Source organism: Pseudomonas koreensis (genome assembly GCF_036668835.1).
GTDB lineage: Bacteria > Pseudomonadota > Gammaproteobacteria > Pseudomonadales > Pseudomonadaceae > Aquipseudomonas > Aquipseudomonas koreensis_I.
The window spans coordinates 1-55616 of sequence record NZ_JAZEVW010000009.1 but is presented as its reverse complement, the minus strand read 5'-3'; the positions used below and the strand labels follow the sequence as shown (position 1 = coordinate 55616).

The following is a 55616-nucleotide window of genomic DNA, read 5'->3' as shown; positions in this document are numbered from 1 at the left end:
TCGGCCGTGACGACGAAATCCGTCGCACCATTCAGGTCCTGCAACGCCGGACCAAGAACAACCCGGTGCTGATCGGTGAGCCTGGCGTGGGTAAAACCGCCATTGCCGAAGGCCTGGCCCAACGCATTATCAACGGCGAAGTGCCGGACGGCCTCAAGGGCAAGCGTCTGCTGTCGCTGGACATGGGCGCGCTGATTGCCGGTGCCAAGTACCGTGGTGAGTTCGAAGAACGACTGAAAGGCCTGCTCAATGAACTGTCGAAGCAGGAAGGGCAGATCATTCTGTTCATCGACGAATTGCACACCATGGTCGGCGCCGGTAAAGGCGAAGGCTCGATGGATGCCGGCAACATGCTCAAGCCTGCATTGGCCCGTGGCGAATTGCACTGCGTCGGTGCAACCACGCTCAATGAGTATCGCCAATATATAGAGAAGGACGCGGCGCTCGAGCGGCGTTTCCAGAAAGTGCTGGTCGATGAGCCGAGCGAAGAAGACACCATTGCGATTTTGCGTGGCCTCAAAGAGCGTTACGAGGTTCACCATAAAGTCGCAATCACCGACGGCGCGATCATCGCCGCGGCCAAGCTCAGCCATCGCTACATCACGGATCGGCAATTGCCGGACAAGGCCATCGACCTGATCGACGAGGCCGCCAGCCGCATCCGCATGGAGATCGACTCCAAGCCGGAAGTACTCGATCGGCTGGAGCGGCGCCTGATTCAACTGAAAGTTGAATCTCAGGCGCTGAAAAAAGAAAGCGACGACGCAGCGAAAAAACGTCTGGAAAAGCTTCAGGAAGAAATCGAGCGTCACGAGCGTGAGTACTCCGACCTGGAAGAAATCTGGAACTCGGAAAAAGCCGAGGTGCAGGGTTCTGCGCAGATCCAGCAAAAGATCGAGCAGTCGCGTCAGGAACTGGAAGCGGCCCGGCGCAAAGGCGATCTGAACCGCATGGCCGAGTTGCAGTACGGGGTCATCCCGGATCTGGAACGCAGCCTGCAGATGGTCGACCAGCACGGCAAGAGCGAAAACCAGTTGCTGCGCAGCAAGGTCACCGAGGAAGAAATCGCCGAAGTCGTGTCGAAATGGACCGGCATCCCGGTGTCGAAAATGCTCGAAGGCGAGCGCGACAAGCTGATGAAGATGGAAAGCCTGTTGCACAAACGCGTGATCGGTCAGGAAGAGGCAGTCGTGGCCGTGGCCAACGCAGTACGCCGTTCGCGTGCCGGCTTGTCCGATCCGAATCGTCCGAGCGGTTCATTCATGTTCCTCGGCCCGACCGGTGTCGGTAAAACCGAGCTGTGCAAGGCACTGGCTGAATTCCTCTTCGATACTGAAGAGGCGATGGTGCGCATCGACATGTCCGAATTCATGGAGAAACATTCCGTGGCTCGTCTGATCGGCGCGCCACCGGGCTACGTCGGCTATGAAGAGGGCGGCTATCTGACCGAAGCAGTACGGCGCAAGCCTTATTCGGTGATCCTGATGGACGAAGTCGAGAAGGCGCACCCGGATGTGTTCAACATTCTGCTGCAAGTGCTCGAGGATGGGCGCCTGACCGACAGCCATGGCCGTACGGTGGATTTCCGCAACACGGTGATCGTGATGACCTCCAACCTCGGCTCGATGCAGATCCAGGAACTGGTCGGTGACCGTGAAGCCCAGCGTGCAGCAGTAATGGACGCGCTGACGTCGCACTTCCGTCCGGAGTTCATCAACCGCGTCGACGAAGTGGTGATCTTCGAGCCGCTGGCGCGTGATCAGATCGCGGGCATTACCGAGATCCAGCTGGGCCGTCTGCGCAGTCGTCTGGCCGAGCGCGAGCTGAAGCTGGAATTGAGCCCTGAGGCGATGGACAAGCTGATTGCCGTCGGTTACGACCCGGTGTATGGCGCACGGCCGTTGAAACGTGCGATTCAGCGCTGGATCGAAAACCCGCTGGCACAGTTGATCCTATCCGGTCACTTCATGCCAGGCGACACCGCGACAGGCACCGTCGAGAACGAGGAAATCGTTTTCAACTGATGCCATGCGTCAATGAAAAAACCGAGGCCCCACATTGTGGGGCCTTTTTTTTCGTTAGGCTGTTGAACTCAAAGGAAAAGGCTTGTAAAGTGCGCCCCGCAGTCAGTCACCGGCAGCGTTTCAACTCACTGGGTTGAAAACTGAAATAAGTTGCAAATCATTAACTTGAAAGCAATTTAGGGGGTTGACAGAGGTGTTCTAGGTTGTAGAATAGCGCGCCTCAGACACACGAACGCAGCGATGCGAAAACGGTGTCGAGAAGCTTCAGGTTTCACCGTTGTAAATTGAAATATGTAGTTCCGTGATAGCTCAGTCGGTAGAGCAAATGACTGTTAATCATTGGGTCCCAGGTTCGAGTCCTGGTCACGGAGCCAATTTCAAACCGGGGTATAGCGCAGTCCGGTAGCGCGCCTGCTTTGGGAGCAGGATGTCAGGAGTTCGAATCCCCTTACCCCGACCATTTTTGGGTCGTTAGCTCAGTTGGTAGAGCAGTTGGCTTTTAACCAATTGGTCGTAGGTTCGAATCCCACACGACCCACCATTTTTGAAACCAGTTAGCGCTGGGATCGAATCTTAAGATCAGAGGCCAAAAGCGCTGATCGAAGAAGGCGATCTTTGAAAGGTCGCCTTTTTTTTACCGGGGTATAGCGCAGTCCGGTAGCGCGCCTGCTTTGGGAGCAGGATGTCAGGAGTTCGAATCCCCTTACCCCGACCATATTGAAAATCCTCGTATCGAAAGATACGGGGATTTTTTTTGTCTGCTTGAAAGACAAATCCCTTCAAGTCGTCATACAACTGGCCGATAGCCCGCTAACACGAGGGGACTGTCATGGCTTCGCCCCTCGAATCTGGCCAATACAAGAATAAGGGCGTGCGTCATGTTGCTTCGTCAGTTGAATATTGCTCCGCGGGCTGCCCTGGGCTTTGCCCTGATCGCGGTCTTGGTGGCTTTGCTCGGTGTGTTCGCCCTTGGGCAAATGTCGAGCATCCGCGACAGTGAAGTTGCCGTGGAGACTCAGTGGCTGCCGAGCATTCGGGGTGGCGACGAGATCCGCGAGCTGATGCTGCGCATCCGTACCATCTCCTTGCGTATGGCGCTTGACGAAGACCCGAAGAACATCCCGACCTACCGCGGTCAAATGGACACCCGCGACAAAGAGCTCAGCGAAAAAATCACTGCCTACGACAATCTGGTCACCACGCCAGAAGGGCAGCAGCTCTACGATCAGTTCAAGCAGACCTTTGCCGCCTACCGCACCGGGATTGCCCAATCGTTCACCCTGGCCGAACAGGGCAAGCGTGACGAGCTGACCAAGTTGCTGCTCGTTGACATGAAGACCGTGGTCGACGGCTCGGGCAAGCAACTCAATGACCTGGCGGATCTGTTCGCCAAACAGGTCGCGCTGGAAAGCCAGAAGTCAGCCGCCCATTACGCCACGTCGCGGACCATCGTCAGCGTGTTCATCGCACTGGCGGCGCTCGCTACCGTGGCCCTGGCGATGCTGCTGACACGCAGCATCGTGCGACCGTTGAGCAGTGCAGTCAGCGCCGCTGAGAGCGTGGCTAAGGGCGATCTGACCCGTCCTATCGAGACCCAGGGCAATGACGAGGTCAGCCGTTTGCTCAAGGCGCTGGCGACCATGCAACAGAACCTGCGCGAGACCTTGCAAGGCATCAGCGGCTCGGCCACCCAATTGGCCTCCGCTGCCGACGAACTCAACGCAGTGACGCTCGACAGCTCCCAAGGCCTGCAACAGCAGAACAATGAAATCGAGCAGGCGGCCACTGCAGTCAATGAGATGACCACTGCGGTGGAGGAGGTCGCGCGCAACGCCGTTTCGACCAGTGACGCCACTCGCCAATCCAGCGATTCGGCGCAACTGGGCCAGGAGCGGGTCAGCGAAACCGCCAGCGCCATCAGTGCCCTGGCTGCTGATGTGCAGCACACCGGCGAGTTGGTGCAATCATTGGCCAATCAATCCCAGGACATTGGCAAGGTGCTCGACGTGATTCGCGCAATTGCCGAGCAGACCAACCTGTTGGCGCTCAACGCGGCGATTGAAGCGGCGCGGGCGGGCGAAAGCGGGCGTGGTTTTGCCGTGGTCGCCGATGAGGTGCGCGCGCTGGCCCACCGCACCCAGCAATCGACACAGGAAATCGAGCAGATGGTCCAGGGCATGCGCAACGGTTCGAGTCTGGCGCTGGAGTCGATGCAGGCCAGTGCCGCGCGTGCCAGCACCACACTGAGCATGGCTGCGCGCGCCGGTGAGGCGTTGCAGACGATTACCGCGTCGGTGCACGAGATTCACGAGCGTAATCTGGTCATCGCCAGCGCTGCCGAGGAACAGGCGCAGGTGGCGCGGGAAGTGGATCGCAATCTGGTCAACATTCGTGATTTGTCGGTGCGTTCGGCAGCGGGCGCCGACCAGACCAGCGCCTCCAGCCATGAATTGTCGAAACTGGCCAACGCCCTGCAAGGCATGGTGCGGCGCTTTCAGTTGTAAACGGCAGACGTGAAAAAGCCGCGCTTTTATCTACAAAGCGCGGCTGGATTGTTTGCTGGATCAGGCGCCGTCTTGATCCTTCAGATGTTCGAACAGGCCTTTGGGCATCTTCTTGCCATTGGCTTCGAAGTTGGCCTTCACGTTGTTGTAGGCCTCTTGCTCGTCGATGAAACCATCGTGGTTGGTGTCGATCTTGTCGAAGTCGGACTTCGGCGCGACCTTGATGAACTCCGCACGGGACACCTTGCCATCACCGTCGGTGTCGGTCTTGGTCATCGAAGCATCGCCGCATTTACCTTCACCGCATTTGCCTTCCGGCGCTTTCACCGAAGTTTCAGCCGAGGCGACCATGTAGCCCTGCGCCAATGGCTGAGCGGCAAATACCGAACCGGACAACATCAGCCCACCGGCGAGAGCGGCGCCGAACAGGCCAATGGATTTTTTACCGAGGGTCGAAGTACGCGACATTGACATTCTCCTGGCTGCACAGCGCAGCCACACGTTAAGGACGAAGCCCTGAGCAGGTGTGCTCGGGTGTGGCCATTAAGCGATGGCGCTGTATCGCGACTGTGTCGTGGAGCGCGGGGTTTGTAAGAAAAAGTGAGATCTGCGCAGGCAGATACAGTGCGAAACATATCTGCCATTCAACACAAAACCCTGTGGGAGCGAGCCTGCTCGCGAAAGCATCAGATCAGTCGGCCACATTGCTGACTGACGGAATGCACTCGCGAGCAGGCTCGCTCCCACAGGAGAGGTGTACTGGGTGAGGATTTCCGTTTACATCAATGCAGCTTCAGACGCGGCTCGGTACCGCGGCCGATCTTGCTGCCGAGCATCAGCATCGCCGTGCGAAACGGCCCGTACAACGCCATCTGGTGCATGCGGTACAGCGACACGTAAAACATCCGCGCCAGCCAGCCTTCGAGCATTACGCTGCCGGTCAGGTTGCCCATCAGATTACCCACCGCCGAGAAACGCGACAGCGAAATCAGCGAGCCGTAGTCGGTGTATTTGTACTCCGGCAGGGTCTTGCCTTCGATGCGCAATTTCAGCGACTTGGCCAACAGCGAGGCCTGTTGGTGCGCGGCTTGCGCCCGAGGCGGCACGTTGCGATCGCTGCCCGGTTGCGGGCATGCGGCGCAGTCACCAAAGGCGAAGATGTTTTCGTCGCGGGTGGTCTGCAGGGTTGGCAGTACTTGCAGCTGATTGATGCGGTTGGTTTCCAGACCGTCGATGTCCTTGAGAAAACCCGGCGCGCGGATCCCGGCCGCCCAGACTTTCAGGCTGGCCTTGATCTGATTGCCGTCGGCTGTGATCAGGCTGTCGGCGGTCACTTCGCTGACCGAGGCGTTGGTCAGCACATTGACCCCGAGTTTTTCCAGAGTCTTGTGCACCGGCCCGCTGATGCGCTCCGGCAGCGCAGGCAGTACCCGTGGGCCGGCCTCAATCAAGGTGATGTGCATGTTTTCCGGTTTGATCCGGTCCAGGCCGTAAGCGGCCAGTTCATGCGCAGCATTGTGCAGCTCAGCCGCCAGTTCGACGCCGGTAGCGCCGGCACCGACGATGGCCACGCTGATCTGCTCGACCACATCGGTCTGCCCGGCGTGGGCGCGCAGGTAGTGGTTGAGCAGTTGCTGGTGAAAACGCTCGGCCTGCTTGCGGGTGTCGAGGAACAGGCAATGCTGCGCCGCGCCCTGAGTGCCGAAATCGTTGGTGGTGCTGCCGACGCTGATCACCAGCGAGTCGTACGCAACTTCACGCGCCGGAACCAGCTCGATGCCGTTTTCGTCGTAGGTGGCCGCCAGCTGGATTTTCTTCTGCGCGCGATCAAGGCCACTCATGCGCCCGAGCTGAAACTCGAAGTGGTTCCATTTCGCCTGAGCGACATAGTTGAGTTCGTCTTCGGAAGAGTTCAGCGACCCGGCGGCCACTTCGTGCAGCAGCGGTTTCCAGATGTGGGTGAGGTTGGCGTCGACCAGCATCACGCTGGCGGTACCGCGCTTGCCCAGAGTCTTACCCAGACGGGTAGCCAACTCCAGACCGCCGGCGCCGCCGCCGACAATGACAATACGATGGGACATGGGGATAACTCGCAAGGTTTTTAAAGGAATTCTTTGTCATCGTTACCTCCGCGAGCGCCAAGCAGCTCATAGCGTCAGGTAACTGATAAGTCGGCTCAGCAGACCGAGACCAATGGTCACTGCCAGCACCAGCACCAGGAGCATCCACGGCCGGAAAGGCCGGCGCTCGACTCGGTGTTGGGACAGTTGCAGGTACTCTTCGACATGCTTTTGGTCTTCGGGTTTCAGGCGGCTGGTCATATTGGCCTCGTCAGGTAGACGTTGCTGAATGGGCACACGCTACAGCGGTTTTTCATCCGGGGTTGAATGCAGCATAGCCGCTGTCCGGCAGCGGTTCGACGCTGACCCGGTCGTCGAGGCGAATGATCCCGCTTTGTAACACCCGTGCGGTGATTCCGCCATGTCCACGCACCGCTTGGAAAGTCCCCGGGCCGAGGTTGTTCTGCAAACGTGCACAGGGCTGACACCAGCCGGTGGTTTCGAATATTGCCTGACCGATGCGAAAACGCCGACCCTTCAGACTAAACAGATTGATACCGCTGATGACCAGATTGCGCCGCAGGTCTTCAGGCTTGATCGGAATGTCGTCAGGGCGGCCCATCAAGGCGTTGATCACCGCCAGATGTTCCCACTGAATCAGTGTCACCTGACGCGCGTTGCGCACACCGGGGCGGGCGTGATCGCCGGTCAGGCCAGCCTCCAGGCGCGCTTCCACGGCATCAAGTTCAAGCATCGGCCCGCGTGATTCGGGGCGCACGCCGATCCAGCGTACTCGTCCGGTTTGCGGCACATCGGCAATCAATTGTTGAAGTGGCGTCACAGGCTGATCCCGACATCAAACACGATGCTGCGCCCCAGGTTGCTGCGCAGAAAATCCGGTGCGTCCGGGTGCGCGAACAACACGCGGGCGAACGTCGGGCCGACCAGCGACAGCGAGCGCCAGCCCTGACGCAAATATTCCGTCGGTGGCGGGAAATGACTGTTCAGGTCCAGCACTTCGCGTTTAAGGCTGGCGAAAGCAATGATGTCCAGTTCGCCCAAATCCATGCCGCGTTCCTTGTAGTTGTGAGCTTTTTTGCGCAGGGTCGGGGCCAGCCGCAGGAGAAATTCATTGGCCGGAATCCGCTTGGGCTTGGCTTCACGGCGCACCAGTTGGCTGAGGGAAAAAGCGCTGCGCCGCCGCTGCAGTTCATCACGCCATTCATCGTTGAGCCGGCGCCCTTCATCGAGCACGAAGAACACTTCGAAATTGGCGTCACGAAACAGCACATCCGGCGGCTCACCGGCCGGCGCGAATTCGTCGGCGCGGTAGGGGATGTTGAGACCTTGCAGCAGGCGTTGGCAAACCCAACGCTCACGCTCCCATTTGCGGGCATTGGACAGAAAGGCGTTGGCTTGCTCGGCCGCGATGGTCAGCAGGCGTAAGTAATCTGAGTCATCCATAAGCCCAAGCTTAGCGTTCAAATGCGACAAGCAGATAGCTTTGCATCGGCTGGTGCGCATCCGGTGGCGGTGTAGACTGCGACGAGGCGGTATGTCCATGGAGAAGATGAGGGAATCATGATCGGTGCCGAACTGCTGTCCTCGGCGAGTCTGACGCTCGGCTGGCTGATCTATCTGCCAGTGCTGCTGTGGGCGATCATGCGCGCGCCATGGGTCGAGCTGTTCAGTGACAATCGGCGTCAGCATTTGCTGTTCGCAACGGTGTTCGCCTTGTTTCTGCTGTGGCTGATGCGGCGGGACTTCGATACCGGCGTGTCCTATCACTTCCTCGGCATGACCGCGGTGACCCTGCTGCTGGACTGGCCGCTGGCGATCATGGGCGGGCTGGTGGCGCAAATCGGTCTGGTCCTGCTCGGGCGACAGGATCTTGCAGCAGTGGGGACCAATGGTGCCTTGTTCATTTTGCTGCCGGTGCTGGTTACCGAGTGCGTGGCCATCCTTGTCGAGCGTGCGCAGCCGCGCAATCCGTTTGTGTACATCTTCTGTTCCGGTTTTTTCGCTGCGGCATTGTCGGCGCTGTTGTGTCTGATCTTCAGCCTGACGCTGCTGTGGTTCGACGGTCTCTTTGCCATGCCGGAGTGGCTGGAAGATTTCATCGGCTATGTGTGGCTGATCATTTTCCCCGAGGCCTTCATCAACGGCATGATCGTCAGTGCGCTGGTGGTGTTCAGCCCGGAATGGCTGGAAACCTTCAACCGTACGCGTTACCTCTCGGCGCCGTGGAATGACGACGATCGCAAGCCTTGATCCACATCAAATCCGCCATTGGCTGAAAATTTCATGCTCACGCAAATCCCTTCAGGAGCAGCGGCATGAGTGTGTACGAATGGGCGAGGCAGGAAACCCGGCAGAGTCTGCAGGTGGCGCAGGAGGTCGGCTTTGACCCAGGGTTGAGCTTGCGCGCCTTGCTCAGTGCCGTGGTGCAGCAGAGCAAGGCTGTGCGCGACGCCGAAGACCTGGCGGACGAGTTGCGTTTTCTCGCGGAAAACCTCGACGACCAACAGGACTACGGCTTCATGCGGCCCTGATCGGGCTCAGTGACGCGGATCGAAATCGCCGGAAAACAGCTCGTCCTCGGCATCCGGGGCGAGCGGAATCTTGTGTTCTTCCGAGGCCCAGGCGCCGAGGTCGATCAGCTTGCAGCGGTCGGAACAGAACGGGCGAAACTTGTTCGCCGGGGTGAATTCCACGGGGGCGCCACAGGTCGGGCATTCAACGGTTGGGGTCTGGCTCATGCTTGGCCTCCGGATAAAGTCAGGTAAAAGTGATGCAGACGCTTGATCTCGCTGTGCAGCCAGGCGAGGTCGCGGTCGTTGACCACTACGTCGTCGGCGCGGCTCACGCGGTCTTCGCGGCTCAGTTGGGCCTTGAGGATCGCCTGAACCTGCTCGGCGCTGGTCTGGTCACGTTGCAAGGTGCGTTCGATCTGCAGGGGTTGCGGGGCGTCGATCACCAGAATGCGCTGGGTCATGCTGTATTGCCCGGACTCGATCAACAGCGGCGAAACCAGAATTGCGTAAGGCGATTTTGCCAGCGCCAGATGATGGGCGATTTCTTCGGCGATCAACGGATGCAGCAGTGCTTCGAGCCAGCGCCGTTGTTCCGGCACTTCGAAAATCAGCTTGCGCAGGGCCGCACGGTTGAGCGTGCCGTCGCTTTGCAGCACCTCGGCGCCGAAGTGATCGGCAATCTGCGCCAGCGCCGGACGCCCGGGCTCTACCACCCAGCGCGCCGCATGGTCGGCATCGACGACATGCACGCCGAGGTCGATGAAGTGCTGCGCCGCGGCGCTTTTACCGCTGCCGATGCCGCCGGTGAGGCCGAGAATCCAGGGTTTTTCCACAGGGGTATTCATTTCAAACCGACAAACTGCCAATAGAAGTCGGTTATTTGACCACCCCAGAGCAAGGCAATCCAGCCGGCAATGGCCAGATAGGGGCCAAAAGGAATCGGCGTAGAGGTTTTTTGCTCGCGCAGGCGCAACACAATCACGCCAATCACAGCGCCGACCAGCGATGCCAGCAGAATCGTCAGCGGCAGAACCTGCCAGCCGCCCCATGCGCCCATCAGCGCCAATAATTTAAAGTCACCGTGGCCGATGCCGTCCTTGCCGGTCAGCAGCTTGAACAGCCAGAACACCGACCACAGCGCCAGGTATCCGGCCACCGCCCCCCACAATGCATCGTGCAACGGCACGAACAGTCCGAAGCTGTTGACGATCAGCCCCAGCCACAACAACGGCAGCACCAGCACATCGGGCAGCAGTTGGTGCTCGGTGTCGATCAGACTCATCGCCAGCAATCCCCAGGTGAGGAACATCAGCAGCCCCGCCTGCCAGCCGAAACCGAAATGCCAGGCAATGAAGGCCGTCAGCACACCGCAGGTCAGTTCGGTCAGCGGGTAACGCTTGCTGATGGGCGCAGCACACGCCGAGCAACGCCCGCGCAGGCACAGATAGCTCAGCACGGGAATGTTTTCCCAGGCGCGAATCCGGTGTGCGCAATGCGGGCATTGCGAATGCGGCAGCATCAGGTTGTAAGTGGGTTGTGGCGTTTCGATCGGCAGACCGAGCACGTCGTGCGCCTGCTGGCGCCAGTCACGTTCGAGCATTTTCGGCAGACGCCAGACGAGCACATTGAGGAAGCTGCCAACCACCAGCCCAAGCAGCAGCGCGGCGCCGACAAAGGCCAGCGGATAGAGGGCGAACAGCTCGTCGAGGGGCATGTCAGACCGCTGAGCCGAGCTGGAAGATCGGCAGGTACATGGCCACCACCAGACCGCCGACGACGACCCCGAGCACGACCATGATGAACGGCTCCATCAGGCTGGTGAGGTTGTCGACCATGTTATCCACTTCCTCTTCGTAAAATCCCGCGACCTTGTCGAGCATGTCGTCCAGTGCCCCGGACTCTTCGCCAATCGCGGTCATCTGCACGGCCATGGTCGGGAAGACCCCGGTGCTGCGCATGGAAAAATTCAGCTGCATGCCGGTGGAGACGTCCTGACGGATTCGCAGGATGGCACGTTTGAACACGACATTGCCCGCAGCGCCGGCTACCGAGTCGAGGGCTTCCACCAGCGGCACGCCGGCAGCGAAGGTGGTCGACAAGGTTCGGGCAAATCGCGCCACGGCCGACTTGTACATCAGCGTGCCCACCAACGGCAGTTTCAGCAGCCAGGCATCGCGGCGATCGCGTAACGCTTGAGACGTTTTCAGTGCATGGCGCGTACCGAAAAAGGCCGCGATCAATGCGCCAAGAATCGCCCACCACCACTCTTGCATGAATTCAGACAGGCTGATCACCATCAAAGTGAACCCTGGCAATTCGGCGCCAAACCCGGAAAACACCGACTGAAACTGCGGCACCACTTTCACCAGCAAAATGCCGGTTACTACCGCCGCTACCAGCAGCACGGCGCTCGGGTAGGTCATGGCTTTCTTGATCTTGGCCTTGAGCGCTTCGCTTTTTTCCTTATAGGTGGCGACGCGTTCGAGCAGGGTGTCGAGTGCCCCGGACTGTTCGCCGGCATCGACGAGGTTGCAATACAACTCATCGAAATACTGCGGCTTCTTGCGCAGCGCTGCGGCAAAGCTGTTACCGGCGGCGACCTCTTGCTTCACCTCGTCGATGACTTTGCGCATCGCCGGGTTTTCGAAGCCTTCGCCGATGATGTCGAACGACTGCAGCAGCGGCACGCCGGCCTTCATCATGGTTGCCATCTGTCGGGTGAACAGGGCGATGTCCTGGGCCTTGATGCGTTTGCCGAAACTCAGCAACGATGCCGATTTCTTGCGCACCTTGCCCGGCGTGATCCCCTGTTTGCGCAACTGTGCCTTGATCAATGCGGCATTCTGCCCGCTCAGCTCACCGGTGACTTTGCTGCCTTTGCGGTCCGTACCCTCCCAGGCGTACGTGCTGGTTTTTGCTGCCTTGACCGCCATGTTCAATCCTTGGTGACCCGGTTGATTTCTTCCAGGCTGGTAGTGCCTTGCATGGCCTTGTGCAGACCCGCGGTGCGCAGATCGTCGAAGCCGTCGCGGCGCATCTGCATATCGATTTCCAGCGAGTTGCCTTCGGCCATGATCAGGCGTTGCAGCTCAGGCGTGTTCTTCACCACTTCATAAATCCCCACGCGTCCCTTGTAACCGTTGTTGCAATGATCGCAACCGACCGGCTCGTAGATCGTGAAAGTGCCGATGCGTTCCTCCGGGAAGCCTTCCTTGATCAGGGTTTCGCGGGGCACTTCGATCGGCTTCTTGCAATGATTGCACAGCTTGCGCGCAAGGCGCTGAGCGATGATCAGGCTGACCGAGGTGGCAATGTTGAAGCCGGGAATGCCCATGTTGTGTAGACGGGTGAGGGTTTCCGCGGCGCTGTTGGTGTGCAGGGTCGAGAGTACGAGGTGGCCGGTTTGCGCCGCTTTGATCGCAATCTCGGCGGTTTCCAGGTCACGGATCTCGCCGACCATGATCACGTCCGGGTCCTGACGCAGAAACGAACGCAGGGCCTGGGCAAAATCCAGCCCTTGGCGCGGATTGACGTTGACCTGATTGATGCCTTCCATGTTGATTTCCACCGGGTCTTCGGCGGTGGAAATATTGATGTCGACGGTGTTGAGGATATTCAATCCGGTGTACAGCGACACGGTTTTTCCCGAACCGGTAGGGCCGGTGACCAGAATCATGCCTTGCGGCTGTTTCAGCGCGGCCATGTACAACTCTTTCTGTTCCGGTTCATAACCGAGAGCATCGATGCCCATCTGCGCGCTGGACGGGTCGAGAATCCGGATCACCACTTTTTCGCCCCACAGCGTCGGCAAGGTATTGACCCGGAAGTCGATCGACTTGCTTTTCGACAGGCGCATCTTGATCCGCCCGTCCTGCGGTTTGCGCCGCTCTGAAATATCAAGGCTGGCCATGACCTTCAGGCGCGCGGCGATGCGTCCGGCCAGTTGAATCGGCGGTTTGGCCACTTCACGCAGCATGCCGTCGGTGCGCACCCGCACCCGATAGTTCTTTTCATAAGGCTCGAAGTGCAGATCGGACGAGCCGCTTTTGATCGCGTCGAGCAGCATCTTGTGGACAAAGCGCACCACCGGCGCATCGTCGGCATCGAGCCCGCCGATGGTGTCCTGTTTGTTGTCGCTGACGGATTCGACGTCAAGGCCATCGAGGTCGACGTCGGCCATTTCCTCCAGGCCGGTCGCGTGAGTATCGAAGAACTTGTCGATGGCATCGCTGAGCTTGTCGTCTTCGACGAGGATCGCTTCGGTGCTGAGGCCGGTACTGAACTGGATATCGCTGATCGCCTGCTGGTTACTCGGGTCTGAGAGGCCGACGAACAGTTTGTTGCCGCGTCGCCACAACGGCAGGGCGCAGTGTTGGCGCACCAGTTTTTCGCTGACCAGGCCCTTGGGCTGGGTTTCCTTGTCGAGGCAATCGAGATCGAGCAGGGCCATGCCGAAGTGTTCCGAGGCAATCTCGGCAATCTGCCGGCTCTTCACCAGTTTGTTGTGCACCAGGTAGTTCACCAGCGACACGCGATTGCGCTGCGCCTGCTGCCAGGCTTGCTGGGCACTTTGTTCCGTCAGCAGTTCGGCCTGCACCAATTGCTTGGCCAGACCGCTCAGAGCGATGTCATTCATGGGGATTCCGCGTGCTTGCCGTTCATGACTTATAGCCTAGTCAAGTGACAGCGCCAAACACGGCCGGTGCAGGTGACAAAAAGTGTCAGATAGTGCGGTTGCAGGTTGTAGGAAACGGCGCAGTGCGCAGTTCGCGTCCATCAGGCAGGGCTCCGGGGCATTGGCATGGCCTATGCTGGGTCTTTTTCAGATCATGAGATTTCCCCTCATGCATGGAGCGTGTCTATGAAAAAACAACAAGGTTTTACCCTGATCGAACTGCTGATCGTGGTGGCGATCATCGGGATTCTGGCGACGATCGCCTTGCCGCAGTATTCGAAATATCAGGCGCGGTCGAAGGTGACGGCGGGGTTGGCGGAGATCACAGCGATGAAGGTGCCGTTTGAAGACACCATCAACCAAGGTACCGACCCGACTCTGACACTGGTGGCCGGCAGTTCCACAGCGACTACCTCCAACTGCACATTGGCGGTTGCGGGTACGGCATCCACTGGCGCAGGCACAATCACCTGCACTTTGGTCAATGCTCCGGGGCCTGTATTGGGTAAAACCATTACTCTGACTCGTTCTGGTTCGGCAACCGGAGCCACATCCGGCTCTTGGACATGTGCTTCGACAGTCAATAACGAATATGCCCCCCGAGGCTGTCCTGGCAGCGGTACTTGATTTATAAAAAAGCCCTGCACTGCAGGGCTTTTTTCTGGCTGCAAAGCATTTACGAAAGCTTCAATAATTTCAGCAGCTTATGAACTTTCCGAAAAACCGCAACTTGCATGCGAATAAACCGCGAGTCATGCAAAATGCATGAAAACGAAAATTTCTATTTTTACTAACCTATTGTTTTTAAACGATTTTATCGAATCAAAAAAGTTGGCACAGCGTTCGCAACTACCTTGGTAACCCTGCTGAAGACATATCCCAGCAGACTTTCCAGAAAAACAGGAGTTACTCGTATGAAGAAGTTCGCTATCACTGCCGCTGCTACCGCTCTGACCCTGACCATGGCTGGTGGCGCTTTCGCCCAGACCACTCAGGCTACCCAGTCGCCAATGGTTCTGGCCGCCGGTGAAGTTACCGAGATGAAGCAGGACACTTCCGATACCTGGATCACCACCAAGGTCAAAGCTGATCTGGTTACCGAAAAAGGCATTCCAGGCACCGACATCAAAGTGGAAACCAACAAAGGCGTGGTATCCCTGTCGTCGACTACTGCAGTGACTGAATCGCAGAAAGACGTAGCCGTGGCCATCGCCAAGAAAATCAAAGGCGTTAAAGCGGTCTCCGCTGACGGCCTGAAAGCCGAGTAAGGCAAGGCTTCTCGCCTGGACCGGGAGAAGACGCGACAGACGGGCCGAGCCATACGTCTGCCGCACCTTTAGAGTTCATGCGAACGGTCACACGGAGGTGACCATTACAGGCCCCGGCACTTGTGTCGGGGCCTGTTCTATTTGGGCATCGATGAAGTACCCATGTGGGAGCGAGCCTGCTCGCGAATGCGGTCTGTCTGCAGACAAATTCGTCGACTGACATTAAGCATCCGCGAGCAGGCTCGCTCCCACATTATTTTTGTGTTGGATCAGGGGCCGCGTTTGCTGTTGATCTGCCGCAAGCGGTTGCCCTCGAAGCGCAGGTATTGATACATGCCGTTGCTCGGGCCGTAAGTCCATTCCTCGACCTGAAACTCTTCACGACGGTTGGCGCTGCGCTTGTAGCCAAGCACGTCACGGCTGACCGGCTCGCCGCACTTTTGCAGGACTTCGCTGGTGCGGTCGCCAAGGCTGATCAACTGGCTGCCGCAACGCAGCGTGTCGGACGCCGCGGCATGGCTGGCGGCAAACGCCAGCACCCCTGCGGCCAGCCATTTGGAATTCATCACTCGGCATCCAGATGCATTTGCGTCACCACCCGACCATCGCTCTCGGCCTCGCCAAGATTGGCGTCGATGAAATACACGCGATCGTCCTCAAGCTTGCCCTTGTCGACCAGATAATCCTTGATGGTGCTGGCGCGGTCCTGGCCCAGCTGGCGCAGCAACACATCGCTGCCACTCCAGAACTTGATTACGCCTTCGCGCATTTTCGCGGTGCGTTCTTCCTTGCCCAGATCCTTCCATTCGGCCGGTGGCTGGGTTTTCAGGCGGGTGCGATAGATGCCCTCCAGCAGCGGGCCTTTTTCGCCCTCGGGTACTTGCAACAGCGAAGCCTGGGCCGGGACTTTATCGCCACGGCGCTGGAGCATCTTGTAGTAGTTGTACTGATATTCACGTTCCAGACGCTGCTCGGCGAGTAGCGGACCATCGCTGCTTTTCGCCGCGGTGCCTTCGATTTCCAGACGCAGTGCCGGGCGCTCCTTGAGCGCCTGAGACAGCTTGACCAGTGCCGCTTCGGCATCTTTGTTCAGCTCGCTGGAGCCCGGTTCGAAGGACACGGTGCCGAGATCTTCGGAGCCGCCACCACTGACCAGTCCGCCGATCATCTTGAACGGCGCCGCGGCGGCTTTGACGATCAGGTTGCGCAGGGTCTGCCAGACAATCGGCATGACGCTGAACTGCGGGTTGTTCAAGTCACCGGTGACCGGCAGTTCAATGGAGATCTTGCCGTCGACGTCCTTGAGCAGGGCAATCGCCAGTTTCAGAGGCAGGCTGACCGCGTCCGGGCTGTCGACCTTTTCACCGAGCTGCAGTTGCTCGACCACCACTTTGTTCTCGGCTTTGAGCTGGCCTTTGGTGATCAGGTAATGCAGATCGAGATTGAGCCGGCCCTTGCGGATTCGATAGCCGGCGAACTTGCCGGAGTAGGGCGTCAGCGTGGTCAGCTCGACGCGCTTGAAACTGGTGGCGATGTCGAGGCTGGCCATCGGGTCGAACGGGTTAACGGCGCCTTTGATGGTGACCGGTGCGTAACGGTCGACCTTGCCTTTGATATCGACACTGGCAGGTTTCGCCTGTCGGCTGTCGATGGTACCGATCTGCCCGTTGAGTTGCTGCACGGCGGTGGCGAAGTTCGGCGTCAGGCTGAAGTCGGCGAAATTGGCAGAGCCATCGTTGATCGCGATGCCGCCGATGTGAATGCCCAAGGGTTTTTCATTGCTTGCCGGTTTCGCGCCGGTGCTTTTTGCGCCGCCGTCGGCCGGTTGCGGGATCAGCAGGTCGTCGATGTTGGTGCTGCGGTCATCGTTGATCATGAACCGCGCGTAAGGCTGGAACAGGTTGACCCTGTCGATCGACAGGCTGTCACCGTGCTGATAATTCAGGCCTTCGACCACCACTTGCTGCCACTTGAGGAAGTCGCGGGTTTTCAGGGTGTCGAGGGTGTGCAATTGATCGATCTGCGCGCGCCCGGTCACGCTGAGCGCCAGCGGTTCGGTGCTCTTGAGGTTGACCTTCAGATCGCTGCCGAGCATGCCGCTGCGCAGTTCCAGGCGAATGAACGGATTGATGTACGACTGGGCGACGCGCAGGTCGATGTCCTGGGTCTTGACGTTGAGTTGCGCGTTGACCGGGGCGAGGTTGAGCGTGCCGTCGGCGAAAATCTTGCCTTGCTTGCCGACGCCGCTGTCGAGCTTGAGCTTGAAGGGCGAGCCGTTGAGGCTGTCGAAATCCTGCAGATCGACGTTCAGCGGCGTCAGGTCCAGCGTCACCGGCGGTTGCACCGAGCGATCGGCGAGGTGCACGGTGTAGTTGCGCAACTGCACATCCTTGAGCAGCACTTGCCATGGCTTGCTTGGCGCGGCTGGTTCAGGCTTCGGTGAATCGGCCGCGGCCGGAGTGTTGGCCGGTTCTGCAGCCGCTTTCGCTGCCGGTTTCGACGGTTGGCTGGCAAACAGTTTCTGCCAGTCCAGTTGCTTGTCAGTTTCAAGTGCAGCCCAGGTTTCGAGTTTCTGGCTACGGATCTTGCCGACTACGACCTGCTGTTTGGCGAGGTCGACGCTGGTTTCGCTGACATCGAGACGTTCAAGCCTGGCCAGCGGTCGGCCGTCTGGAGCCTTGATGGCGAACGGTGCGATGCTTACCGCGACGTTGTTGAGCAGCAGTTCGGTTTGTTTCGACAGGTTGAGTTTGTAGTCGGTGCTGAGGCTGACCACGCCGTTTTCCAGAACCAGCGGCACCGCGTCGCGCACATAGGGCCAGAAAGCTTTCATCTGGCCGTCGGTGACTTTCAAGGTGCCTTCGGAAGTGAACGGGATCAGGCTGAAATTACCGCTCCAGTCGATCCGCCCGCCAGCGGGGCCGATGGCGACGAGGGTCATGTCGGCGCTGTCCTCGGGCAGGGTACTGAGGTTTTTCAGCTCGAAACTGAGGTCGTCGTAGAGAAATTCGATCGGCTCGCTCGGGCGCACATCCTGAAAGTGCACCACGCCGCTGGCCAGTTTGATGTTATCGATACGCAGCGGGAACGGCTTGGCGTCGGGGTCGGCGGGCGTCGGTTCGCTGGCCGGCACATTGAACAGGCCGAGCAGGTTAAGCTTGCCGTCCTTGGCGAAGAGGATCTCGGTCTTTGGCTTGTCCAGCTCGATGCTCGACAGATGCAGGGCTTTGCTCCACAGGCTGTCGATCTGCAGGTCGGCGTACAGACGTTCGAAGCCGACCTGCTCCTTGCCCGGCTCGCCGATGACCAGCCCCCATAGTGTGACTTCAAGGCTGAACGGGTTGAGCTCGATACGCTGGATATGCGCAGGTACGGTCGCGTAATTGGCCAGTTGCTGATTGGCTACCCGCAGCGCAATGCCCGGCAAAATCAGAAACCCCAGCAGGCTGTAAAGTGCCAGAGCAGTTAGCAAGGCGCCAATCGCGCGAATCAATCCTTTGGGCATGTGCGGCTTCATCTGTCTGAATCGGAGTGCCTTGGAGTATGGCACGCGAATCTGGTTCCGAAGCGCTTGATGTGGGGCAGGATTGTTCAGAAATTTCTGTAGGAAAGAAATCTTCCTACAGGGGAGGGGGCTTGTCTGGAAAAGGCGTCAGAGCTGCAAGATCAGCGTCTTCAACGGCGGTTGCCGATCCATCGAGGGGAAATCGGCGGCCGGGGTCATCACGCTCCACTCGCGCACCGGGCGCCCGGCCTTTTCTGCACAGCGCAAAACCTGTTCGCGCCAGTCGTCCATGCTGACCTTCGCCAGGTTGTTGCAGCAGATCAGCACGCCGTTGTCGGCGGTAGTCAGCAGGGCGGGTTTGAGCAGGCTTTGATAGTCGCGCAGCAGGTCGACAGTGCCAAACGCGCTTCTCGCCCAGGCCGGAGGGTCGAGCAGCACCAGATCGTATTGGCGTTGTTCGAGACGCTGATAGCTCGGCAGTTTTTGCCCGCGCCGCTGGCTGATCGGCAGGCCGGCGAGTTGGCGAATCGCCGGGAAATAATCGGACTGGATGAATTGCATTTCAGGCAGCTGCGGGTTGAGCAGGCCGTTTTCGCGACCGACCGCCAGATTGCCTTCAGCGAAATCCAGGTTGCACACCTCACTCGCGCCGCCAGCCGCAGCGCTCAATCCCACGCCGCAGGTATAGGCGAACAGGTTGAGCACGGATTTGCCTTGGGCGTGATCCTTGACCCAGCCGCGGGTGTTGCGCAGATCGAGAAACAGCAGCGGATCCTGCCCGGCATGGCGCCCGCGTACGCGATAGTTGAGGCCCCATTCGTGACCAACCAGATCCGCCAGCGCGGCTTCGTCGGCTTTATAGACATTGTCTTCGCGATCGATGCGCGAATTGCCTCGGGAACGGTCGTTGTAGACCAGCAGGGATTCAAAGCCCAGCGTCTGGTTGACCATGACGTGCAGTTGCAACAGGTCGTCGCGCTCCAGCGTCTGGTGGAAACTCTGCACCAGCAGTTGCAGGCCGTAGCGGTCAATGGTCAGCCCGCCGGCGCCTTCCTGGCTGCCGTGGAACAGGCGATAGCAATCGGTGCCCTGGCTGTGCAGCTCAGCGAGCAGGTCCTGGCGTTGATCGAGGGCGGCGCGCAGCGCCTGATTCAAGGAAGACATGCGGGCGCCTTGCTGAAAAAACGCGAAGTCTATCAGTTGGGAGCTTCAAGCGGCGAGCTGCAAGCTGCAAGTCAATGCGGACCGCGTGAGCTTGCAGCTTGCAGCTCGGAACTTGCAGCTTTCAGTTGTTGAGCCGTTTATCGACCAGTGTCTGCACCACACCCGGGTCAGCCAGTGTCGAGGTGTCACCCAGGCTGTCGAGCTCATTGCAGGCGATCTTGCGCAAAATCCGCCGCATGATCTTGCCCGAGCGGGTCTTCGGCAGGGCTGGCGCCCACTGGATCAGGTCCGGTTTGGCGAAGCTGCCGATTTCCTTGCTGACGTGCGCCAGCAAATCATTTTTCAGATTGTCGTTCGCTTCGGTGCCGTCCATGGGCGTGACAAAGGCATAGATGCCCTGGCCTTTGACGTCGTGCGGGTAACCAACCACCGCCGCTTCGGCGATGCTGTCGTGCAGTACCAGTGCGCTTTCGATTTCGGCGGTGCCGATGCGATGCCCGGAAACGTTGATCACGTCGTCAATGCGCCCGGTGATCCAGTAGTCGCCATCTTCATCGCGGCGCGCGCCGTCGCCGCTGAAGTAATAGCCGGGGTAGGGCTTGAAGTAGGTGTCGACCATGCGTTGCGGGTCGCCATAAACGCTGCGGATCTGCGCCGGCCAACTGGACTTGATCGCCAGCACGCCGCTGCCGGCGCCTTGGATTTCCTTGCCGTGTTCATCGAGCAACACCGGCTGCACACCGAACATCGGCTGCGTGGCGCAACCCGGTTTGATGCGCTGGGCGCTGACCAGTGGGCTGAGCATGATGCCGCCGGTTTCGGTCTGCCACCAGGTGTCGACGATCGGGCATCGCTGTTCGCCGACGACATTGAAATACCACTCCCACGCTTCCGGGTTGATCGGCTCACCGACGCTGCCGAGTAATCTGAGGCTCTGCCGCGAAGTTTCCTTCAATGGCCCGGCACCTTCGCGCATCAACGCGCGCAGTGCGGTCGGCGCGGTATAGAAAATGTTGACCTGGTGTTTATCGATGACCTGCCAGAATCGCGAACTGCTCGGGTAACTCGGCACGCCTTCGAACATCAGCGTGGTCGCGCCGTTGGCCAGCGGGCCGTAGACAATGTAACTGTGACCAGTGACCCAGCCGACGTCGGCGGTGCACCAGAACACTTCGCCGTCACGGTAGTCGAGCACGTATTTGAAGGTCATCGCCGCTTGCAGCAGATAGCCGCCGGTGGTGTGCAGCACGCCCTTGGGTTTGCCGGTGCTGCCGGAGGTGTAGAGGATGAACAGCGGGTCTTCGGCGTCCATCGGTTCCGCTGGGCAGTCGTCGCTGACCTCGCGCACGGCCTGGTGATACCAGAGGTCGCGGCCCTCGGTCCAATCGACCTCACCCTGAGTGCGCTCGACCACGACCACGGTGCTGACGTCAGGGCAACTCTGCAGGGCTTTGTCGACATTGTGTTTCAGCGGCACGAACTTGCCGCCGCGCACGCCTTCATCGGCGGTGATCACCGTGCGGCAATCAGCATCGAGAATACGGTCGCGTAAAGAGTCGGGGGAGAAACCGCCAAACACCACCGAATGGATGGCACCGATCCGTGCGCAAGCGAGCATGGCGTAGGCCGCTTCCGGAATCATCGGCATGTAGATGCACACCCGGTCGCCTTTCTTCACGCCACGGCTTTTCAGCACATTGGCCAGTCGGCAGACGTGGTGATGAAGTTTTTTATAGGTGATCAGCGCCGATTCTGCAGGGTCGTCGCCTTCCCAGAGCAGCGCGGTCTGTTCACCGCGTTGTGCGAGGTGGCGGTCGATGCAGTTGTAGCTGACATTCAGTTGGCCGCCGGCAAACCAGGCGGCTTCACCGGTTTGCAGATCGTAGTGCTGCACGGTCTGCCACGGCGTGCTCCAGTCGAGGAAGCGCGTGGCCTGTTCGGCCCAGAAAGTGTCGGGGTGTTCAATGGATTCGCGGTACAGACGCCGATAATCGTCCTGACTCAACTGAGCAGCCCGGCGCACGGCATCGGCTTTGGGGAACGTACTGATATCGAACATGACGGTTCCTTATTCTTGTGGTGCGACAAGGATAAAGATGCGCCGAGAGACCCGGAGGTTCAAGTCATCGACAAAACAACTGTGGGAGCGAGCCCGCTCGCGAAGGCGGCGTGTCAGTCAACAAAGATGTTGAATGAAAACCGCTTTCGCGAGCAGGCTCGCTCCCACAGGGAACAGCGCTTGCCTGAGGGCTTAAATCAACCGCGGTGACGACCACGGAAGTAGTTGATCAGGCCTTGAGTCGAGGCATCGTCAGCAACGGTTTCGTCGCTGCCGACCAAACGGTTGTAGACACCTTTGCCCAGTTCCTTGCCCAGTTCCACGCCCCACTGGTCGAAGGCGTTGATACCCCAGACCACGCTTTGCACGAACACCTTGTGTTCATACATCGCGACCAGCGCGCCGAGGCGGCGCGGGCTGATGCGTTCAACCACCAGCGTGTTGCTCGGACGGTTGCCCGGAATCACCTTGTGCGGTGCGAGCTTGCGCACTTCTTCTTCGCTCATACCTTTGTCGCGCAGTTCGGCTTCGGCTTCCGGCTGGGTTTTGCCGAGCATCAGCGCCTGGCTCTGCGACAAGCAGTTGGCGTACAGCCACTGGTGGTGATCGGCGACCGGGTTGAAGCTGACGATCGGCACGATGAAGTCGGCCGGGATCAACTGGGTGCCCTGGTGCAGCAACTGGTGATAGGCGTGCTGCCCGTTGCAGCCGACGCCGCCCCAGATCACCGGGCCGGTATCGGTCGATACCGAGGTGCCGTCCTGGCGCACGCTCTTGCCGTTGGATTCCATGTCCAGCTGTTGCAAGTGCTTGGTGATGTTGCGCAGGTAGTGGTCGTACGGCAGGATCGCGTGGCTTTGCGCACCCCAGAAGTTTCCGTACCACACACCAAGCAGGGCCAGCAGCACCGGCATGTTCTGTTCGAACGGGGCGGTCTGGAAATGCTGGTCCATGGTGTAGGCACCGGACAACAGTTCCTTGAAATTGGACATACCGATTGCGAGGGCGATAGGCAAACCAATCGCCGACCACAGCGAGTAACGGCCGCCGACCCAGTCCCACATCGGGAAGATGTTTTCTTCGCGGATGCCAAATGCCACCGCAGCAGCGTTGTTGCTCGAAACGGCGATGAAGTGGCGATACAGCTCGGCTTCCGAACCGCCCTGCGCCAGGTACCAGGCGCGTGCGGCCTGGGCGTTCTTGAGGGTTTCGAGAGTATTGAAGGATTTCGACGACACGATGAACAGCGTGGTCTCGGCGCGCAGCTTTTGCGTCAGCTCGTGGAACTCACTGCCGTCGATGTTCGCCAGATAGTGGCAGCGCACGCCTTTCTGCGCATACGACAGCAGCGCTTCGGAGACCAGCTCCGGGCCGAGGAATGAACCGCCGATGCCGATGTTGACCACGTCGGTGATCGGCTTCTCGGTGTAACCGCGCCAAAGACCGTCATGGATGCGGCCGACCAGATCGGTGATCTGGTTGAGCACTTTGTGGACGTCCGGCATCACGTTGACGCCATTGACCGAGAGCTTGTCGCCAACCGGACGACGCAAGGCGGTATGCAGCGCTGGGCGGCCTTCGGAAGCGTTGACGATTTCGCCGTCGAACAGCGCTTTGATCGCGCCCTTGAGGTCGACCTCATTGGCCAGACCCACCAGCAGATTGCGGGTCTCGGCGTTGATCAAATTCTTCGAATAATCGAGAAACAGCCCGCAGCTGCTGAGAGTGAACTGATTGAAGCGCTGCGGATCGGCGTTGAAGGCTTCGCGCATGCTGAAATCCTGCATGGCTTGGCGGTGGTCTTTCAACGCTTGCCAGGCAGGCAGAGCGGTAACGTCATGAGGAGTGCGGTAGTACGCCATCGCTGCGGTTTTCCTTTTTACTTGAACGGCCTTTTGAACACTGAACAGACCCGGCACGCCGCTGGTGAGGCGCGGGATCGACTGCATCGACACGGTTTGCGGACACAGGGCGAATACAGTAAACCTCGCGCTGCGATCTGTCTTGACTTTGTCTGACCAGATCCCTGTACTTTTTTAACATCCGAACAAGGATTTGGCCGACAAACGGAGGGGGAGCTGGCGTTGCGACGGTTCAGGCGAGCTGAACGGGGATGGCGTTGCTGGTGTGGCTCAGCTCGTTGCCCGGCGCCATATAGAGCATGCGTGGCTTGAAGTTGACCAGCTCTGCTTCGCTGTAATGGGCGTAAGCGCAGATGATTACGCGATGACCGACGCTGGCCTTGTGCGCCGCAGCGCCGTTGACCGAGATCATCCGCGAGCCTTCTTCGCCACGAATTGCGTAAGTGGTGAAACGCTCGCCGTTGTCGACGTTGTAAATCTGGATCTGCTCGTATTCACGAATGCCGGACAGGTCCAGCCATTCACCATCGATGGCGCACGAACCTTCGTAATCGAGCACCGCATGGGTGACCTCGGCGCGGTGCAGTTTGGCCTTGAGCATGATCGCGTGCATTGGGATTTCCCGGGTTGGAATCGAACGGCGGGCAGTGTGCCCGAAGGCTTTTAAGGCGGCAATACAGCTGGAATGCATTCGTTGAAGACACAAAAAACCTGTGGGAGCGAGCTTGCTCGCGAAGGCGTCATGTCAGTCGATATTTACGTCAGCTGACAGATTGCATTCGTGAGCAAGCTCACTCCCACAGGTTATCGGTGAGGCTTAAGCGGGGGTGTCGAGACTCAAATGCAGGTTATCGATCAACCGCGTGGTGCCGAGAAATGCCGCCACCAGAATCACCAGGTCACGATCCTCAGCCGTCGCCGGGCGCAGCGTCAGACCGTGGCGGATCTCCAGATAATCCGGGCGCAGGCCGGCCGCTTCAAGTGCTTGCAACTGCGCGCTGATCAGCGCCGGGAAATCCCGTTGACCTTGCTTGATCGATTCGGCAATGCTGCTCAGCGAGCGATACACGGCCGGAGCCACCGCACGTTGCTCGTCAGTCAAAAAGCCGTTGCGCGAGGACAGTGCCAGGCCATCGGCGGCACGTACGGTCGGCTCGCCGATAATCTGGATCGGCATGTTCAGGTCATGCACCAGTGCGCGGATCACCGCCAATTGCTGGTAATCCTTTTGGCCGAAAATCGCCAAGTCCGGCTGGACCATGTTGAACAGTTTGCTGACCACGGTCGCAACGCCCTCGAAGTGCCCGGGACGGCTGGCACCACACAGGCCTTCGGACAATTGCGGGACGCTGACGCGGGTCTGCCCGGCCATGCCGTCGGGGTACATTTCCTCGACGGTCGGGGCGAACAGCAGCGAACATCCAGCCTCGAGCAGTTTTTCCTGATCGGCCGCCAGCGTGCGCGGGTATTTGTCGAGGTCTTCGCCGGCGCCGAACTGCAGCGGGTTGACGAAAATGCTCGCGACGACAAAATCCACCCGTTGCGTGGCTTTGGTCACCAGCGCGACGTGGCCGCTGTGCAGGTTGCCCATGGTCGGCACGAAGCCGATGCGCTTGCCTTCGCTGCGCGCGCGGGCGACGGCAGCGCGCAGTTCGCGTACGGTTTTGACGGTGTTCATGCGGAGAATCCGTGTTCGATGCCTGGGAACGTGCTGGCTTTGACTTCGTTGACGTAAGCCTTCAGCGCGGACTGGATGCTGTCCTGGCCGTGCATAAAGTTCTTGACGAATTTCGGCACGCGACCGGTGATCGACAGGCCGAGCATGTCGTGCAGCACCAGGACCTGACCATCAGTGGCGTTACCGGCACCGATACCAATGACCGGGATCTTCACCGCCTGGCTGATCTCCGCGGCCAGTTCGCTGGGCACGCATTCGAGCAGCAGCATCGCTGCACCGGCCTGTTCCAGCGAGATCGCATCGGCGCGCATCTGCCGCGCCTGGTTCTCGTTGCGGCCCTGCACTTTATAGCCACCGAGAATGTTGACGGCTTGCGGGGTCAGCCCCATGTGCGCACAGACCGGCACACCGCGTTCGGCGAGCAGGCGAATCGACTCGGCCAGCCACAACGCGCCTTCGACCTTGACCATGTGCGCACCGGCCTGCATCAGCATGGCGCTGTTGCTCAGGGTCTGTTCGAGGGTGGCATTGGCCATGAACGGCAGGTCGGCCAGAATCAGCGCGTCGCCGTTGCCGCGTTTGACGCAGGCGGTGTGATAGGCCATTTCTGCGGTGGTCACCGGCAAAGTACTGTCGTGACCTTGCAGGACCATGCCGAGGGAGTCGCCCACCAGCAGCACTTCGACACCGGCCTGGTTGCAGGCGTGGGCGAAGGTCGCGTCATAGCAGGTCAGCATGGTGATCTTTTCACCTTTCTGCTTGAGGCTCTGGAGCGTGGTCAGGGTAATGGCTGGCATGTAAAAAATCCTCGTTCAGGCGCTCTGGAAACTACTGCGAGTAACGCGCGTGATTCGTCATCTACTCAGGCGCACGCTCTTTTTGTCGTGCTTATAAGGCCTGGATTGCGCCCGTATGTGCCGGGTTGGCGGCAGCGGGACGCCTATAGTCGTGAGGAGCCAAGCGGAAGTCAATTGCGTGTGTTACCGCATTGTTACGCACGCGGTGTTACCGGCGTTACTGATGCGATTCAGCGGCGCGGCGGGGCTGATTCGCGAGTTTTTTGTCCGACAAAATCCTGGATGTTGAATAAAACAATGTGGGAGCGAGCCTGCTCGCGAAGGCGGCGGATCAGTCAACATAGTGTTGAATGACACACCGCTTTCGCGAGCAGGCTCGCTCCCACAGGGGATTGCAATCAATTTGTCGGGAGACGTTCCAGACCGACGAACGGGCAGGCCGCCAGCAGGTCTGTCAGCGTGCGGCCATCGGCCAAGCCCAGATCCTGCGGTGCCAGTTCAGCCAGCGGATACAGCACGAACGCACGTTCCTGTATCTGATAATGCGGGACCTTCAATCGTGTCTCGTCGATCAGGCGATCGCCAAACAACAGGATATCCAGATCCAGCGTTCGCGGGCCCCAGCGTTCCTGGCGTTCGCGGCCCTGATCGTTCTCGATTGCCTGCAAGGCATCAAGGAGCGTCAGCGGCGCGAGATCGGTGTCGAGCGCGGCGACCGCGTTGGTGTAACGCGGTTGGCCCGGCAGCAGCGAGTCGCTTTGATAGAAGGCAGAAACGCCGACCAGACGAGTGTGCGGCAATTGCCCCAGCGCCGCGATGGCGTTGCGCAACTGTTCGGCCGGGTCAGCCAGATTGCTGCCCATGCCGATGTAAATGCGTTCCATGCCTTTACTCGCCTGTAGCGCTCGGTGCACCGGCGCGTTTGCGTTTGGCGCCGCTGCTGCGGCGACGCTTGCGTGGTGCGCCACTGGCGTCGTCACCCTTGCCGCCGAGGTCACGGATCATGTCGCGACGTTCGCTGTCGTTGGCGTCCTGATAGTCGGTCCACCATTCGCCGAGGCCGTCGGTTTCCTCGCCAGCGCTTTCACGCAGCAGCAGGAAGTCGTAACCGGCACGGAAACGCGGGTTGTCCAGCAGCAGGTCGGCGCGTTTGCCGCTGCGCCGTGGCAGGCGTTCCTGCATGTCCCAGATTTCGCGGATCGGCATGGTGAAGCGTTTCGGAATCGCGATGCGCTGGCACTGCTCGGCGATCAGCTCGTGGGCGGCTTCCTGCATCGCCGGGATCGGCGGCATGCCGCGTTCCTGCAAGCGCAACACGCGCGCCGGCAGCGCCGGCCAGAGCAGGGCGGCAAACAGGAACGCCGGGGTTACCGGTTTGTTCTGCTTGATGCGCAGGTCGGTGTTGGTCAGGGCTTCGCTGATCAGCGTGTGGGTGTATTCCGGGTTGTATTCCAGCGCGTCGGCACTGGCCGGGAACAGCGGGGCGAACAGTTGCAGATCGACGAGCATTTCGAAGGTGATGGCGCCGTGGCCCGACAGGAACAACTTGAGCACTTCTTCGAACAGCCGCGCCGAGGGAATCTCGCGCAGCATCGGCGCCAGCTCGCGGATCGGCTGCACGGTGTGCTTTTCGATGCCGAAGTTGAGCTTGGCGGCAAAGCGCACCGCCCGCAGCATGCGCACCGGGTCTTCCTGGTAACGCTGCTTCGGGTCACCGATCAGACGGATCAGGTGATTACGGATGTCGTGTACGCCGTTGGCGTAGTCGAGGATGCGTTCGCTGACCGGATCGTAATACAGGGCATTGATAGTAAAGTCGCGGCGCTGCGCGTCTTCTTCCAGGGTGCCGTAAACGTTGTCACGCAGAATCCGCCCGCTCTCGTTGCGCGAAGACTGGTTGCTGTCTTCGTCGTCTTCGTTGACCGGGTGATTGGCGCGGAAGGTCGCGACTTCAATGATTTCGCGACCGAAATGGATGTGTACCAGCTTGAAACGCCGGCCGATGATTCGCGCATTGCGGAATTCGGCACGCACTTGCTCGGGCGTGGCGCTGGTGGCGACGTCGAAATCCTTGGGCGTGATGCCCAGCAGCATGTCGCGCACGCAACCGCCGACCAGATAAGCCTGGTAACCGGCACCTTGCAGGCGTTCGACGATATTCACCGCATAGCGGCTGAATTGCGTTTTCTGCAGCGAGTGTTGACCGCTGTAGAGCACTTCAGGGGTGCTGCGGATGTGTTGCGTACGACGCACGGGAGTTCGGAATGACTGGAACAGCTTCTTCAGCATGGGATGCACTGTTTGAAGGAATGTTCGGCCATACCAAAGAATGACCGCATGATGGGCGCAGATTCTAGCATTTAGTCGAGGGATGGTGTAGGACACCGCAGATATGAGCTGTAAGCCGCAAGCTGCAAGGGTCGGGCGAGGGAAAGCAGGGGGATTTCAGCGGGGGAGAAACTACAAGGGGAGCCGAAGCTCCCCAAGAAGTAGTTGCGTGCTCTTTTTATTATTGATTCGGGCTTCTTGTTTTTGTTGAGTGCCCTCGCCACGAAGTGTTTCCTTCGTGACCCTCCCAATCGGGAGCCAAGAGCAAACGGATTGCTTTGGTCGCTGAATTGCAGTGATCTGTCGATCCAACCAGTACAGGCTCTGTCTTAGGACAGTTTTTGTTGTTCTCGGCCTGGTCGTGGGGCAAGCCCCAAATACAACGCCTCTCCAAAAGAATCAGTTAGCTGCGCCTCTCGCCGTCTTGTTTTTATTGTGCGTGAGTCGATTCGTCTTATTTTTATTGTCTTGTACATTGCTTGTTATTGTTCTTGTACCAAACATATAGCAGGGTGCGTGCCAACTTTTGCGAAACCCAGTAAAACAAGGGGTTAGCTCGATATGGCCGTTTTGCAGGGGCGAAAAAAAGCCGGGGTTTCGTTACCGATAACCCCGGCTTCTGTTACGTGATTCGACTGCGGTAACAGTTTTTTCACAATGTCATGCGTTACCCGCGCGCGCGACAGGTAACGTTCAGCTTTCGCTCGCCACCCCGGTTTTGCGCCGTGGAATGCCCAGTCGCTGACGGCGTTCCCACAAGCACTTGCGACTCACGCCCAGTTTGCGCGCCAGTTCGGTCTCGGTCATGTGGTCCTGATGCTCGAGGACGAAGTGCTGGAAGTAGTCTTCCAGTGACAGATCCTCGGTCGGCTCATGGCTGCTGTTGCTGGCGCTACCGCCGGTTTGCGGCGGCAGGCCGATGAACTCGTCGTCTTCCAGATCGCTCAGCTCGATATCGATGCCCAGCAGGTCGGCCGAGATCTCCGGGCTTTCACTGAGAATCACCGCGCGCTCGACGGCGTTCTCCAGCTCGCGCACGTTACCCGGCCAGGAATAATGCCGGATGGCCTGTTCGGCATCGGCGGCAAACTTCAGGTCGGTACGGTTGATGCGCGCGCTCTGGCGGGCGAGGAAGGCATTGGCGATTTCGTTGACGTCGGCGCCACGCTCACGCAGGGCCGGCAGTTTCAGGGCAATCACGTGCAGACGGTAATAAAGGTCTTCGCGGAACTGGCCGATTTTCGCCAGACTCTTGAGATCGCGGTGGGTCGCGGCGATCAGACGCACATCGACTTTCTGCGACTGCACCGAACCGACCCGGCGAATTTCGCCTTCCTGCAATACACGCAGCAGGCGCGCCTGGGCTTCCAGCGGCAGTTCGCCGATCTCGTCGAGGAACAGCGTGCCGCCGTCCGCCGCTTCGACCAGGCCGGCACGCCCGGCGCTGGCGCCGGTGAACGCGCCTTTCTCGTGGCCGAACAGTTCGGACTCGATCAGGCTTTCCGGAATGGCCGCGCAGTTCACCGAGATCATCGGCGCCTTGGCGCGCTTCGACAGGTTGTGCAGGGCGCGGGCGACCAATTCCTTGCCGGTACCGGACTCGCCCTGGATCAGCACATTGGAGTCGGTCGGCGCGACTTTGCGGATCTTGCTGTACAGATCCTGCATCGGCGGGCACGAGCCGATAATGCCGATTTCACCGTTGCTGTTATCCACAGAGGCTTTGCCGTTGCCAGTGGCAGGCTTGCTCGAGGCAGTTTCAGCAGCAGCCGGTGCCGACTGACGATCGCGCAGGATGCGCGCCACGGCCTGGAGCATTTCATCGTGGTCAAAAGGCTTGGCGATGTAATCGACCGCGCCCATTTTCATCGAGTCGACCGCCGAGCGCAGGCTGGCGTAGCTGGTCATGATCAGCACCGGCGTGCCCTGGCCGAGCTTGATCAGCTCGGTACCCGGCGCACCGGGCAGGCGCAGATCGCTGACGATCAGATCGAACGTAGGAATGGTGAAGCGTTCTTGTGCTTCCTGCACTGAACCGGCTTCGCTGACCTGATACTGGTTGCGTTCCAGCAGGCGGCGCAAGGCGGAGCGGATAATTGTTTCGTCTTCGACGATCAAAATGTGCGGCATTGATTCGATACTCTCGACGGTCTCAGTTCACAGCGGACGTCGCTTCGACATGACGCGGCAATGTCACCCGGATACGGGTGCCGCGCTGGCTGGTGACATCAGCCGGGCTGTCGATGGTGATTTGTCCATAATGCTCTTCAACGATGGAATAGACCAGTGCAAGGCCCAGACCGGTGCCTTCGCCAGGATCCTTGGTGGTGAAAAAAGGTTCGAACAATCGGTCCATGATGTTCTTCGGAATACCGCTGCCTTCGTCTTCGACGATCAGATCGACGGTGTGTTCGCCGGCTTCGCTCTTGACCCGTACCGCACTGTGCGGCGGCGAGGCGTCGCGGGCGTTGGAGAGCAGGTTGATCAAGACCTGAGCGAGTCGCTGCGGATCGCCCTCGACCCAGTGCTCGGGGTCGCACAGGTTATAGAACTGCACTTCGAAATTGCGGCGGTTCAGCGCCAGCAGACCGATCGCATCCTGCGCCACTTCGGCCAGACAAACCGGCTCGTCACTGTGCTGGTGGCTGCCGGCATGGGCGAAACTCATCAGCGACTGAACGATGCGCGAGACGCGTTTGGTCTGTTCGAGAATCTGGCCGCTGATTTCCGTCAGTTCGCCGTCGTCCTCGCGTTCTTCGCGCAGATTCTGCGCCAGACAGGCGATGCCGGTGATCGGATTGCCGATTTCGTGGGCCACGCCCGCCGCCAGCCGCCCGATGCTGGCCAGACGTTCGGAGTGCACCAGTTTGTCTTCGAGCATCTGCGTTTCGGTCAGATCCTCCACCAACAACACCAGGCCACTGTTGCCGGGCGCCAGCGGCTCATCGATCGCCGCCTTGTGCAGGTTCAGCCAGCGGGTCTGGCCATCGAGGGCCAGATGCTGTTTATGCAAATGCTCGTCGGGCAGATTGATGAAGCCCTGCAACAGATCTTTCCACGGCTCGCCAATGGTACTCAAGCGCGAGCCGACAACACGCTGCGCGGCGATCCCGGTGAGTTCTTCCATGGCCTTGTTCCACATCAGGATCTCCTGATCCTTGGCCAGCGAGCAGACGCCCATCGGCAGTTCCTGCAGGGTCTGGCGGTGGTAGCGGCGCAGCGCATCGAGTTCGGCGGCAAGCCCGGTGAGGCGCGAGTGGTAATCCTCAAGGCGACTTTCGATGAAATGAATGTCTTCGGTGACGTAGTTTTCGCCGCCGGCCTTGTACGGCAGGAAGGTTTCGACCATGTCCTGGGCGACGCTCGGGCCCATCAGCCCGGACAGGTTGGCCTCGATGCGGTCGCGCAAACGGCGCAAGGCGTAGGGGCGCCGCTCGTCGAATGGCAGATACAGGTCACGCAGCGCTTGCTCGACTTCTTTCTGCGCAGCCTTGGCACCCAGCGGTTTCGCCAGTTGCGTGGCGAATTCCTGTGGAGAGGCAGCGTGTAATTCGCGGCGTTGTGGTCGACGCACGTTATCCACTGCGCAGGCTTCAGCGGCGCTGGCTTCTTCAGGGCTGGCGTTGGTGAACAGTGAAATCAGGGTGAACATCAACACGTTGGCGGCCAGCGAGGCGATGGCTGCCATGTGCCAACTGGTGTCGTCGAGCACGTAGATCATGTTCAACAGTGGAATGTAGAAACCCTGCAGATTGCCGACCAGCGGCAACAGCATGGCCACCACCCAGACCAGTATCCCCGCCAGCAGACCGGCGATAAACCCGCGACGATTGGCGGTCGGCCAGTACAGCACCGACAGCACTCCCGGCAAAAACTGCAGGGTAGCGACAAACGCGACGATGCCGAGGTTGGCCAGATCCTGCTCGGCGCCGAGCATCAGGTAAAAGCCGAAACCGGCCATGATGATCGCGACGATCAGGGCCCGACGCGTCCACTTCAGCCAGCGATAGATATTGCCTTCGGCCGGTGGCTGATAAAGCGGCAGCACCAGATGGTTCAGTGCCATGCCCGACAGCGCCAGCGTGGTGACGATGATCAGCCCGCTGGCCGCCGACAGTCCGCCGACGTAAGCCAGCAACGCCAGCGGCTTGCTGTTGGCGGCGATGCCGATGCCAAGGGTGAAATATTCCGGGTTGGTCGTGGCGCCGAGTTTCAGTCCGGCCCAGAGAATCAGCGGCACCGCTAGGCTCATCAGCAGCAAAAACAGCGGCAAACCCCAACTGGCGCTGACCAGCGAGCGCGGGTTGAGGTTTTCGGTAAAGGTCATGTGGTACATGTGCGGCATCACAATCGCCGAAGCGAAGAACACCAGCAGCAGCGTGCGCCACGGCCCTTCCTGCAACGGCGTATGCAACGCAGCGAGGGCGGTCTGGTTTTGCAATAGCCACAGTTCAAGCTGTTGCGGGCCATCGAACACACCGTACAGCGCATACAGGCCGACGCCGCCGAGGGCGACCAGTTTGATCACCGACTCAAAGGCAATCGCAAACACCAGCCCTTCGTGTTTTTCGCGAGTAGCGATGTGGCGCGAGCCGAAGAAAATCGTGAACAGAATGATCAGCGCGCAAAATGCCAGGGCGACGCGGCTCTGGATCGGCTCACCGGTGAGGATGCCGATCGAATCGGCCACGGCCTGAATCTGCAAGGCCAGCAGCGGCAGTACGCCGATCAGCATGAAAATCGTGGTCAGCGCGCCGGCCCAGGTGCTGCGAAAACGAAACGCGAACAGGTCCGCCAGCGACGACAGTTGATAGGTGCGGGTGATTTTCAGGATCGGATAAAGCAGCACCGGCGCCAGCAGGAACGCGCCGGACACGCCGAGATAACTCGAGAGAAATCCATAACCATATTGATAGGCAAGGCCGACCGTGCCGTAGAACGCCCAGGCACTGGCATAAACCCCCAGCGACAAGGTGTAGGTCAGCGGGTGCCGGATGATCGCGCGCGGGATCATGCCCCGTTCGCTGACCCAGGCAACGCCAAACAGCGCCGCCAGGTACGCGGCGCTGACCAGGATCATCTGGGTCAGGCTAAAGCTCATCGGCATCTTTTTGGCTCTGCAGGATGAAGGTCACGACAATCAGGATCAGCCAGAGCAGATAAGGGCGATACCAGGCGCCCGTCGCGTCGATCCACCAATCCATGATGGCGGGGGAAAACAGGTAGATCCCCACGACTAAAAGCAGGACCAAGCGATAGATGTACATCCCGGCCTCTCTTTTTTATGCGTGTGTCCGAAAACGTGCGGCGATGGTAACGGATGGGCGCGCGACTGCAAGGGGCGTCATTGCAGTTGCGCCTCGGGCAGGGTAAGTGTGCGCGGGATCTGCGTGGCATCCCAGTGCGCGCTGCCCCAGTCGAGCAGTTCGCGCGCCGAAGCGTGGGCGAGTTCGGCACCGGGGTTCTGCCCCAATGCCCGCAGGGCCCGGAGCAATAACGGTGTGGCCTGATCGGCCGCAAGCGGCGGCGAGCGGTAGGACTTGCCGAGTTTGTTGCCGTCCGGCTGGGTGATCAACGGCAGGTGCAGGTAGCGCGGCTGACGCAGGCCGAGCAATTCCTGCAAATACAACTGGCGCGGCGTCGAGTCGAGCAGGTCGGCGCCGCGCACGATGTCGGTGATGCCTTGCCAGGCGTCATCGAGCACCACAGCCAGTTGATAGGCGTAGAGCCCGTCGCGACGACGAATCACGAAATCGCCGACATCCCGGCCCAGGTGCTGGCGATATTCGCCCTGCACGCGGTCCATGAAGTGATATTCCAGCTCCGGCACGCGCAGGCGGATCGCCGCGTCCTGTTGATCATGACCGGCATTGCGACAAAAGCCTGGATAGATGCCGTTGTAGGGCTCGAGCTGTTTGCGCGAACACGTGCAGGCGTACGCCAGGCCATGATTGAACAGGCTGTTGAGTACTTCAGCGTAGGCGTCGTGGCGATCACTCTGGCGCACCATCTCGCCATCCCACTCGAAGCCGTAGCTTTCCAGCGCCTTCAGAATCGCGGCTTGCGCACCGGGCTCTTCGCGCGGCGGATCGAGATCTTCCATGCGCACCAGCCAGCGCCCACCGACCGCGCGCGCGTCGAGATAGGAGGCGAGGGCGGCGACCAGCGAACCGAAGTGCAAGTGGCCACTGGGGGTCGGGGCGAAGCGGCCGATGTAGGCGGGGGATGTTTTGGCAGTCATGGGGCGACAGTACTTTTTCAGAGCGTGTACACAACACCTGTGGGAGCGAGCTTGCTCGCGAAGGCGGTGTGTCTGCTACATGAATGTTGAGGCAGATGGCCCTTTCGCGAGCAAGCTCGCTCCCACCGGGGGTATAGGGCAAATGTCAGAAACAAAAACGGAGCGTTCGCACGCTCCGTTTTTCGTTCAGGTCGCAATCACTTGCCGACCTGTTTTTCCTTGATTTCCGCCAGGGTCTTGCAGTCGATGCACAGATCCGCCGTCGGACGGGCTTCGAGGCGCTTGACGCCGATCTCGATGCCGCAGGATTCGCACCAGCCGTATTCTTCGTCCTGAATCAGCTCGAGCGTCTTGTCGATTTTCTTGATCAGCTTGCGCTCACGGTCGCGGGCGCGCAGTTCTAGAGCGAATTCTTCTTCCTGGCTGGCACGGTCGGCCGGGTCAGGGAAGTTGGCCGCTTCGTCTTTCATGTGATCAACCGTACGGTCGACTTCCTGCATCAAGTCCTGTTTCCACTTGTTCAGGATCTTGGTGAAGTGCGCGCGCATCGGGGCGCCCATGTACTCTTCACCCGCCTTCGGAACGTAAGGTTCGAAGCCGCTGATCGTCGCTTGCTGCTGTTGCTTTGCTTGGGTGGGCATGAAATGGACCGCCTCTACTCTTGTAATCCATTGCGCAGGATTGCTCCATCACCGACACCTGCCGGCCCTGCGGCTGCAAGCGGGCGAACTTACCAGATCAAATCAGCCTGCGCTACTCCCGGATGTCGAGCCCCCGGCGGGTGGCGCTTGCAAATGTTTGGCAAGCCGTGTCTGTGGGAATGAAGACCTGTTCAATCACTGATTTTAGTCAATCCTGGAGCGTACGTTCAGATCGTTACAGTCCAGCGTTCTTGAGGCTGTGACCTTCACGGGTTCTCGCTCGTTCCGGCAGACAGGTAGAATCGTCTCTTTTTTCCCGTCGAAGGCATTTCAATGGCCCCCTACAGTGCGCGCAGTCGTGCGATCGAACCGTTTCATGTGATGGCGCTGCTGGCGCGGGCCAATGAATTGCAGGCCGCCGGGCACGACGTGATCCATCTGGAAATCGGCGAGCCGGACTTCACCACCGCCGAGCCGATCATCCGTGCGGGGCAGGCGGCGCTGGCGGCGGGCAAGACCCGCTACACCGCAGCGCGGGGGATTCCCGAGCTACGTGAAGCCATTGCCGGGTTCTATCAATCGCGGTACGGGCTGAACATCGATCCGCGGCGGATTCTGATCACCCCGGGCGGTTCCGGTGCGCTGCTGCTGGCCAGTGCATTGCTGGTCGATCCGGGCAAGCACTGGCTGCTGGCTGACCCCGGCTACCCATGTAACCGGCATTTCCTGCGACTGGTCGAGGGCGCAGCGCAACTGGTCCCCGTCGGGCCGGACGTGCGCTATCAACTGACCCCCGATCTGGTCGCGCGGCACTGGGATCGCGACAGCGTCGGCGCATTGGTTGCGTCGCCGGCCAACCCGACCGGGACGATTCTGACGCGCGATGAACTGGCCGGGTTATCCACCGCCATCAAGGCCCGTCACGGTCATTTGGTAGTCGACGAGATTTATCACGGCCTGACGTACGGCACCGATGCCGCCAGTGTCCTGCAAGTGGATGACGGTGCGTTCGTGCTCAACAGCTTCTCCAAGTATTTCGGCATGACCGGTTGGCGCCTCGGCTGGCTGGTCGCGCCGGACGCAGCGGTGAGCGAGCTGGAGAAACTTGCGCAAAACCTCTATATCAGCGCGCCGAGCATGGCGCAGCACGCGGCGCTGGCCTGTTTCGAGCCGGCGACGATCGCGATTTTCGAAGAGCGCCGCGCCGAATTCGGCCGCCGCCGCGATTTCCTTCTGCCGGCGCTGCGCGAGATGGGCTTCAACATTGCCGTCGAGCCTGAAGGAGCGTTTTATCTGTACGCCGATATCAGCCGGTTCGGCGGCGATGCCTTCGCGTTCTGCCAGTATTTCCTCGAAACCGAGCACGTTGCCTTCACGCCGGGTCTGGATTTTGGCCGCTATCAGGCCAGCCACCATGTGCGTTTTGCCTACACGCAAAACCTTGATCGCTTACAGGAAGCGGTGGAGCGTATCGCCCGTGGCCTGAAGAGCTGGCAAGGCTGATGCGTTTTTATCCACAGCTTGAAGAAGCGCGCCTGATCCGCCGGTACAAACGTTTCCTTGCTGACATCGAAACCGTTGGCGGCGAGTTGCTGACCATCCACTGTCCGAACACCGGTTCGATGCTCAACTGTCAGGTCGAAGGCGGGCAGGTCTGGTTCAGCCGCTCGAACGACCCCAAGCGCAAGCTGCCCGGCACCTGGGAAATCGGCGAAACACCGCAGGGGCGCTTGTTCTGCGTGAACACCGCACGGGCCAACGGACTGGTCGAAGAAGCTTTGCAGGCCGGGATCATCACCGAGTTGAACGGCTTTACCGCGTTGAAGCGCGAAGTTGCCTACGGGCAGGAAAAAAGCCGCATCGACTTTCGCCTCGAATACCCGAGCGGCCCGGCTTATGTCGAAGTGAAGAGCGTCACGCTGGGGTTCGACGGAACGGCGGTTGCGGCGTTTCCCGATGCTGTGACCCAGCGTGGCGCCAAACACCTGCGTGAGCTGGCGCATCTGGCGCGCGACGGCATTCGCGCGGTGCAACTGTATTGCGTCAACCTGACTGGCATCGAAGCGGTGCGCCCGGCCGAGGAAATCGATTCGGCTTACGCAGAGGCGCTGCGCGAAGCGGTCGCCTGCGGCGTGGAGGTGCTGGCTTACGGCGTGCGCCTGGATCATGAGGAAATGGTCATCGACCGCCGACTCGAGGTGCGGCTCAATGGTTAAACATTTATCCACAAACCTTGTGCGTCTTCCTGGCACTCAATCGCCGTGAGCGATTGCCCGGCACATGGGCCGGCGACGCATTCACCGTCCTCGATCAGAAACAGTGCGCCATGGGTGGCGCACTGGATCAGGCTGTTGCTGGGGTCGAGAAACCGGTCAGGATGCCATTCCAGCCCGACGCCACGGTGCGGGCAGCGATTCAGATAAACGTAGACCTGCCCGCCACGGCGCACGGCAAACAGTTTGTTGCCGTCGATTTCGAAGCCGCGACTGCTGGCTTCGGCCAGCTCATCGCCGGCGCAGAGAAACTTCATGGCTATCCTCAAGAGTCTGCTCGTGTCTGGATATGTCCGAGCTTGACGTTCAAATGCAAACAATTATCAAATGGCAGCCCTTTCCCGAAGGGAGTCTGGCAGGAGTCGAGGATACTTGGCTCACTCTGCGGATGCCCGGGAAACCTTGTTCAAGGAAGCTGTGTATGCGCCTGAGTATCCGCGTTGCTGCGCTGTGTGTCGGCTGGCTGTTCAGTCATCACGCGGTCGCGGCTGATTTGCCGCAACGCTGGGTCAGCGCCGGCGGTGCATTGTCGGAGTGGGTCAGTGCGCTGGGCGGCGAAGCGAAACTGGTCGGCGTCGATACCACCAGCCAGCATCCGCAATCGCTCAAAGCGCTGCCGAGCATCGGTTACCAGCGCAGTCTTTCCGCCGAGGGCCTTCTCAGCCTGCGCCCGGACATTCTCATCGGCACCGAAGAAATGGGCCCGCCGCCGGTGCTGGCTCAGGTCAAGGCAGCCAAGGTCCGCGTGGAGCTGTTTTCGGCGCAAGCGGATCTGCCGACGCTGACGCAAAACCTCACTCATCTGGGCCAGCTGCTGGGCGCGGAAGCGCAGGCGAAGCAACTGCTGCAAGCTTATCAACAGCAACTCGATGCGCAACAGGCGCGGGTGGCTCAGGCGCAAACCGCACAAAAAGTCCCGGGCGTGCTGCTGTTGCTCGGGCATGCCGGAGGCAAACTGCTGATAGCCGGCAAGGACACCGCCGCCGATTGGCTGCTGCGACAGGCTGGCGGGCGCAATCTGGCGACCCACAGCGGTTACAAACCATTTTCGGTGGAATCGCTTGCCAGCCTCGATCCCGAAGTGCTGGTGTTCGCCGACCGTGCGCTGAGCGGCGAGGCGGCGAAAACCGCGCTGTTCAAGGAGAACCCGATTCTCAATTCCAGCCGCGCGGCCAAGGCCGGGCGAGTGATGGAGCTGGATCCGACGCTGCTGGTCGGCGGACTCGGGCCGCGCTTGCCGGCTGCGCTGAAAACCCTGTCTGACGGTTTTTATCCGGCCAAGGGCGGCCAATGACCACGCTGGTCAAACCGCGCGGCCTGTTCATCGGTCTGACGCTGTTGTGTCTTGTTGCGACCTGGCTGTCGTTGGCGCTCGGACCGGTCAGCTTGCCGCTGTTCGACACGTTGCGTGCAGCGTTGCGCCTGCTGGGCTTGCCGCTGGCGCCGGACGGCCTGGAGCAGGCTGAGCTGATCCTCGGGCAGATTCGTCTGCCGCGCACCTTGCTCGGTTTGGCGGTGGGCGGCGTGCTGGCGTTATCCGGCGTGGCGATGCAGGGTTTGTTTCGCAATCCGCTGGCCGATCCGGGGCTGGTCGGGGTTTCCAGTGGCGCGGCGCTGGGAGCGGCGATCGCGATTGTAGGCGGCGCAGCATTTGGCGATGTCCCGGAAGGTTTTGCGCCCTATCTGCTGTCGGTGTGCGCGTTTCTCGGCGGTCTCGGTGTTACCGCGCTGGTCTATCGGCTCGGCCGCCGCAACGGTCAGACTCATGTCGCGACCATGTTGCTGGCGGGCATCGCGCTGACGGCGCTGGCCGGCTCGGCCGTCGGCCTGTTCACTTATCTGGCAGACGACGCGACCCTGCGCACGCTGACCTTCTGGAACCTCGGCAGCCTCAATGGCGCCAGTTACGCGCGGCTGTGGCCCTTGTTGATTATCAGCGCCGGTGTCGCATTATGGCTGCCGCGTCGAGCCAAGGCCTTGAATGCGTTGTTGCTCGGCGAGTCGGAGGCCGGGCATTTGGGTATCGACGTCGAGCGGCTCAAGCGTGAACTGGTGTTCTGTACCGCGCTGGGTGTCGGCGCGGCGGTGGCGGCGGCGGGCATGATCGGTTTCGTCGGGCTGGTGGTGCCGCATCTCGTGCGACTGCTCGCAGGGCCCGACCACCGAGTGCTGTTGCCGGCCTCGGTGCTGGCCGGTGGCAGTCTGTTATTGCTCGCCGATCTGGTGGCGCGTCTGGCGCTGGCGCCGGCGGAGTTGCCGATCGGTATCGTCACGGCGTTTATCGGCGCGCCGTTCTTTCTTTATCTGCTGCTGCGAGGGCGGGCCTGATGCTGCGTGCGCACAATCTGCAGATTCAGCGCGGGCGCAAAACCGTGCTCGATGGCGCCACGCTACAACTCGAAGCGGGCGAAGTGCTCGGTGTCCTCGGCCCGAACGGTGCGGGTAAAAGCACTTTGCTCGGCGCGTTGTGCGGGGAGTTGAGCGCCAGCGCGGGCGAGGTGTCGCTCGATGGCAAGCCGTTGCATGACTGGGCGCGAAGCCAGCGTGCGCAACGCTTGGCAGTGTTGCCGCAGGTTTCGACGCTGGACTTTGCCTTCCGTGTCGAAGAAGTAGTGGGCATGGGCCGCTTGCCTTATCAAAGCGGCCGCGTGCGTGACGAGGAAATCATCGCTGCGGCATTGGCGGCCGCCGATGCCGGGCATCTGAGCGGGCGCAGTTATCTGGCGTTGTCCGGTGGCGAGCGTCAGCGTGTGCATCTGGCGCGGGTGCTGGCGCAACTGTGGCCGGGGCACGCCGGGCAAACGCTGTTGCTCGACGAACCGACGTCAATGCTCGATCCTTTGCACCAACACACCACTTTGCAGGCGGTGCGCGAGTTTGCCGATCGAGGCGCGGCAGTGCTGGTGATCCTGCATGATCTCAATCTCGCAGCGCGTTACTGTGACCGCATTCTGCTGCTGGAAAACGGCCGGCCGGTGGCCCTGGATACGCCGGAGCAAGTGCTGCGCCCGGATACACTGCAAGCGGTGTTCGGACTGGAAGTGCTGGTGCAGCCGCACCCGGAGCGCGGCCATCCGCTGATTATCGCCCGCTGACTGAATCGTCGAGGTGTGTGCATGCGAGGACCGTGGTTATTGATGCTGGTGTTGCTGGCAGGGTGTCAGCACGCTGTTGCCCCTGCGCCGGTCAATGGCGAGATTCGCGACCTGCACACCGGTGAAGTGCTGACCGCAGAGCAACTGGTGACGCGTCTCGCGGGGCCCGAGCGACTGATCATCGGTGAGCAACATGACAATGCCGATCACCACACTGCGCAGTTATGGCTGCTGCAAGCGCTCGGCGAGCAGCGCCAGCAGGGCAGTCTGCTGCTGGAAATGCTCACGCCGGATCAGCAGCCGAAAGTGGCTGGCGCGCGCCAGATGGCGGAACCCGCCGATGTTGTCAAAGCACTGGACTGGCAGGACGGCTGGGACTGGGCGCTTTATGGGCCGATCGTGCGCTTCACGCTCTCGCAACCGTATCCGCTGCTGGCGGCCAATCTCGACAACAATGAAATCCGCGCAGTCTATCGTGAGCCTCCCGCACTCAGCGGTGCGCGCAGCAACGCAGCATCCGTGCAAAACACACTGCTGGAACAAATCAGCGATTCCCACTGCGGATTGCTCCCGGAATCGCAAATGCCGGCGATGTTGGCGGTTCAGCAACAGCGCGATCGGCGCATGGCTGAACGGCTGCTCGCGGCGCCCACGCCCTCGATCCTTCTGGCTGGCGCCTGGCATGCGCGCAAGGATGTCGGCGTGCCGCTGCATGTTCTCGATCTGGGCGCGGCCAAGGCGCCCACGGTGCTGATGCTGGCCGAGCATGGCGAAAAAGTGACGGCTGCGATGGCCGATTATGTCTGGTACACGCCTGCCACGGCCAAGCCGGATTACTGCGAACAGATGCGCAAACAGGTCGGCAAATGACTTTTTCGCAGGCAAAAAAAGACCCGGTAAAAACCGGGTCAAATAACCGTGATTAGCCTGATGAGGAGATAATCTGAGAGTCCGAACCAAGGGCTTTTCAGAATATCGACTGATCTCGCGATCAGTTGTGATAATCATAGCGATTCTCATTAACGCGTCAACCACTGATTTGTCGTTTTTACGATTTAGTCGGGTAAATGGCCGGAATACCGCGTAAATAAGGGGCTTCAGCGCTGGCCTTCAGTGACCGTTGTGGGTGCGATCTGCCGGTTCAATTGGCCGATGCGCCGCGCCATGCTCTCGATCAGGCTGTGCGCAATCTTAGGATTGGTGCGGGTCATGCTCAGGAACTGATCACCGGGAATCATCATCACTGTACTCGGGACGCGCGCGATTACCGTGGCGTTGCGCGGCTCGCCGGTGAAGAGCGCCATGGCGCCGAAAATCTCGTCTCTGGGCACGTCGCCGACCTTGTGTCCATCAACAAACGCTTCGGCATGCCCGTCGATGATCACAAACACATGATCGGCAACGCCACCCTGCCTGATCAGGATTTCCCCCGCCGCGACTCGTTTGAAACCGTTGCTGCTGCGAAACTCGCGCGGTTTCAGTTGCGCCACAGCGTGGGCGAGAATCGCCAGGTGGCCCTGCAGATACTCGACGAACTGCTGCGCTCTGCCTGCGTCAGCGAACAGATGCCGAAACACCTCCTCGCGGCGGTAAGGCTGCAAACGCAGCGGCGCATCGCAGCACCAGCGACAATCAGCCCAGACATCACCCTGCTGCAGACCAATCAAATCGCCTTCCTGCCAGTAAAACAGCGGTCGCGCACCGATACAGCCATTGATCACGCCATCAATCAGCAGAAACAACTGTTCGGCGGGTAGCAGGGGCTGCAAGTTATCCGTCGCATCGACCTGCAAAACCGGCCCGCAAGGTGCGAGATCTCGCAACCACTGCACGGGCAGGCTTTGCAAACGGTTGATCATTGCATCGGTACGAGCCGATTGTTCGCCCAGTAAATACATGACGTTCGCTGCCCGTTCAGTTCTTGTGACGAGCGCAAATAGCTTCAAGCTGCTTGTTCAGGGCGTCCTTGCGTTCGGCGGGGATGTCGTTCCAGTGCACATCCATCAGCGCGCCTTCGATCGCGTACAACAACACCTTCGATGCACGAAACCCGCGGGTACGCACGGCCCGGTAGGCGTCCACTGCGCCGAGCCGACGCAAGTCCGAGGCGCTGTGGATGCCCACGGCATGCAGCCATTGCGCCGACGTCTTGCCAAGATTTTTCAGGTGTTGCAGTTCATCATTCATCAAGCCTCCTTGCGACGGCCGAATGGTGCGTGGGCGAGCTTCTCAGGAGTGTAGCCATCAGTAGGAAAAGCGTGGTTGTTTGGTCGGATTCGACGCAAATGCTTCTAAGAAAGGGTGCAAAAGATCTACGAATGCAGAAGGGAAGGGGCATAGCGCATAACAAATGTGGGAGCGAGCAGGCTCGCTCCCACAAGGGGGGCCAGGGCTGACAGCGATCTCAGCGCGTGCGATAGCGCAACCGCGTGCCGAAATTCATCGACATCAGAATCTCGTCGGCACTCAGCTCCGGTGGGAAGTACGCGCCGGAAATCTGTGCGTGGGCCAGGCTTGCGCCCTCGAGCTGTGCGTTGCGAAAGTCAATGCCACGCAGATCGGCGGAGCGGAAATAGGCGTCGCGGAAATCCACGCCATCGGCGTTCAGCTCGCGCAGATCGAGACCGCGGAAATCGCCCCCGACCATGTCGATCGGGCCGTCCTGCGGACGTTCCTTGTTGAAACCACTGATGTCGTCCTTGTGCAGCAAGGCATACAGCGGGGTGTCGAGAAGTTTCGGCTGGCTCATGTCAGATCACCTGTTGGTTTTATGACGCCAGTATAGTGCCACTATTTGACGGCCGTGAAGCGAGCGAGGGCTTCACGGCCGAAATAGTTTCTTACAGGCCTGGCAGGCGCTGACGAATCTGCGCGATCACGGTGTCGAGCGTGCCCGATTCATTGGTTTGCACGCGTTTGCTGCGCAGGATTTCTTCTGGCGTCAGCGCTTCACGGTTGGCCTGTTGCGCTTCGATCACCGCCAGGGTGGCGTCGGATGGGTCTTTCTGGTCGGCCTGACGCAGCGCCAGCCAGCTCTCGATCACCGCCTGCGGTGCGTTGCAGTCGAGAATCAGGAAAGGCGTGCCGGTGGCTTCGGCGATTTTTGCCGCGTTGTCGCGTTGTTCGCGTTTGAGGTAAGTCGCGTCGATCACCACCGGGAAACCGGCGTGCAAGATCACTTCGGCGATGTCGTGCAGGCGCGCATAAGTTGCGGCGCTGGCATCGGCGCTGTAAATGCCGGCCTGCAAATCGTTGGCGATGGTCTGCTCGCCGAACAGGCGCTTGCGCTCGACATCCGAACGCAGGCGGATCGCGCCCAGTGCTTCAACCAGACGCATGGCCACGTGGCTTTTGCCGACTGCAGAAACACCGTGGGTGATGGCCATGAAGCGCGAAGGAATGGTGCTGTAGCTTTCCGCCAGGTTGGCGTAGTTGCGGTACTGGCGCAGGGTGGTGGCGCGCTGCACGGCGGTTGCGTCCGCCGGCATGCTGAACAGCGCGACCTTGGCGCGGACCAGTGCGCGGTAGGCTTTATAGAAATTCAGCACTTCCAGGCCCTGATAGTCGCCGGTCAGTTCCAGGTATTGGCTGATGAAACGTCGCGCCAGGGATTTCAGGCCGCGGTCTTCCAGGTCCATCGCGAGGAAACCGGTGTCGGCCCAGACATCGGTGAAACGGAAAGGCTCGTTGAACTCGATGCAGTCAAAGATCACCACGTTGCCATCGATGACGGTGGCGTTGCCCAAGTGGATGTCGCCGTGGCATTCGCGGGTAAAGCCTTCGGCCTTGCGCTGGGCGAACAATGGCTTGAGACGTTCGAAGCTGCTTTCGGCCCAGGCTTTCAGCGCCTCGAGTTGCAACAGATCGTTTTTGTCGCTGAGGAACGGCAGGATCTGCTCGAAGTTTTGCGCGACCGGCGCCATCACGCTGTCCGGGGTGCCGGCGTCGTGTTCGGCCGGGACTATTGGCGCATTGAGGTGGAAGTGGGCGATCTGCTCGGCCAGCGCATCGATATGCTGGGTGGTCAGCTCGCCGTTGGCTTGCAAGGTGCTGAGCAGGCCGGTCTGTGGGAACTGACGCATTTTCAGCACGTATTCGATCGCCGCGCCGTCGCCGCCCAATTGTGGCGTTTCAACGCTGCCGGTGACCGGCAACACTTCCAGATACAAATCCTCGGTCAGGCGCTGGTTCAGGCGCAGCTCTTCGGCGCAAAAATGCGCGCGGGATTCGAGGCCGGTGAAGTCGAGGAAGCCAAAATTCACTGGCTTCTTCACTTTATAGGCAAAGGGACCGGTGAGAATCACCCACGAGATGTGAGTTTCGATGACCTGGAACCCTTCGACGGGGTGCGGGTAGAGGGCCGGGTTTTGCAGGGCAGCGATCAGGGACTGGCTCACGGGCGATCCTTCAGAGACGGGGAAATTCGAGGTCGCCATTATGGCCGCTTGCCCGCCGGACGCAAACCTCTGAGGGTGCCTGTTGAGGATCGATAAAGTGCGTATAATCCGCCGCCATGACTCGATCCCGATCCCCCCGTACCAAGAAAAAACCACCGTCCAAGGGCCTGAACCCGTGGCTGAGCTGGGCCATCAAACTCAGTCTGGTCGGCCTTGTCGTGCTGGCCGGCTTCGCCGTTTACCTCGATGCCGTGGTGCAGGAGAAGTTCTCCGGCAAGCGCTGGACCATCCCGGCCAAGGTGTACGCGCGCCCGCTCGAGCTGTTCGTCGGACAGAAGCTCAGCAAGGACGATTTCCTCACCGAACTCGATGCCCTCGGCTATCGGCGTGAAGCTGTGAGCAACGGCCCCGGCGCTGCTGCCGTCAGCGGCAATACGGTCGACCTGTCTACCCGTGGCTTCCAGTTCTACGAAGGCCTGGAGAAACCGCAACCGGTGCGCGTGCGTTTCTCCGGTGATTACGTCGCCGAGCTGTCGGCGACCAACGGTTCCAAACTGTCGGTGGTGCGTCTTGAGCCGCTGCTGATCGGCGGCATTTATCCGAAAAATCTTGAAGACCGCATTCTGATCAAGCTCGATCAGGTGCCACCGTATCTGCTTGAAACCCTGGTCGCCGTCGAAGACCGCGATTTCTACAGCCATTGGGGTGTGTCGCCGAAATCGATCGCCCGTGCGGTCTGGGTCAACACTTCTGGCGGCAAGATGACCCAAGGCGGCAGTACCCTGACCCAGCAGTTGGTGAAGAACTTCTACCTGACCAGCGAACGCAGCCTGACCCGCAAGCTCACCGAAGCGATGATGGCGATGTTGCTGGAGCTGCATTACGACAAGAAGGAAATCCTTGAGGCCTACCTCAACGAAGTCTTCGTCGGGCAGGATGGCCAGCGCGCAGTGCACGGTTTCGGCCTGGCCAGCCAGTTCTTCTTCGGTCAGCCATTGTCCGAGTTGAAGCTGCATCAAGTGGCGTTGCTGGTTGGGATGGTCAAAGGCCCGTCCTACTACAACCCGCGCCGTAATCCGGAGCGCGCGCTGGAGCGCCGTAACCTGGTGCTCGACGTGCTTGCACAGCAGGGCGTAGCCACGCCGGAGCAGGTCGAGGCGGCGAAGAAAATGCCGCTGGGCGTGACCACTCGCGGCAAGCTGGCCGACAGCTCGTACCCAGGCTTCATCGATCTGGTCAAACGTCAGTTGCGAGAAGATTATCGCGACGAAGACTTGACCGAAGAGGGCCTGCGCATCTTCACCAGCTTCGACCCGATTCTGCAGATGAAAGCCGAGGCCTCGGTCAACGACACCTTCAAACGTCTGTCCGGGCGCAAAGGCTCCGATGACGTTGAAGCGGCAATGGTGGTGACCAACCCGGAAACCGGCGAAGTCCAGGCGATGATCGGCAGCCGTCAGGCCAGTTACGCCGGCTTCAACCGCGCGCTGGATGCGGTACGGCCGATCGGTTCGTTGATCAAACCGGCGGTTTATCTGACCGCACTGGAAAAGCCGAGCCAGTACACGCTGACCAGTTGGCTGTCGGATGAACCGTTGTCGGTCAAAGGTGCGAACGGGCAAGTGTGGAAGCCGCAGAACTACGATCGCCGTTCCCACGGCACGGTGTTCCTCTATCAGGGGCTGGCGCATTCCTACAACCTGTCGACCTCGCGTCTGGGCCTGGAAGTCGGTGTGCCAAACGTGCTCAAGACTCTCGGTCGCCTCGGTGTAACCCGCGAGTTTCCGGCGTTCCCGTCGATGCTTCTGGGTGCCGGCGGCATGACCCCGATCGAAGTGGCGACCATGTACCAGACGCTGGCCAACGGTGGTTTCAACACTCCGATGCGCGGAATTCGCAGCGTACTGACCGCCGAAGGCGAGCCGCTCAAGCGTTATCCGTTCCAGATTCAGCAGCGCTTCGACCCGGCCTCCATCTATCTGATCCAGAACGCCATGCAGCGCGTGATGCGTGAAGGTACCGGCAGTTCGGTTTATAACGTGTTGCCCAAGACCCTGACGTTGGCCGGCAAGACTGGCACCAGTAACGATTCGCGCGACAGCTGGTTCGCCGGTTTCAGTCAGGACCTGCTGGCCGTGGTCTGGCTGGGCCGCGACGACAACGGCAAGACCCCGTTCACCGGGGCGACCGGTGCGTTGCAGGTCTGGACCAGTTTCATGCGCAAGGCCGATCCGCTGCCGCTGGACATGCCGCAGCCAGACAACGTCGTGCAGGCCTGGGTCGATTCGCGCACCGGTCAGGGCTCCGATGCCAACTGCCCCGGCGCGGTACAGATGCCGTATATTCGCGGCAGCGAACCGCCACCCGGTGCCGCGTGTGCAAGCGAAACGCCTGCCTCGCCGGAGTCGGTGATGGATTGGGTCAAGGGCTGGATGAATTAAGCAAAGAGGGTTTCAAGTGAACAAGTGGTTGATTCCAGCGGTGACCGCCGTGGCTTTGCTCAGCGGCTGCTCTACCGTACAGCGTGGTTCGATTCCCGTGGTGGACTCCGGCACAGCGGTGTCCAACAGCGAACGCATCGGTGCCAACGGCGGTTTCCGTCAGACGACAGTCAAGCGCCCGGTGCAGGGCCAGACCCAGGCCATTCCGCAGGGCGATACCGGGGTGGTGGTGATGGTGCCGGGCGGCGGCGCGGCCGTGTCGACACCGATCAGCTCCTCGCCAATCGTTCCGGGCCCGGCGTCCGGCGGCATCACGTCGGGACCGTACAACCCGTCGGCGGTCGAATCGGCGCCGGTCAACTCTGGTAGCTACAGCATGCCGTCGACGCCGAGTGGCATTCCTTCCGCGAGCAGCGGCGGTGGCTTGTCGGCCGATGAGCAACTGGACGGCCCGGTACTGGCCTTGCTGACCACTGCACAACAGCAGCAGGCCGGTGGCGACCTCAACGGTGCGTCGTCGAGTCTGGAGCGCGCCCAACGCGTTGCACCGCGTGAGCCGCAAGTGCTTTATCGTCTGGCGCAGGTGCGCATGGCTCAGGGCGATGCGCCGCAAGCCGAGCAATTTGCCCGTCGTGCACTGACCATGGCCAACGGTCGTCCGGACCTGCAAGCCAGCCTGTGGGAATTGATTGCTCAGGCCCGTGAGAAACAAGGCGATTCCGCCGGCGCCACGCTGGCTCGGCAGAAGGCCAAGGTCTCGCTGTGATGGATGCCCGTTTCCCGAAAATCGCTGATCAATTGCTGTTGATCGAGCGTGAGCTGCGCACCCAGGGCTGGTGGGACGAGGTGCAGCCGTCGGCCGAAGCCTTGAGCAGTGTCGAGCCGTTTTCCGTCGATACGCTGGACTTTGAGCAGTGGCTTCAGTGGATCTTCTTGCCGCGCATGAAGATGATTCTGGAGCAGGATCTGCCGTTGCCGAATGCCTCGGGGATTCAGGAAATGGCCGAGATGGTATTCGCCCAGCGCAACCTTGGTGGCAAGGATCGCCAGTTGCAGGTGCTGCTCAAAGAGTTCGACCTGCTGATCACCGCCTCACGCTGATCCGCACACTGCCAGTGATCACTGGCAGTTCTGCTCAATCTGTTTCTGCGCTTCGACGATGCGCTCCTGACGCTGCGCATCGTCAAGCCGCTTCAACTGCCCTTCGACTTCCTCTCTCAAACGCGGATTGTTTTGCAGCTGCGCAAGGTTCGTCCGCGCCTGCTCGCAAAATGCCTGGAGCTGCGCCTGTTGCTCGGCCACCTGTTTTTTGACCTTGTCGTCGATCGCTTTCTGATCGCCGAGTACACCGCTGCCCGGTATCGCCGATGGTTTTGTCGGTGGCGAGGAGGGCGTTTGCAGGGTGGTCGACGACTGACCCGCAGGCGGTTGCGCATCGAAGTGGGTGACACCCTGGGCATCGACCCATTTGTAGATTTGAGCGGCCGAGCACCATGGGCTGAGGCCGATCAGCAGAGTCAGGAGGAGCGTTCGCATGCTGATTCCTTGGCAAAATTGCGCAATTGACGCTAACAGAGTAGCGCTTTTCAGGTTTTTTCTTGCGTTCTCATGTGCTTACCCACAATTAACCACACAGACGACTTGACTTGCAGAGGGCGAAACAGAAGAATCCAAAGTCCGCTGTAGAGGGACTGCCAGAAGCAGACCCACTCGGTAGATCATGAGGCGCACATCCGCGCCGACCTGTTACACCCGCAACGCGTTACCTCGCGCTGGGTGGGAAAGGCCCGCAACACTTGGGACGATCCCAATACTTGCTCAGTCAGTGCTGACGTAGTCGGCGACCACCGTCGCTCATGCTCTGCCGAGAAGTAAACCTATTAAGACCCGCCCCTTTTTTTGTGGACGGTATTCTGGCGTTTTAGAGGTGAACAACGTGGAGCTTTTATCTGGCGGTGAGATGCTCGTCCGCTTTTTGCGTGACGAAGGCGTCAAATATATCTACGGGTACCCGGGTGGTGCTCTCCTGCATGTTTACGATGCCCTGTTCAAAGAACCGGAAGTGACTCACATCCTGGTTCGTCACGAGCAAGCGGCAACCCATATGGCTGACGGCTACGCCCGTGCCACCGGTAAAGCCGGCGTGGTACTGGTGACTTCCGGTCCAGGCGCCACAAACGCCATCACCGGTATCGCCACCGCCTACATGGACTCGATTCCAATGGTGATCATTTCCGGTCAGGTGCCGAGCACCATGGTCGGCACCGACGCGTTCCAGGAAACCGACATGATCGGTATCTCCCGGCCGATCGTGAAGCACAGCTTCATGATCAAGCACGCTTCGGAAATCCCGGAAGTCATGAAGAAGGCGTTTTACCTGGCGCAATCCGGTCGTCCGGGCCCGGTCGTGGTCGATATCCCGAAAGACATGACCAACCCGGCCGAGAAGTTCGAATACATCTTCCCGAAAAAAGCCAAGCTGCGTTCCTACAGCCCGGCCGTCCGCGGTCACTCCGGGCAAATCCGCAAGGCAGCCGAAATGCTCCTGGCGGCCAAGCGTCCGGTGCTGTACTCCGGCGGTGGGGTGATTCTTGGCAACGGTTCCGCACCGCTGACCGAACTGGCGAAAATGCTTAACCTGCCGGTGACCAACACGTTGATGGGCCTGGGCGGCTTCCCCGGCACTGATCGCCAGTTCATCGGCATGCTCGGCATGCACGGCAGCTACACCGCCAACCTGGCGATGCACCATGCCGACGTGATTCTCGCAGTCGGCGCACGTTTTGACGATCGCGTGATCAATGGTCCGGCGAAGTTCTGCCCGAACGCCAAGATCATTCACATCGACATCGACCCGGCATCGATCTCCAAGACCATCAAGGCTGATGTGCCAATCGTTGGCCCGGTCGAAAGCGTCCTGACCGAAATGGTCGCGATCCTCAAGGAAATCGGCGAGACCCCGAACAAGGAGTCCGTGGCCAGTTGGTGGAAACAGGTCGATGAATGGCGCGGCGATCGCGGCCTGTTCCCATACGAAAAGGGCGACGGCAGCAAGATCAAGCCGCAGACCGTGATCGAAACCTTGTGCGAAGTGACCAAGGGCGATGCCTTTGTGACCTCCGACGTCGGTCAGCACCAGATGTTCGCGGCGCAGTACTACACGTTCAACAAGCCCAACCGCTGGATCAACTCCGGTGGTCTGGGCACGATGGGCTTCGGTCTGCCGGCGGCGATGGGCATCAAGCTGAGCTTCCCGGACGACGACGTTGCCTGCGTCACCGGCGAAGGCAGTATCCAGATGAACATCCAGGAACTGTCGACCTGCCTGCAATATGGCCTGCCGGTGAAAATCGTCATCCTCAACAACGGTGTGCTGGGCATGGTTCGCCAGTGGCAGGACATGAGCTACGGCAGCCGTCACTCGCACTCCTACATGGAATCGCTGCCGGACTTCATCAAGCTGGCTGAAGCCTACGGCCACGTTGGCGTACGCATCACCGAGTCGAAAGACTTGAAGTCGAAGATGGCAGAAGCGTTCGCCATGAAGGATCGCCTGGTGATCATCGATGTTGCGGTCGACACCAGCGAGCACGTCTATCCGATGCAGATCAAAGACGGCTCGATGCGCGATATGTGGTTGAGCAAGACGGAGCGTACTTAATCATGCGGCACATTATTTCCTTGCTTCTGGAAAACGAACCTGGCGCTCTGTCTCGCGTAGTCGGCCTGTTTTCGCAGCGCAACTACAACATCGAAAGCCTGACCGTGGCCCCGACCGAAGACCCGACCTTGTCGCGTCTGACGCTGACCACCGTGGGCCACGATGAAGTCATCGAGCAGATCACCAAAAACCTGAACAAGCTGATCGAAGTGGTCAAGCTGGTGGACCTGTCGGAAAGCGCTCACATCGAGCGCGAGCTGATGCTGGTCAAGGTCAAGGCCACTGGCGCCCAGCGCGCCGAGATCAAACGCACCACCGATATTTACCGTGGACAGATCGTCGATGTCAGCGCCAGCGTGTATACCGTTCAATTGACCGGTACCAGCGACAAGCTCGACAGCTTCATTCAGTCCATCGGCACCGCATCGATTCTGGAAACCGTCCGCAGCGGCGTGACCGGTATCGCCCGCGGCGACAAAGTACTCAGCATCTAAACCAAATTAGCGCATGGCCTGAATGGCCGGATATAAGGGGAAATTCATGAAAGTTTTCTACGATAAAGACTGCGACCTGTCGATCATCCAGGGCAAGAAAGTTGCCATCATCGGTTACGGTTCCCAGGGCCACGCTCAGGCGTGCAACCTGAAAGACTCCGGTGTCGACGTTACCGTTGGTCTGCGTAAAGGTTCGGCTACCGTTGCCAAGGCTGAAGCCCACGGCCTGAAAGTCACCGACGTGGCTTCCGCTGTTGCTGCGGCCGACCTGGTCATGATCCTGACCCCGGACGAATTCCAGTCCTCGCTGTACAAGAACGAAATCGAGCCGAACATCAAGAAAGGCGCCACTCTGGCCTTCTCCCACGGCTTCGCGATTCACTACAACCAGGTTGTGCCACGCGCTGACCTCGACGTGATCATGATCGCGCCGAAAGCTCCGGGCCACACCGTGCGCTCCGAGTTCGTGAAAGGCGGCGGTATCCCTGACCTGATCGCGATCTACCAGGACGCCTCGGGCAACGCCAAAAACGTTGCACTGTCCTACGCTGCTGGCGTTGGTGGCGGTCGTACCGGCATCATCGAAACCACCTTCAAGGACGAGACCGAAACCGACCTGTTCGGCGAACAAGCGGTTCTGTGCGGCGGTACCGTTGAACTGGTCAAAGCCGGTTTCGAAACCCTGGTTGAAGCTGGCTACGCGCCGGAAATGGCCTACTTCGAATGCCTGCACGAACTGAAACTGATCGTTGACCTCATGTACGAAGGCGGTATCGCCAACATGAACTATTCGATCTCCAACAACGCCGAATACGGCGAGTACGTGACTGGCCCGGAAGTGATCAACGCCGAGTCCCGTCAGGCCATGCGCAACGCTCTGAAACGTATTCAGGACGGCGAATACGCCAAAATGTTCATCAGCGAAGGCGCAACCGGCTACCCTTCGATGACCGCCAAGCGTCGTAACAACGCCGCTCACGGCATCGAAGTCATCGGTGAGCAACTGCGCTCCATGATGCCGTGGATCGGTGCCAACAAGATCGTCGACAAAGCCAAAAACTAAGTCGTCATTCTTGTACGGAAAACGCGGCCTCGGCCGCGTTTTTTCGTTTGAACCGGTGGTTCTGGTATAAAGCTGCAGCGTTTGTGGCCGAACTGTCGTCCTCAAGCCTCTGTCGAATTTTTTCCAAACCGTTGCAAGGTAATGTCCATGAGCGAACGTCCCGAAGAGCCGAACAAGGCTTCTGACGCCGAAAGCCTGCTGCCCGTCGATGAACACATCGAAGAAGGGCACGACGCGGAAGGTCGTAAAGTCCGGCATCGTGGTATCTATCTGCTGCCGAACCTGTTCACCACTGCGAACCTGTTCGCAGGCTTCTATTCCATCATCAATTCGATGAGTGCCCAGGCCGCGTTGAGCGCTGGTGATTCGGCGAACGCGAGCAAGTATTTTGCTTTTGCCGCAATCGCGATTTTCGTCGCCATGGTGCTCGATGGCCTCGATGGTCGGGTTGCGCGCATGACCAACACGCAAAGCGCCTTCGGCGCCGAGTACGACTCGCTGTCGGACATGGTCGCGTTCGGTGTCGCCCCGGCATTGCTGGCGTTCGGCTGGGCATTGGGTGATATGGGCAAGGTCGGCTGGATGGTCGCCTTCATCTATGTATCGGGCGCGGCGTTGCGTCTGGCGCGCTTCAACACACAGGTGGGTACCGCTGACAAACGTTATTTCATCGGTCTGGCGAGCCCTGCGGCTGCCGGCGTGGTGGCCGGTATCGTCTGGGCGTTCAGCGATTACGGCATCCAGGGTTCGAAGATGTCGTTCCTGGTGGCGCTGATGGTTGCGGCGGCCGGCATGCTGATGGTCAGCAACATCAAGTACAACAGCTTCAAGGAGCTGGACCTCAAAGGACGCGTGCCGTTCGTGGCGATCCTGGCGGTGGTATTGGTGTTCGCCGTTGTGTTCAGCGACCCACCGCGAATTCTGCTGCTGGTGTTCCTCGCTTATGCCGCTTCCGGGCCGGTGCAGTACCTGTTGCGTCTTCGTCGTCACAAAAACGCCGAGTGATGTAATTTCCCGCATACTCCGCAGTCAATGGGTGCATCAGTCCTCCAAAACTGCGGAGTTGCCATGTTGATCAAAGTCCCTAAAGCGTCCGACTGCCATGAGTCGGATGTCACGCCTGAATCCATTTATCTCTCTCGTCGCCAATTGCTCGGAGCTACGGCTGCCGGTATCGCCGTGAGCAGCCTGCCGCGTTGGGCTAGCGCCGCAGATGTCTCTCGTTATTCCGATGTCGAGCCCGGCAACGCGCCGGCCTGGTTTGCTGAAAAACTTCCTTCGACCCAGTGGGGCGCGGTCAGCGTCAAGGATGAGGCGATCACGCCTTATAAAGACGCCACTCATTACAACAACTTCTACGAGTTCGGCACCGGTAAAGGCGATCCGGCGTCCAATGCCGGATCGCTGAAAACCGAACCGTGGAGCGTTGTGGTGGACGGGGAGGTGGGCAAGCCGGGACGATACGCGCTGGAAGATTTCATGAAGCCGTATCAACTTGAGGAGCGCATCTACCGTCTGCGCTGTGTCGAGGCGTGGTCGATGGTCATTCCGTGGATCGGCTTTCCAATCTCGGCATTGCTCAAGCAGGTCGAGCCGACCTCCAAGGCCAAGTACATCCGCTTCGAAACCCTGCAGGATCCGAAGAGCATGCCCGGGCAGCGCTCGGGTTTCGCCTTGATCGACTGGCCTTATGTCGAAGGCTTGCGGCTGGATGAGGCGATGAATCCTTTGGCGATCCTGGCAGTGGGCATGTATGGCCGCGAGCTGCCGAATCAGAACGGTGCCCCGCTGCGTTTGGTGGTGCCATGGAAATATGGCTTCAAGAGCGTGAAGTCCATCGTGCGCATCAGTCTGGTCAGCGAGCAGCCGAAGACCACCTGGCAAAGTATCGCCGCGGATGAGTACGGCTTCTACGCCAACGTGAACCCGACCGTCGATCACCCGCGCTGGACGCAAGCACGCGAGCGACGTTTGCCGAACAGCCTGTTCAAACCGAACGTGCGTGATACGCAGATGTTCAACGGCTACGCGGATGAAGTCGCTTCTTTATATACAGGGCTCGATCTGCGGAAGAACTACTGATGCGATTCCCGTACTGGCGGATAGGCGTGTTCATTGCAGCGGCGATCTGGCCGTTGCTGTGGTTGTATCAAGCTCTGGAAGATTCGCTGGGGCCTGATCCCGGCAAAGTCCTGGTTGATCGGCTGGGGCTGGGCACGTTGATCCTGCTGCTGATCACCTTGAGCATGACGCCTCTACAGAAGCTGACCGGGTGGGCGGGGTGGATTGCCGTGCGGCGACAGTTGGGGCTTTGGTGTTTCGCCTATGTGGTTTTGCATCTGGGCAGCTATCTGGCGTTTATCCTCGGTTTCGATTGGTCGCAACTGGCGGTCGAGTTACGCAAGCGGCCGTACATCATCGTTGGGGCTTTGGGTTTTCTTGGCTTGTTGGCACTGGCGGTGACGTCCAATCGCTACAGTCAGCGTCGTCTGGGTCTGCGCTGGAAGAAGTTGCATCGCTTGGTTTACGTGATTCTGGGACTGGGCTTGCTGCATATGTTGTGGATCGTTCGTGCTGATCTTGAAGAATGGGCGATCTATGCTTTTATAGGTGGCGTGCTGCTCGTTCTGCGTATTCCTCCGGTGATGCGCAGGATCCCGCGTTTAAAAGCCGGGAAGTCGAATTTGCAAGAAAGGCGAAATTAACGGTTGACGGCAGATCTTAAGTGTCTATAATTCGCCCCACTTCCGGCGCAGTCGAAACGGAAAACTCCTTGAGATTCAACGAGTTAAGTAGGTTTCGGCAGCAAGCGGCTTCAGTTCATCGAAGTCCGAAAGGAAGTTGAAAAAGAG

52 protein-coding genes, 4 tRNA genes and 1 pseudogene (1 of these 57 running past the window's edge) are annotated in these 55616 nt (G+C 59.8%); 26 read left to right on the top strand and 31 right to left on the bottom strand.

Annotated elements, in window-relative coordinates; genetic code table 11:
• The 7 genes and pseudogenes from clpB to V6F91_RS27570 all read left to right on the top strand — a co-directional run.
• On the top strand, nucleotides 1-2024 hold the 3' portion of the coding sequence (clpB, locus tag V6F91_RS22255; RefSeq protein WP_090286393.1) for an ATP-dependent chaperone ClpB. Its footprint begins 541 nt before the window's first position; only the last 2024 of its 2565 coding nucleotides appear in the window; its start codon lies beyond the left edge, outside the window; the stop codon is at nucleotides 2022-2024.
• 298 nt (nucleotides 2025-2322) lie between these two features.
• Nucleotides 2323-2398 (top strand) — tRNA-Asn (locus V6F91_RS22250).
• A gap of 9 nt (nucleotides 2399-2407) precedes the next feature.
• A tRNA-Pro gene (locus V6F91_RS22245) sits at nucleotides 2408-2484 on the top strand.
• A gap of 5 nt (nucleotides 2485-2489) precedes the next feature.
• A tRNA-Lys gene (locus V6F91_RS22240) sits at nucleotides 2490-2565 on the top strand.
• 97 nt (nucleotides 2566-2662) lie between these two features.
• Nucleotides 2663-2739, top strand: a tRNA-Pro gene (locus tag V6F91_RS22235).
• A 163-nt stretch (nucleotides 2740-2902) separates the two neighbouring features.
• Nucleotides 2903-3673, top strand: a pseudogene (locus tag V6F91_RS27575) (MCP four helix bundle domain-containing protein); the annotation flags it as partial.
• Nucleotides 3665-4528 (top strand): methyl-accepting chemotaxis protein, encoded by an 864-nt coding sequence (locus V6F91_RS27570; RefSeq protein ID WP_408003571.1) that lies wholly within the window; start codon nucleotides 3665-3667, stop codon nucleotides 4526-4528. The pseudogene V6F91_RS27575 and the gene V6F91_RS27570, both read left to right, overlap by 9 nt.
• Nucleotides 4529-4588: 60 nt before the next feature.
• On the opposite strand, the gene V6F91_RS22225 is transcribed toward V6F91_RS27570, so the two are convergent.
• The 5 genes from V6F91_RS22225 to V6F91_RS22205 all read right to left on the bottom strand — a co-directional run bounded on the left by V6F91_RS22225 (nucleotide 4589) and on the right by V6F91_RS22205 (nucleotide 8052).
• Nucleotides 4589-4996, bottom strand: coding sequence for an EF-hand domain-containing protein (locus V6F91_RS22225; RefSeq protein ID WP_332768214.1), 408 nt, complete (start codon nucleotides 4994-4996; stop codon nucleotides 4589-4591).
• Between the two features lie 314 nt (nucleotides 4997-5310).
• The gene (locus V6F91_RS22220; RefSeq protein WP_208939723.1) at nucleotides 5311-6609 is read right to left on the bottom strand and encodes an NAD(P)/FAD-dependent oxidoreductase; all 1299 of its coding nucleotides are present in this window, start codon (nucleotides 6607-6609) and stop codon (nucleotides 5311-5313) included.
• A gap of 66 nt (nucleotides 6610-6675) precedes the next feature.
• A complete protein-coding gene (locus tag V6F91_RS22215) occupies nucleotides 6676-6849 on the bottom strand; it encodes a DUF3094 family protein (RefSeq protein WP_127651957.1) in 174 nt (57 codons plus the stop codon).
• Nucleotides 6850-6901: 52 nt separating this feature from the next.
• On the bottom strand, nucleotides 6902-7429 hold the full coding sequence (locus V6F91_RS22210; protein ID WP_332768210.1) for an MOSC domain-containing protein: 528 nt from the start codon (nucleotides 7427-7429) through the stop codon (nucleotides 6902-6904).
• Nucleotides 7426-8052, bottom strand: a complete 627-nt coding sequence (locus V6F91_RS22205; RefSeq protein ID WP_007909887.1) for a DUF1780 domain-containing protein — start codon at nucleotides 8050-8052, stop codon at nucleotides 7426-7428. The genes V6F91_RS22210 and V6F91_RS22205 overlap by 4 nt, the downstream gene beginning before the upstream one ends.
• A gap of 117 nt (nucleotides 8053-8169) precedes the next feature.
• Between V6F91_RS22205 and V6F91_RS22200 the strand changes: the two genes are divergently transcribed.
• Together V6F91_RS22200 and V6F91_RS22195 are read left to right on the top strand one after the other, a co-directional pair.
• Nucleotides 8170-8859, top strand: a complete 690-nt coding sequence (locus V6F91_RS22200) for an energy-coupling factor ABC transporter permease (protein ID WP_332768208.1) — start codon at nucleotides 8170-8172, stop codon at nucleotides 8857-8859.
• Between the two features lie 65 nt (nucleotides 8860-8924).
• Entirely contained in the window at nucleotides 8925-9140 is a 216-nt protein-coding gene (locus tag V6F91_RS22195; protein ID WP_332768206.1) for a hypothetical protein, read from the top strand.
• 6 nt (nucleotides 9141-9146) lie between these two features.
• On the opposite strand, the gene yacG is transcribed toward V6F91_RS22195, so the two are convergent.
• The 5 genes from yacG to pilB are packed head-to-tail and all read right to left on the bottom strand — an operon-like array spanning nucleotide 9147 to nucleotide 13758.
• The gene (yacG, locus tag V6F91_RS22190) at nucleotides 9147-9347 is read right to left on the bottom strand and encodes a DNA gyrase inhibitor YacG (protein WP_332768204.1); all 201 of its coding nucleotides are present in this window, start codon (nucleotides 9345-9347) and stop codon (nucleotides 9147-9149) included.
• Nucleotides 9344-9967, bottom strand: a complete 624-nt coding sequence (coaE, locus tag V6F91_RS22185; RefSeq protein WP_332768202.1) for a dephospho-CoA kinase — start codon at nucleotides 9965-9967, stop codon at nucleotides 9344-9346. Before coaE ends, yacG begins: the two co-directional genes overlap by 4 nt.
• Nucleotides 9964-10836 carry an A24 family peptidase gene (locus V6F91_RS22180; protein WP_332768200.1) on the bottom strand — a complete coding sequence of 291 codons (873 nt, stop codon included), beginning with the start codon at nucleotides 10834-10836 and terminating at the stop codon, nucleotides 9964-9966. The genes coaE and V6F91_RS22180 overlap by 4 nt, the downstream gene beginning before the upstream one ends.
• A 1-nt stretch (nucleotide 10837) precedes the next feature.
• The gene (locus tag V6F91_RS22175) at nucleotides 10838-12055 is read right to left on the bottom strand and encodes a type II secretion system F family protein (protein ID WP_332768198.1); all 1218 of its coding nucleotides are present in this window, start codon (nucleotides 12053-12055) and stop codon (nucleotides 10838-10840) included.
• 2 nt (nucleotides 12056-12057) lie between these two features.
• Nucleotides 12058-13758 carry a type IV-A pilus assembly ATPase PilB gene (gene pilB / locus V6F91_RS22170; RefSeq protein ID WP_332768196.1) on the bottom strand — a complete coding sequence of 567 codons (1701 nt, stop codon included), beginning with the start codon at nucleotides 13756-13758 and terminating at the stop codon, nucleotides 12058-12060.
• 225 nt (nucleotides 13759-13983) lie between these two features.
• On the opposite strand from pilB, the gene V6F91_RS22165 reads away from it, so the two are divergent.
• Entirely contained in the window at nucleotides 13984-14424 is a 441-nt protein-coding gene (locus V6F91_RS22165) for a pilin (RefSeq protein WP_332768193.1), read from the top strand.
• Between the two features lie 287 nt (nucleotides 14425-14711).
• Nucleotides 14712-15065, top strand: a complete 354-nt coding sequence (locus tag V6F91_RS22160) for a BON domain-containing protein (RefSeq protein WP_090286366.1) — start codon at nucleotides 14712-14714, stop codon at nucleotides 15063-15065.
• A 269-nt stretch (nucleotides 15066-15334) separates the two neighbouring features.
• Here the strand turns inward: V6F91_RS22160 and V6F91_RS22155 are convergent, their stop codons facing one another.
• The 15 genes from V6F91_RS22155 to dksA form a co-directional block, all read right to left on the bottom strand.
• Complete coding sequence (locus V6F91_RS22155; protein WP_332768190.1) at nucleotides 15335-15631, bottom strand: DUF2845 domain-containing protein; 297 nt, start codon at nucleotides 15629-15631, stop codon at nucleotides 15335-15337.
• The gene (locus V6F91_RS22150; RefSeq protein WP_332768188.1) at nucleotides 15631-18582 is read right to left on the bottom strand and encodes a DUF748 domain-containing protein; all 2952 of its coding nucleotides are present in this window, start codon (nucleotides 18580-18582) and stop codon (nucleotides 15631-15633) included. Before V6F91_RS22150 ends, V6F91_RS22155 begins: the two co-directional genes overlap by 1 nt.
• Nucleotides 18583-18717: 135 nt before the next feature.
• Nucleotides 18718-19734: a class I SAM-dependent rRNA methyltransferase gene (locus tag V6F91_RS22145; RefSeq protein ID WP_332768186.1), complete on the bottom strand. Its 1017-nt coding sequence runs from the start codon at nucleotides 19732-19734 to the stop codon at nucleotides 18718-18720.
• A gap of 121 nt (nucleotides 19735-19855) precedes the next feature.
• The gene (gene acs / locus V6F91_RS22140) at nucleotides 19856-21793 is read right to left on the bottom strand and encodes an acetate--CoA ligase (RefSeq protein ID WP_332768184.1); all 1938 of its coding nucleotides are present in this window, start codon (nucleotides 21791-21793) and stop codon (nucleotides 19856-19858) included.
• 197 nt (nucleotides 21794-21990) lie between these two features.
• Nucleotides 21991-23655 (bottom strand): glucose-6-phosphate isomerase, encoded by a 1665-nt coding sequence (pgi, locus tag V6F91_RS22135; RefSeq protein WP_332768182.1) that lies wholly within the window; start codon nucleotides 23653-23655, stop codon nucleotides 21991-21993.
• A 232-nt stretch (nucleotides 23656-23887) separates the two neighbouring features.
• Nucleotides 23888-24268, bottom strand: coding sequence for an aspartate 1-decarboxylase (panD, locus tag V6F91_RS22130; RefSeq protein WP_093098254.1), 381 nt, complete (start codon nucleotides 24266-24268; stop codon nucleotides 23888-23890).
• A gap of 204 nt (nucleotides 24269-24472) precedes the next feature.
• The gene (gene panC / locus V6F91_RS22125; protein ID WP_332768179.1) at nucleotides 24473-25333 is read right to left on the bottom strand and encodes a pantoate--beta-alanine ligase; all 861 of its coding nucleotides are present in this window, start codon (nucleotides 25331-25333) and stop codon (nucleotides 24473-24475) included.
• Nucleotides 25330-26130: a 3-methyl-2-oxobutanoate hydroxymethyltransferase gene (panB, locus tag V6F91_RS22120; protein WP_332768177.1), complete on the bottom strand. Its 801-nt coding sequence runs from the start codon at nucleotides 26128-26130 to the stop codon at nucleotides 25330-25332. The genes panC and panB overlap by 4 nt, the downstream gene beginning before the upstream one ends.
• Before the next feature lie 398 nt (nucleotides 26131-26528).
• Nucleotides 26529-27014, bottom strand: coding sequence for a 2-amino-4-hydroxy-6-hydroxymethyldihydropteridine diphosphokinase (gene folK, locus V6F91_RS22115; protein ID WP_332768175.1), 486 nt, complete (start codon nucleotides 27012-27014; stop codon nucleotides 26529-26531).
• A gap of 4 nt (nucleotides 27015-27018) precedes the next feature.
• The gene (locus V6F91_RS22110) at nucleotides 27019-28419 is read right to left on the bottom strand and encodes a polynucleotide adenylyltransferase PcnB (protein WP_332768173.1); all 1401 of its coding nucleotides are present in this window, start codon (nucleotides 28417-28419) and stop codon (nucleotides 27019-27021) included.
• Nucleotides 28420-29151: 732 nt separating this feature from the next.
• Nucleotides 29152-30588 (bottom strand): sigma-54-dependent transcriptional regulator, encoded by a 1437-nt coding sequence (locus V6F91_RS22105; RefSeq protein WP_090286344.1) that lies wholly within the window; start codon nucleotides 30586-30588, stop codon nucleotides 29152-29154.
• Nucleotides 30589-30610: 22 nt separating this feature from the next.
• Nucleotides 30611-33565: a sensor histidine kinase gene (locus V6F91_RS22100; protein WP_332768169.1), complete on the bottom strand. Its 2955-nt coding sequence runs from the start codon at nucleotides 33563-33565 to the stop codon at nucleotides 30611-30613.
• Nucleotides 33549-33725, bottom strand: coding sequence for a hypothetical protein (locus tag V6F91_RS22095; RefSeq protein ID WP_003176118.1), 177 nt, complete (start codon nucleotides 33723-33725; stop codon nucleotides 33549-33551). The genes V6F91_RS22100 and V6F91_RS22095 overlap by 17 nt, the downstream gene beginning before the upstream one ends.
• Nucleotides 33726-33802: 77 nt before the next feature.
• Nucleotides 33803-34699, bottom strand: a complete 897-nt coding sequence (gene gluQRS, locus V6F91_RS22090) for a tRNA glutamyl-Q(34) synthetase GluQRS (RefSeq protein ID WP_332768166.1) — start codon at nucleotides 34697-34699, stop codon at nucleotides 33803-33805.
• Nucleotides 34700-34896: 197 nt separating this feature from the next.
• Complete coding sequence (gene dksA / locus V6F91_RS22085) at nucleotides 34897-35340, bottom strand: RNA polymerase-binding protein DksA (RefSeq protein WP_003228250.1); 444 nt, start codon at nucleotides 35338-35340, stop codon at nucleotides 34897-34899.
• Nucleotides 35341-35673: 333 nt separating this feature from the next.
• Between dksA and V6F91_RS22080 the strand changes: the two genes are divergently transcribed.
• On the top strand, nucleotides 35674-36843 hold the full coding sequence (locus tag V6F91_RS22080; protein WP_332768164.1) for a pyridoxal phosphate-dependent aminotransferase: 1170 nt from the start codon (nucleotides 35674-35676) through the stop codon (nucleotides 36841-36843).
• Nucleotides 36843-37556 carry a DNA/RNA nuclease SfsA gene (sfsA, locus tag V6F91_RS22075; protein ID WP_332768162.1) on the top strand — a complete coding sequence of 238 codons (714 nt, stop codon included), beginning with the start codon at nucleotides 36843-36845 and terminating at the stop codon, nucleotides 37554-37556. Before V6F91_RS22080 ends, sfsA begins: the two co-directional genes overlap by 1 nt.
• On the opposite strand, the gene V6F91_RS22070 is transcribed toward sfsA, so the two are convergent.
• The gene (locus V6F91_RS22070; RefSeq protein ID WP_332768160.1) at nucleotides 37553-37870 is read right to left on the bottom strand and encodes a Rieske (2Fe-2S) protein; all 318 of its coding nucleotides are present in this window, start codon (nucleotides 37868-37870) and stop codon (nucleotides 37553-37555) included. The two genes, sfsA and V6F91_RS22070, sit on opposite strands and share 4 nt — an antisense overlap.
• Before the next feature lie 164 nt (nucleotides 37871-38034).
• Here V6F91_RS22070 and V6F91_RS22065 point away from each other — a divergent pair, with 164 nt between their 5' ends.
• Genes V6F91_RS22065 through V6F91_RS22050 form a run of 4 tightly spaced genes read left to right on the top strand, consistent with a single transcriptional unit; the run spans nucleotide 38035 to nucleotide 41578 of the window.
• Nucleotides 38035-38907 carry a heme/hemin ABC transporter substrate-binding protein gene (locus V6F91_RS22065; protein WP_332768157.1) on the top strand — a complete coding sequence of 291 codons (873 nt, stop codon included), beginning with the start codon at nucleotides 38035-38037 and terminating at the stop codon, nucleotides 38905-38907.
• Nucleotides 38904-39941, top strand: coding sequence for an iron ABC transporter permease (locus V6F91_RS22060; protein WP_332768155.1), 1038 nt, complete (start codon nucleotides 38904-38906; stop codon nucleotides 39939-39941). The genes V6F91_RS22065 and V6F91_RS22060 overlap by 4 nt, the downstream gene beginning before the upstream one ends.
• Entirely contained in the window at nucleotides 39941-40708 is a 768-nt protein-coding gene (locus V6F91_RS22055) for a heme ABC transporter ATP-binding protein (protein WP_332768153.1), read from the top strand. The genes V6F91_RS22060 and V6F91_RS22055 overlap by 1 nt, the downstream gene beginning before the upstream one ends.
• Before the next feature lie 21 nt (nucleotides 40709-40729).
• Nucleotides 40730-41578, top strand: a complete 849-nt coding sequence (locus tag V6F91_RS22050; protein ID WP_332768151.1) for a ChaN family lipoprotein — start codon at nucleotides 40730-40732, stop codon at nucleotides 41576-41578.
• Nucleotides 41579-41805: 227 nt separating this feature from the next.
• On the opposite strand, the gene V6F91_RS22045 is transcribed toward V6F91_RS22050, so the two are convergent.
• From V6F91_RS22045 to V6F91_RS22030, 4 genes are all read right to left on the bottom strand, one after another.
• Entirely contained in the window at nucleotides 41806-42606 is an 801-nt protein-coding gene (locus tag V6F91_RS22045; RefSeq protein WP_332768149.1) for a cyclic nucleotide-binding domain-containing protein, read from the bottom strand.
• Between the two features lie 16 nt (nucleotides 42607-42622).
• The gene (locus V6F91_RS22040; protein ID WP_024014322.1) at nucleotides 42623-42895 is read right to left on the bottom strand and encodes a TfoX/Sxy family protein; all 273 of its coding nucleotides are present in this window, start codon (nucleotides 42893-42895) and stop codon (nucleotides 42623-42625) included.
• 217 nt (nucleotides 42896-43112) lie between these two features.
• Complete coding sequence (locus V6F91_RS22035) at nucleotides 43113-43457, bottom strand: pentapeptide repeat-containing protein (protein ID WP_332768146.1); 345 nt, start codon at nucleotides 43455-43457, stop codon at nucleotides 43113-43115.
• A gap of 91 nt (nucleotides 43458-43548) precedes the next feature.
• The gene (locus tag V6F91_RS22030; RefSeq protein WP_332768144.1) at nucleotides 43549-45105 is read right to left on the bottom strand and encodes an AAA family ATPase; all 1557 of its coding nucleotides are present in this window, start codon (nucleotides 45103-45105) and stop codon (nucleotides 43549-43551) included.
• Between the two features lie 116 nt (nucleotides 45106-45221).
• On the opposite strand from V6F91_RS22030, the gene mrcB reads away from it, so the two are divergent.
• Genes mrcB through V6F91_RS22015 form a run of 3 tightly spaced genes read left to right on the top strand, consistent with a single transcriptional unit; the run spans nucleotide 45222 to nucleotide 48647 of the window.
• The gene (gene mrcB / locus V6F91_RS22025) at nucleotides 45222-47546 is read left to right on the top strand and encodes a penicillin-binding protein 1B (RefSeq protein ID WP_332768142.1); all 2325 of its coding nucleotides are present in this window, start codon (nucleotides 45222-45224) and stop codon (nucleotides 47544-47546) included.
• A gap of 16 nt (nucleotides 47547-47562) precedes the next feature.
• Nucleotides 47563-48312: a hypothetical protein gene (locus V6F91_RS22020; protein ID WP_332768140.1), complete on the top strand. Its 750-nt coding sequence runs from the start codon at nucleotides 47563-47565 to the stop codon at nucleotides 48310-48312.
• A complete protein-coding gene (locus V6F91_RS22015) occupies nucleotides 48312-48647 on the top strand; it encodes a YqcC family protein (protein ID WP_053123861.1) in 336 nt (111 codons plus the stop codon). The genes V6F91_RS22020 and V6F91_RS22015 overlap by 1 nt, the downstream gene beginning before the upstream one ends.
• Before the next feature lie 18 nt (nucleotides 48648-48665).
• Here the strand turns inward: V6F91_RS22015 and V6F91_RS22010 are convergent, their stop codons facing one another.
• Nucleotides 48666-49082 (bottom strand): DUF4124 domain-containing protein, encoded by a 417-nt coding sequence (locus V6F91_RS22010; RefSeq protein WP_332768136.1) that lies wholly within the window; start codon nucleotides 49080-49082, stop codon nucleotides 48666-48668.
• A gap of 400 nt (nucleotides 49083-49482) precedes the next feature.
• Here V6F91_RS22010 and V6F91_RS22005 point away from each other — a divergent pair, with 400 nt between their 5' ends.
• The 6 genes from V6F91_RS22005 to msrQ all read left to right on the top strand — a co-directional run bounded on the left by V6F91_RS22005 (nucleotide 49483) and on the right by msrQ (nucleotide 55469).
• Entirely contained in the window at nucleotides 49483-51207 is a 1725-nt protein-coding gene (locus tag V6F91_RS22005; protein ID WP_203419503.1) for an acetolactate synthase 3 large subunit, read from the top strand.
• A gap of 2 nt (nucleotides 51208-51209) precedes the next feature.
• Nucleotides 51210-51701 carry an acetolactate synthase small subunit gene (gene ilvN / locus V6F91_RS22000; protein ID WP_003176102.1) on the top strand — a complete coding sequence of 164 codons (492 nt, stop codon included), beginning with the start codon at nucleotides 51210-51212 and terminating at the stop codon, nucleotides 51699-51701.
• Nucleotides 51702-51747: 46 nt separating this feature from the next.
• Nucleotides 51748-52764, top strand: coding sequence for a ketol-acid reductoisomerase (gene ilvC / locus V6F91_RS21995; RefSeq protein WP_007909969.1), 1017 nt, complete (start codon nucleotides 51748-51750; stop codon nucleotides 52762-52764).
• Between the two features lie 147 nt (nucleotides 52765-52911).
• A complete protein-coding gene (gene pssA, locus V6F91_RS21990; RefSeq protein WP_332768131.1) occupies nucleotides 52912-53769 on the top strand; it encodes a CDP-diacylglycerol--serine O-phosphatidyltransferase in 858 nt (285 codons plus the stop codon).
• Nucleotides 53770-53832: 63 nt separating this feature from the next.
• On the top strand, nucleotides 53833-54846 hold the full coding sequence (gene msrP, locus V6F91_RS21985; RefSeq protein ID WP_332768129.1) for a protein-methionine-sulfoxide reductase catalytic subunit MsrP: 1014 nt from the start codon (nucleotides 53833-53835) through the stop codon (nucleotides 54844-54846).
• Nucleotides 54846-55469, top strand: coding sequence for a protein-methionine-sulfoxide reductase heme-binding subunit MsrQ (gene msrQ, locus V6F91_RS21980; protein ID WP_332768127.1), 624 nt, complete (start codon nucleotides 54846-54848; stop codon nucleotides 55467-55469). Before msrP ends, msrQ begins: the two co-directional genes overlap by 1 nt.
• Nucleotides 55470-55616: the final 147 nt, after the last annotated feature.

What these genes read in the sequence shown, in the direction of transcription:
- V6F91_RS22165 (WP_332768193.1), top strand. Translation starts at nt 13,984, where the DNA reads ATGAAAAAACAACAAGGTTTTACCCTGATCGAACTGCTGATCGTGGTG.
- mrcB (WP_332768142.1), top strand. Translation starts at nt 45,222, where the DNA reads ATGACTCGATCCCGATCCCCCCGTACCAAGAAAAAACCACCGTCCAAG.
- pssA (WP_332768131.1), top strand. Translation starts at nt 52,912, where the DNA reads ATGAGCGAACGTCCCGAAGAGCCGAACAAGGCTTCTGACGCCGAAAGC.
- V6F91_RS22145 (WP_332768186.1), bottom strand. Translation starts at nt 19,734, where the DNA reads ATGTCTTCCTTGAATCAGGCGCTGCGCGCCGCCCTCGATCAACGCCAG.
- V6F91_RS22015 (WP_053123861.1), top strand. Translation starts at nt 48,312, where the DNA reads ATGGATGCCCGTTTCCCGAAAATCGCTGATCAATTGCTGTTGATCGAG.
- V6F91_RS22080 (WP_332768164.1), top strand. Translation starts at nt 35,674, where the DNA reads ATGGCCCCCTACAGTGCGCGCAGTCGTGCGATCGAACCGTTTCATGTG.
- V6F91_RS22100 (WP_332768169.1), bottom strand. Translation starts at nt 33,565, where the DNA reads ATGCCGATGAGCTTTAGCCTGACCCAGATGATCCTGGTCAGCGCCGCG.
- V6F91_RS22195 (WP_332768206.1), top strand. Translation starts at nt 8,925, where the DNA reads ATGAGTGTGTACGAATGGGCGAGGCAGGAAACCCGGCAGAGTCTGCAG.
- folK (WP_332768175.1), bottom strand. Translation starts at nt 27,014, where the DNA reads ATGGAACGCATTTACATCGGCATGGGCAGCAATCTGGCTGACCCGGCC.
- panB (WP_332768177.1), bottom strand. Translation starts at nt 26,130, where the DNA reads ATGCCAGCCATTACCCTGACCACGCTCCAGAGCCTCAAGCAGAAAGGT.
- yacG (WP_332768204.1), bottom strand. Translation starts at nt 9,347, where the DNA reads ATGAGCCAGACCCCAACCGTTGAATGCCCGACCTGTGGCGCCCCCGTG.
- coaE (WP_332768202.1), bottom strand. Translation starts at nt 9,967, where the DNA reads ATGAATACCCCTGTGGAAAAACCCTGGATTCTCGGCCTCACCGGCGGC.
- V6F91_RS22175 (WP_332768198.1), bottom strand. Translation starts at nt 12,055, where the DNA reads ATGGCGGTCAAGGCAGCAAAAACCAGCACGTACGCCTGGGAGGGTACG.
- pilB (WP_332768196.1), bottom strand. Translation starts at nt 13,758, where the DNA reads ATGAATGACATCGCTCTGAGCGGTCTGGCCAAGCAATTGGTGCAGGCC.
- V6F91_RS22050 (WP_332768151.1), top strand. Translation starts at nt 40,730, where the DNA reads ATGCGAGGACCGTGGTTATTGATGCTGGTGTTGCTGGCAGGGTGTCAG.
- V6F91_RS22105 (WP_090286344.1), bottom strand. Translation starts at nt 30,588, where the DNA reads ATGCCGCACATTTTGATCGTCGAAGACGAAACAATTATCCGCTCCGCC.
- V6F91_RS22110 (WP_332768173.1), bottom strand. Translation starts at nt 28,419, where the DNA reads ATGCTGAAGAAGCTGTTCCAGTCATTCCGAACTCCCGTGCGTCGTACG.
- V6F91_RS22220 (WP_208939723.1), bottom strand. Translation starts at nt 6,609, where the DNA reads ATGTCCCATCGTATTGTCATTGTCGGCGGCGGCGCCGGCGGTCTGGAG.
- pgi (WP_332768182.1), bottom strand. Translation starts at nt 23,655, where the DNA reads ATGGCGTACTACCGCACTCCTCATGACGTTACCGCTCTGCCTGCCTGG.
- dksA (WP_003228250.1), bottom strand. Translation starts at nt 35,340, where the DNA reads ATGCCCACCCAAGCAAAGCAACAGCAGCAAGCGACGATCAGCGGCTTC.
- sfsA (WP_332768162.1), top strand. Translation starts at nt 36,843, where the DNA reads ATGCGTTTTTATCCACAGCTTGAAGAAGCGCGCCTGATCCGCCGGTAC.
- V6F91_RS22070 (WP_332768160.1), bottom strand. Translation starts at nt 37,870, where the DNA reads ATGAAGTTTCTCTGCGCCGGCGATGAGCTGGCCGAAGCCAGCAGTCGC.
- V6F91_RS22215 (WP_127651957.1), bottom strand. Translation starts at nt 6,849, where the DNA reads ATGACCAGCCGCCTGAAACCCGAAGACCAAAAGCATGTCGAAGAGTAC.
- V6F91_RS22150 (WP_332768188.1), bottom strand. Translation starts at nt 18,582, where the DNA reads ATGAAGCCGCACATGCCCAAAGGATTGATTCGCGCGATTGGCGCCTTG.
- V6F91_RS22205 (WP_007909887.1), bottom strand. Translation starts at nt 8,052, where the DNA reads ATGGATGACTCAGATTACTTACGCCTGCTGACCATCGCGGCCGAGCAA.
- V6F91_RS22200 (WP_332768208.1), top strand. Translation starts at nt 8,170, where the DNA reads ATGATCGGTGCCGAACTGCTGTCCTCGGCGAGTCTGACGCTCGGCTGG.
- V6F91_RS22010 (WP_332768136.1), bottom strand. Translation starts at nt 49,082, where the DNA reads ATGCGAACGCTCCTCCTGACTCTGCTGATCGGCCTCAGCCCATGGTGC.
- V6F91_RS22065 (WP_332768157.1), top strand. Translation starts at nt 38,035, where the DNA reads ATGCGCCTGAGTATCCGCGTTGCTGCGCTGTGTGTCGGCTGGCTGTTC.
- V6F91_RS27570 (WP_408003571.1), top strand. Translation starts at nt 3,665, where the DNA reads ATGCAACAGAACCTGCGCGAGACCTTGCAAGGCATCAGCGGCTCGGCC.
- V6F91_RS22060 (WP_332768155.1), top strand. Translation starts at nt 38,904, where the DNA reads ATGACCACGCTGGTCAAACCGCGCGGCCTGTTCATCGGTCTGACGCTG.
- ilvC (WP_007909969.1), top strand. Translation starts at nt 51,748, where the DNA reads ATGAAAGTTTTCTACGATAAAGACTGCGACCTGTCGATCATCCAGGGC.
- V6F91_RS22055 (WP_332768153.1), top strand. Translation starts at nt 39,941, where the DNA reads ATGCTGCGTGCGCACAATCTGCAGATTCAGCGCGGGCGCAAAACCGTG.
- msrP (WP_332768129.1), top strand. Translation starts at nt 53,833, where the DNA reads ATGTTGATCAAAGTCCCTAAAGCGTCCGACTGCCATGAGTCGGATGTC.
- gluQRS (WP_332768166.1), bottom strand. Translation starts at nt 34,699, where the DNA reads ATGACTGCCAAAACATCCCCCGCCTACATCGGCCGCTTCGCCCCGACC.
- V6F91_RS22180 (WP_332768200.1), bottom strand. Translation starts at nt 10,836, where the DNA reads ATGCCCCTCGACGAGCTGTTCGCCCTCTATCCGCTGGCCTTTGTCGGC.
- ilvN (WP_003176102.1), top strand. Translation starts at nt 51,210, where the DNA reads ATGCGGCACATTATTTCCTTGCTTCTGGAAAACGAACCTGGCGCTCTG.
- msrQ (WP_332768127.1), top strand. Translation starts at nt 54,846, where the DNA reads ATGCGATTCCCGTACTGGCGGATAGGCGTGTTCATTGCAGCGGCGATC.
- V6F91_RS22045 (WP_332768149.1), bottom strand. Translation starts at nt 42,606, where the DNA reads ATGTATTTACTGGGCGAACAATCGGCTCGTACCGATGCAATGATCAAC.
- V6F91_RS22095 (WP_003176118.1), bottom strand. Translation starts at nt 33,725, where the DNA reads ATGTACATCTATCGCTTGGTCCTGCTTTTAGTCGTGGGGATCTACCTG.
- panC (WP_332768179.1), bottom strand. Translation starts at nt 25,333, where the DNA reads ATGAACACCGTCAAAACCGTACGCGAACTGCGCGCTGCCGTCGCCCGC.
- panD (WP_093098254.1), bottom strand. Translation starts at nt 24,268, where the DNA reads ATGCACGCGATCATGCTCAAGGCCAAACTGCACCGCGCCGAGGTCACC.
- acs (WP_332768184.1), bottom strand. Translation starts at nt 21,793, where the DNA reads ATGTTCGATATCAGTACGTTCCCCAAAGCCGATGCCGTGCGCCGGGCT.
- V6F91_RS22040 (WP_024014322.1), bottom strand. Translation starts at nt 42,895, where the DNA reads ATGAATGATGAACTGCAACACCTGAAAAATCTTGGCAAGACGTCGGCG.
- V6F91_RS22035 (WP_332768146.1), bottom strand. Translation starts at nt 43,457, where the DNA reads ATGAGCCAGCCGAAACTTCTCGACACCCCGCTGTATGCCTTGCTGCAC.
- V6F91_RS22155 (WP_332768190.1), bottom strand. Translation starts at nt 15,631, where the DNA reads ATGAATTCCAAATGGCTGGCCGCAGGGGTGCTGGCGTTTGCCGCCAGC.
- V6F91_RS22160 (WP_090286366.1), top strand. Translation starts at nt 14,712, where the DNA reads ATGAAGAAGTTCGCTATCACTGCCGCTGCTACCGCTCTGACCCTGACC.
- V6F91_RS22225 (WP_332768214.1), bottom strand. Translation starts at nt 4,996, where the DNA reads ATGTCGCGTACTTCGACCCTCGGTAAAAAATCCATTGGCCTGTTCGGC.